Origin of the sequence: Rhodococcus sp. Leaf233 (genome assembly GCF_001426165.1) — a bacterium.
GTDB classification, from domain to species: domain Bacteria; phylum Actinomycetota; class Actinomycetes; order Mycobacteriales; family Mycobacteriaceae; genus Rhodococcoides; species Rhodococcoides fascians.
In genome coordinates, this window is record NZ_LMRO01000014.1 from 55,797 (window position 1) to 113,467 (window position 57,671).

Annotated in this window: 53 protein-coding genes (1 of these 53 only partly in view); 32 read left to right on the forward strand and 21 right to left on the reverse strand. The window is 63.5% G+C overall.

Translation table 11 applies throughout. From position 1 onward, the window contains the following. The first annotated feature begins 20 nt into the window (after positions 1-20). Together ASH04_RS24355 and ASH04_RS24360 are read left to right on the forward strand one after the other, a co-directional pair. A complete protein-coding gene (locus tag ASH04_RS24355) occupies positions 21-434 on the forward strand; it encodes a DUF6992 family protein (RefSeq protein ID WP_200937363.1) in 414 nt (137 codons plus the stop codon). A 142-nt stretch (positions 435-576) separates the two neighbouring features. Then, entirely contained in the window at positions 577-1,845 is a 1,269-nt protein-coding gene (locus tag ASH04_RS24360) for a DUF4185 domain-containing protein (protein WP_057474904.1), read from the forward strand. Here the strand turns inward: ASH04_RS24360 and ASH04_RS24365 are convergent. Continuing rightward, positions 1,808-2,431, reverse strand: a complete 624-nt coding sequence (locus ASH04_RS24365; protein WP_032375297.1) for a hypothetical protein — start codon at positions 2,429-2,431, stop codon at positions 1,808-1,810. The genes ASH04_RS24360 and ASH04_RS24365 overlap by 38 nt on opposite strands. Further along, the gene (locus tag ASH04_RS24370) at positions 2,428-3,384 is read right to left on the reverse strand and encodes a hypothetical protein (RefSeq protein ID WP_235580087.1); all 957 of its coding nucleotides are present in this window, start codon (positions 3,382-3,384) and stop codon (positions 2,428-2,430) included. The genes ASH04_RS24365 and ASH04_RS24370 overlap by 4 nt, the downstream gene beginning before the upstream one ends. Before the next feature lie 319 nt (positions 3,385-3,703). Between ASH04_RS24370 and ASH04_RS24375 the strand changes: the two genes are divergently transcribed. The 6 genes from ASH04_RS24375 to ASH04_RS24400 all read left to right on the forward strand — a co-directional run bounded on the left by ASH04_RS24375 (position 3,704) and on the right by ASH04_RS24400 (position 11,361). Further along, complete coding sequence (locus ASH04_RS24375; RefSeq protein ID WP_032364425.1) at positions 3,704-4,684, forward strand: ABC transporter permease; 981 nt, start codon at positions 3,704-3,706, stop codon at positions 4,682-4,684. A gap of 32 nt (positions 4,685-4,716) precedes the next feature. Next, positions 4,717-5,637 carry an ABC transporter permease gene (locus ASH04_RS24380; protein ID WP_027497844.1) on the forward strand — a complete coding sequence of 307 codons (921 nt, stop codon included), beginning with the start codon at positions 4,717-4,719 and terminating at the stop codon, positions 5,635-5,637. Further along, entirely contained in the window at positions 5,630-7,531 is a 1,902-nt protein-coding gene (locus tag ASH04_RS24385) for an ABC transporter ATP-binding protein (protein WP_057474771.1), read from the forward strand. Before ASH04_RS24380 ends, ASH04_RS24385 begins: the two co-directional genes overlap by 8 nt. Before the next feature lie 37 nt (positions 7,532-7,568). After that, complete coding sequence (locus ASH04_RS24390; RefSeq protein ID WP_156394650.1) at positions 7,569-9,257, forward strand: ABC transporter family substrate-binding protein; 1,689 nt, start codon at positions 7,569-7,571, stop codon at positions 9,255-9,257. A 209-nt stretch (positions 9,258-9,466) separates the two neighbouring features. Further along, positions 9,467-9,907, forward strand: coding sequence for a hypothetical protein (locus ASH04_RS24395; protein WP_156394651.1), 441 nt, complete (start codon positions 9,467-9,469; stop codon positions 9,905-9,907). 89 nt (positions 9,908-9,996) lie between these two features. Beyond that, a complete protein-coding gene (locus ASH04_RS24400; RefSeq protein ID WP_057474774.1) occupies positions 9,997-11,361 on the forward strand; it encodes an acetamidase/formamidase family protein in 1,365 nt (454 codons plus the stop codon). A gap of 75 nt (positions 11,362-11,436) precedes the next feature. On the opposite strand, the gene ASH04_RS24405 is transcribed toward ASH04_RS24400, so the two are convergent. After that, on the reverse strand, positions 11,437-12,054 hold the full coding sequence (locus ASH04_RS24405; RefSeq protein WP_179274414.1) for a TetR/AcrR family transcriptional regulator: 618 nt from the start codon (positions 12,052-12,054) through the stop codon (positions 11,437-11,439). 85 nt (positions 12,055-12,139) lie between these two features. Between ASH04_RS24405 and ASH04_RS24410 the strand changes: the two genes are divergently transcribed. Continuing rightward, positions 12,140-13,492 carry a cytochrome P450 gene (locus ASH04_RS24410; protein WP_057474775.1) on the forward strand — a complete coding sequence of 451 codons (1,353 nt, stop codon included), beginning with the start codon at positions 12,140-12,142 and terminating at the stop codon, positions 13,490-13,492. On the opposite strand, the gene ASH04_RS24415 is transcribed toward ASH04_RS24410, so the two are convergent. The 3 genes from ASH04_RS24415 to ASH04_RS24425 all read right to left on the reverse strand — a co-directional run bounded on the left by ASH04_RS24415 (position 13,489) and on the right by ASH04_RS24425 (position 16,148). Then, positions 13,489-14,358 (reverse strand): alpha/beta fold hydrolase, encoded by an 870-nt coding sequence (locus ASH04_RS24415; RefSeq protein WP_094714536.1) that lies wholly within the window; start codon positions 14,356-14,358, stop codon positions 13,489-13,491. The two genes, ASH04_RS24410 and ASH04_RS24415, sit on opposite strands and share 4 nt — an antisense overlap. A gap of 48 nt (positions 14,359-14,406) precedes the next feature. After that, positions 14,407-14,703 carry an antibiotic biosynthesis monooxygenase family protein gene (locus tag ASH04_RS24420; RefSeq protein ID WP_027497837.1) on the reverse strand — a complete coding sequence of 99 codons (297 nt, stop codon included), beginning with the start codon at positions 14,701-14,703 and terminating at the stop codon, positions 14,407-14,409. A gap of 68 nt (positions 14,704-14,771) precedes the next feature. Next, positions 14,772-16,148 (reverse strand): NAD-dependent succinate-semialdehyde dehydrogenase, encoded by a 1,377-nt coding sequence (locus ASH04_RS24425; protein WP_057474777.1) that lies wholly within the window; start codon positions 16,146-16,148, stop codon positions 14,772-14,774. A gap of 240 nt (positions 16,149-16,388) precedes the next feature. Here ASH04_RS24425 and ASH04_RS24430 point away from each other — a divergent pair, with 240 nt between their 5' ends. Then, complete coding sequence (locus ASH04_RS24430) at positions 16,389-18,626, forward strand: NADP-dependent isocitrate dehydrogenase (protein ID WP_032364297.1); 2,238 nt, start codon at positions 16,389-16,391, stop codon at positions 18,624-18,626. Positions 18,627-18,822: 196 nt separating this feature from the next. Here the strand turns inward: ASH04_RS24430 and ASH04_RS24435 are convergent, their stop codons facing one another. Both ASH04_RS24435 and ASH04_RS24440 read right to left on the reverse strand, forming a co-directional pair. Then, positions 18,823-19,659: an adenylate/guanylate cyclase domain-containing protein gene (locus ASH04_RS24435; protein WP_057474778.1), complete on the reverse strand. Its 837-nt coding sequence runs from the start codon at positions 19,657-19,659 to the stop codon at positions 18,823-18,825. Then, positions 19,656-20,636, reverse strand: coding sequence for a GlxA family transcriptional regulator (locus ASH04_RS24440; protein WP_057474906.1), 981 nt, complete (start codon positions 20,634-20,636; stop codon positions 19,656-19,658). Before ASH04_RS24440 ends, ASH04_RS24435 begins: the two co-directional genes overlap by 4 nt. Positions 20,637-20,758: 122 nt before the next feature. On the opposite strand from ASH04_RS24440, the gene ASH04_RS24445 reads away from it, so the two are divergent. Beyond that, entirely contained in the window at positions 20,759-21,397 is a 639-nt protein-coding gene (locus ASH04_RS24445; RefSeq protein WP_032383767.1) for an isochorismatase family protein, read from the forward strand. 45 nt (positions 21,398-21,442) lie between these two features. On the opposite strand, the gene ASH04_RS24450 is transcribed toward ASH04_RS24445, so the two are convergent. Continuing rightward, positions 21,443-22,645 (reverse strand): vWA domain-containing protein, encoded by a 1,203-nt coding sequence (locus tag ASH04_RS24450; protein WP_057474779.1) that lies wholly within the window; start codon positions 22,643-22,645, stop codon positions 21,443-21,445. A 219-nt stretch (positions 22,646-22,864) separates the two neighbouring features. Here ASH04_RS24450 and ASH04_RS24455 point away from each other — a divergent pair, with 219 nt between their 5' ends. Genes ASH04_RS24455 through ASH04_RS24465 form a run of 3 tightly spaced genes read left to right on the forward strand, consistent with a single transcriptional unit; the run spans position 22,865 to position 24,947 of the window. After that, on the forward strand, positions 22,865-23,284 hold the full coding sequence (locus ASH04_RS24455; protein WP_235580088.1) for an EVE domain-containing protein: 420 nt from the start codon (positions 22,865-22,867) through the stop codon (positions 23,282-23,284). Between the two features lie 12 nt (positions 23,285-23,296). Further along, positions 23,297-24,283: an alpha/beta fold hydrolase gene (locus ASH04_RS24460; protein WP_057474781.1), complete on the forward strand. Its 987-nt coding sequence runs from the start codon at positions 23,297-23,299 to the stop codon at positions 24,281-24,283. 7 nt (positions 24,284-24,290) lie between these two features. After that, positions 24,291-24,947 carry a nitroreductase family protein gene (locus ASH04_RS24465; RefSeq protein ID WP_057474782.1) on the forward strand — a complete coding sequence of 219 codons (657 nt, stop codon included), beginning with the start codon at positions 24,291-24,293 and terminating at the stop codon, positions 24,945-24,947. Positions 24,948-24,969: 22 nt separating this feature from the next. Here ASH04_RS24465 and ASH04_RS24470 read toward each other — a convergent pair whose 3' ends face one another. The 3 genes from ASH04_RS24470 to ASH04_RS24480 form a co-directional block, all read right to left on the reverse strand. Continuing rightward, on the reverse strand, positions 24,970-25,260 hold the full coding sequence (locus ASH04_RS24470) for a DUF1330 domain-containing protein (RefSeq protein ID WP_057474783.1): 291 nt from the start codon (positions 25,258-25,260) through the stop codon (positions 24,970-24,972). A 103-nt stretch (positions 25,261-25,363) separates the two neighbouring features. Continuing rightward, positions 25,364-26,431 (reverse strand): ParB/Srx family N-terminal domain-containing protein, encoded by a 1,068-nt coding sequence (locus tag ASH04_RS24475; RefSeq protein WP_057474784.1) that lies wholly within the window; start codon positions 26,429-26,431, stop codon positions 25,364-25,366. Between the two features lie 108 nt (positions 26,432-26,539). After that, a complete protein-coding gene (locus tag ASH04_RS24480; protein WP_057474785.1) occupies positions 26,540-27,070 on the reverse strand; it encodes a GNAT family N-acetyltransferase in 531 nt (176 codons plus the stop codon). A 116-nt stretch (positions 27,071-27,186) separates the two neighbouring features. On the opposite strand from ASH04_RS24480, the gene ASH04_RS24485 reads away from it, so the two are divergent. The 4 genes from ASH04_RS24485 to ASH04_RS24500 are packed head-to-tail and all read left to right on the forward strand — an operon-like array spanning position 27,187 to position 30,976. Then, the gene (locus ASH04_RS24485; RefSeq protein WP_082519427.1) at positions 27,187-28,038 is read left to right on the forward strand and encodes an ABC transporter permease; all 852 of its coding nucleotides are present in this window, start codon (positions 27,187-27,189) and stop codon (positions 28,036-28,038) included. A 3-nt stretch (positions 28,039-28,041) separates the two neighbouring features. After that, positions 28,042-28,761: an ABC transporter ATP-binding protein gene (locus ASH04_RS24490; RefSeq protein ID WP_057474786.1), complete on the forward strand. Its 720-nt coding sequence runs from the start codon at positions 28,042-28,044 to the stop codon at positions 28,759-28,761. A 36-nt stretch (positions 28,762-28,797) separates the two neighbouring features. Beyond that, positions 28,798-29,844: an ABC transporter substrate-binding protein gene (locus ASH04_RS24495; RefSeq protein WP_057474787.1), complete on the forward strand. Its 1,047-nt coding sequence runs from the start codon at positions 28,798-28,800 to the stop codon at positions 29,842-29,844. 28 nt (positions 29,845-29,872) lie between these two features. Continuing rightward, complete coding sequence (locus ASH04_RS24500; protein ID WP_032393124.1) at positions 29,873-30,976, forward strand: LLM class flavin-dependent oxidoreductase; 1,104 nt, start codon at positions 29,873-29,875, stop codon at positions 30,974-30,976. A 108-nt stretch (positions 30,977-31,084) separates the two neighbouring features. Here ASH04_RS24500 and ASH04_RS24505 read toward each other — a convergent pair whose 3' ends face one another. The 4 genes from ASH04_RS24505 to ASH04_RS24520 form a co-directional block, all read right to left on the reverse strand. Next, complete coding sequence (locus ASH04_RS24505; RefSeq protein ID WP_057474788.1) at positions 31,085-32,311, reverse strand: bifunctional 3,4-dihydroxy-2-butanone-4-phosphate synthase/GTP cyclohydrolase II; 1,227 nt, start codon at positions 32,309-32,311, stop codon at positions 31,085-31,087. Continuing rightward, complete coding sequence (locus ASH04_RS24510) at positions 32,311-32,808, reverse strand: flavin reductase family protein (protein ID WP_057474789.1); 498 nt, start codon at positions 32,806-32,808, stop codon at positions 32,311-32,313. Before ASH04_RS24510 ends, ASH04_RS24505 begins: the two co-directional genes overlap by 1 nt. Continuing rightward, a complete protein-coding gene (locus tag ASH04_RS24515) occupies positions 32,805-33,311 on the reverse strand; it encodes an NADPH-dependent FMN reductase (RefSeq protein WP_057474790.1) in 507 nt (168 codons plus the stop codon). Before ASH04_RS24515 ends, ASH04_RS24510 begins: the two co-directional genes overlap by 4 nt. A 156-nt stretch (positions 33,312-33,467) precedes the next feature. Beyond that, entirely contained in the window at positions 33,468-34,760 is a 1,293-nt protein-coding gene (locus ASH04_RS24520; RefSeq protein ID WP_032388508.1) for an NtaA/DmoA family FMN-dependent monooxygenase, read from the reverse strand. 417 nt (positions 34,761-35,177) lie between these two features. Here ASH04_RS24520 and ASH04_RS24525 point away from each other — a divergent pair, with 417 nt between their 5' ends. The 12 genes from ASH04_RS24525 to ASH04_RS24580 all read left to right on the forward strand — a co-directional run bounded on the left by ASH04_RS24525 (position 35,178) and on the right by ASH04_RS24580 (position 50,595). Next, a complete protein-coding gene (locus ASH04_RS24525; RefSeq protein WP_032384811.1) occupies positions 35,178-36,005 on the forward strand; it encodes an ABC transporter ATP-binding protein in 828 nt (275 codons plus the stop codon). Beyond that, positions 36,002-37,045, forward strand: coding sequence for an ABC transporter permease (locus tag ASH04_RS24530; RefSeq protein WP_057474791.1), 1,044 nt, complete (start codon positions 36,002-36,004; stop codon positions 37,043-37,045). Before ASH04_RS24525 ends, ASH04_RS24530 begins: the two co-directional genes overlap by 4 nt. Then, positions 37,045-37,926 (forward strand): ABC transporter permease, encoded by an 882-nt coding sequence (locus ASH04_RS24535; RefSeq protein ID WP_032388509.1) that lies wholly within the window; start codon positions 37,045-37,047, stop codon positions 37,924-37,926. Before ASH04_RS24530 ends, ASH04_RS24535 begins: the two co-directional genes overlap by 1 nt. A gap of 122 nt (positions 37,927-38,048) precedes the next feature. Next, the gene (locus tag ASH04_RS24540; RefSeq protein ID WP_057474792.1) at positions 38,049-39,707 is read left to right on the forward strand and encodes an ABC transporter substrate-binding protein; all 1,659 of its coding nucleotides are present in this window, start codon (positions 38,049-38,051) and stop codon (positions 39,705-39,707) included. Positions 39,708-39,892: 185 nt separating this feature from the next. After that, positions 39,893-41,200, forward strand: coding sequence for an NtaA/DmoA family FMN-dependent monooxygenase (locus tag ASH04_RS24545; RefSeq protein WP_032384814.1), 1,308 nt, complete (start codon positions 39,893-39,895; stop codon positions 41,198-41,200). 32 nt (positions 41,201-41,232) lie between these two features. Further along, the gene (locus tag ASH04_RS24550; RefSeq protein WP_057474793.1) at positions 41,233-42,546 is read left to right on the forward strand and encodes an NtaA/DmoA family FMN-dependent monooxygenase; all 1,314 of its coding nucleotides are present in this window, start codon (positions 41,233-41,235) and stop codon (positions 42,544-42,546) included. Between the two features lie 29 nt (positions 42,547-42,575). Then, complete coding sequence (locus ASH04_RS24555) at positions 42,576-43,865, forward strand: NtaA/DmoA family FMN-dependent monooxygenase (RefSeq protein WP_057474794.1); 1,290 nt, start codon at positions 42,576-42,578, stop codon at positions 43,863-43,865. Positions 43,866-43,948: 83 nt separating this feature from the next. Then, positions 43,949-45,385, forward strand: coding sequence for an MFS transporter (locus ASH04_RS24560; protein ID WP_156394652.1), 1,437 nt, complete (start codon positions 43,949-43,951; stop codon positions 45,383-45,385). After that, on the forward strand, positions 45,382-46,671 hold the full coding sequence (locus tag ASH04_RS24565) for an NtaA/DmoA family FMN-dependent monooxygenase (protein ID WP_032388513.1): 1,290 nt from the start codon (positions 45,382-45,384) through the stop codon (positions 46,669-46,671). Before ASH04_RS24560 ends, ASH04_RS24565 begins: the two co-directional genes overlap by 4 nt. After that, on the forward strand, positions 46,671-48,101 hold the full coding sequence (locus tag ASH04_RS27380; RefSeq protein WP_057474796.1) for an MFS transporter: 1,431 nt from the start codon (positions 46,671-46,673) through the stop codon (positions 48,099-48,101). Before ASH04_RS24565 ends, ASH04_RS27380 begins: the two co-directional genes overlap by 1 nt. 5 nt (positions 48,102-48,106) lie before the next feature. Next, on the forward strand, positions 48,107-49,270 hold the full coding sequence (locus ASH04_RS24575) for an NtaA/DmoA family FMN-dependent monooxygenase (protein WP_230591015.1): 1,164 nt from the start codon (positions 48,107-48,109) through the stop codon (positions 49,268-49,270). After that, positions 49,267-50,595 carry an NtaA/DmoA family FMN-dependent monooxygenase gene (locus tag ASH04_RS24580; protein WP_057474797.1) on the forward strand — a complete coding sequence of 443 codons (1,329 nt, stop codon included), beginning with the start codon at positions 49,267-49,269 and terminating at the stop codon, positions 50,593-50,595. Before ASH04_RS24575 ends, ASH04_RS24580 begins: the two co-directional genes overlap by 4 nt. 24 nt (positions 50,596-50,619) lie before the next feature. Here the strand turns inward: ASH04_RS24580 and ASH04_RS24585 are convergent, their stop codons facing one another. Next, a complete protein-coding gene (locus tag ASH04_RS24585; protein ID WP_032384821.1) occupies positions 50,620-51,471 on the reverse strand; it encodes a GntR family transcriptional regulator in 852 nt (283 codons plus the stop codon). A gap of 280 nt (positions 51,472-51,751) precedes the next feature. Here ASH04_RS24585 and ASH04_RS24590 point away from each other — a divergent pair, with 280 nt between their 5' ends. After that, positions 51,752-52,669: an ABC transporter ATP-binding protein gene (locus ASH04_RS24590; protein WP_032388517.1), complete on the forward strand. Its 918-nt coding sequence runs from the start codon at positions 51,752-51,754 to the stop codon at positions 52,667-52,669. A gap of 18 nt (positions 52,670-52,687) precedes the next feature. Here the strand turns inward: ASH04_RS24590 and ASH04_RS24595 are convergent, their stop codons facing one another. Genes ASH04_RS24595 through ASH04_RS24610 form a run of 4 tightly spaced genes read right to left on the reverse strand, consistent with a single transcriptional unit; the run spans position 52,688 to position 56,696 of the window. Next, complete coding sequence (locus tag ASH04_RS24595) at positions 52,688-53,833, reverse strand: serine hydrolase domain-containing protein (RefSeq protein ID WP_057474798.1); 1,146 nt, start codon at positions 53,831-53,833, stop codon at positions 52,688-52,690. Then, a complete protein-coding gene (locus ASH04_RS24600) occupies positions 53,823-54,449 on the reverse strand; it encodes a TetR/AcrR family transcriptional regulator (RefSeq protein WP_057474799.1) in 627 nt (208 codons plus the stop codon). The genes ASH04_RS24595 and ASH04_RS24600 overlap by 11 nt, the downstream gene beginning before the upstream one ends. Next, positions 54,446-56,008 carry a class I adenylate-forming enzyme family protein gene (locus tag ASH04_RS24605; protein ID WP_057474800.1) on the reverse strand — a complete coding sequence of 521 codons (1,563 nt, stop codon included), beginning with the start codon at positions 56,006-56,008 and terminating at the stop codon, positions 54,446-54,448. Before ASH04_RS24605 ends, ASH04_RS24600 begins: the two co-directional genes overlap by 4 nt. Positions 56,009-56,033: 25 nt before the next feature. After that, positions 56,034-56,696, reverse strand: a complete 663-nt coding sequence (locus ASH04_RS24610; RefSeq protein ID WP_057474801.1) for a nitroreductase family protein — start codon at positions 56,694-56,696, stop codon at positions 56,034-56,036. Positions 56,697-56,879: 183 nt separating this feature from the next. On the opposite strand from ASH04_RS24610, the gene ASH04_RS24615 reads away from it, so the two are divergent. Next, positions 56,880-57,671, forward strand: partial view of a flavin-containing monooxygenase gene (locus tag ASH04_RS24615; RefSeq protein WP_200937364.1) — the 5' portion only. Its footprint extends 1,134 nt past the window's final position; the window shows 792 of its 1,926 coding nt (coding positions 1-792); the start codon lies at positions 56,880-56,882; its stop codon lies off the right edge, out of view.

The following is a 57,671-nucleotide window of genomic DNA, read 5'->3' on the forward strand; positions in this document are numbered from 1 at the left end:
GAGCCCGGCACACTGGAGCGATGACTCGTATGGAAGCTCCCGCCGTAGCCCAACTACTCGGTCGGCGTCTCGCCGTGTGGGGCGGTGTGAGTGTGCTTGCCGGAACGGTGTTGGCGGTGCGCGGCTCGTCTCCTGCCCGTCGTGCATTCGGCCAGCAGACGGCGGGTTGGGGTGCGATCGACGTGGCGATCGCCGGGGCGGGAGCGCTCAACTCCTCGGTCCCGACGTCGAAGAGTTTGAGCAAGCTGCTGTGGATCAATGCCGCGCTCGACGTGCTCTACGTCGCGGCCGGTGCTCACATCGCTGTCCGGAAGCCCAACTTCGGACGTCGAATCACCGCTGACCAGGCGATCGGTCACGGAACGGCGGTCGTCGTGCAGGGAGCGGCTCTGCTCTTGCTCGACACCGCGCACGCCCGCCTGATTGAAAGCTAATCACATCGGTGTCATTCTCATCGCGTTCGATTTGTCAAGCATCGACACGAACTAATTGTTGCGGCCTAAGTGTATTTGCGTAACACTCGTCCCATCAGTCACATCCGTATCGTGCTTCACAAGGGGAACGGTGGGTTCGTTCATGCGCTTACGTAGTCGGCATATTGCTGTCGGGGCTGTCCTGGCACTGGCAGTGAGCGGGCTGAGCGCATTGACTGCGCCGACCGTCTCTGCAGAACCGTGCGGCGGCCTGGGTGGGCCGGGCTCCTCACCGCTGTTCGGTTCGTCGGGCAGCGCGGGAATGTCGGGCAAGAACCCGCAGGGACCGCAGGGTCCTCTGCCGCGCATCACCGGGAACACCCAGAGCATCGCCTGGGTCACCGGTCCGCAGAGCGTGAACGACACCTACGACAACCTGGCGATGTCCGGAACCGACCTCGGTATCACCTGGGACAACGGTGCGGGCCAGATCTTGATGGCGTTCGGTGACACGTTCGGTGATTGCTCCTCCGGCAATGCCCAGTGGCGCAGCAATGCACTCTTCCGCTCGGACAAGGCGTCGACGAACTTGTCGCAGGGCATCACGATCGGTCCGGCCGACCCCGCGAACACCACCTCGGGTGCGGTTGTCAGAGCGAACAATCCGCGTTACGCCGCCGAGATCATCTCGAGCGCAAAGCTACCGAGCGTCGAGGACACGACCATCCCCACGGCCGCTATCGCGATCGGCAGCACCCAGTACATCAACTACATGTCGGTGCAGAGCTGGGGCACACCCGGTCGCTGGATCACGAACTACTCGGCGACGGCCAAATCGACCGACAACGGCCAGAATTGGACGACGGATCCCAAGACGATCCGCGTCAACAAGGGTGTCACGATCCCGGGCTTCACCAACGTCCACGAAAGCCAGGGCAAGTTTCAGCAGAGCGCCTACGTTCTGGGACAAGACGGTCGGTACCTGTACCAGTTCGGTACTCCCAACGGACGATTCGGCGACGCGTTCGTCTCCCGAGTCGCGCCCGATCAGATCGAGAATCTCGACGCGTACGAGTATTCGACGCAAGATCCCGATCCGGCCAAGCAATGGTCCAAGAACGTCGGCGACACCGTGGCCGTGGTGAAGGGCCCGGTCAGCGAGATGTCGGTGGCGTGGAACGACTACCTCGGCCGGTACGTCATGATGTACGGCAACGAGAACAACCGGACGCTGGTGGCGCGTACAGCGGAAAACCCGGAGGGGCCGTGGAGCGAACCGAGGACGATTCTCGACGCCAACCAGACGGCAGGCGGCATCTACGCGCCGTTCATTCACCCGATGTCGAGCGGAAAAGACCTGTACTTCACGGCTTCTCGGTGGTCCGATTACAACGTCATGCTTCTGAAGACGAACCTCGACGCGTTGAAGTGACGCGTCCGGCGGCGGCGTCGAGGTAGGCGTCGACGTCCATGTCGATTTCTGCGGACAGTAGTCCACGCCGGATCGTCGAGAGATACTTGCTCGACGGTTCGCCGTGCTCCCGCACGATCGAACTCGTCAGTGTGAACGCGGGCAGTCCGTCGATGTCCGGAAGCCGTAGCAGCGCATCGTATTTCCCTCGGTATGCTTTACCTCGGCGGTCGATGTCGAGTGCGGCCCACTCGCCGATGCTCAGTGATTCCACAGCCGAGATATCGACGGAATCGACCACGTTCTCCACCGAGGCGACGTGCGCCAACTGCACACTGTCGATCAGGTATCCGTGTACCAGAGACGGATATGCGGGATCGGTGTTCAGCGACACGAAGGCCGACGCCCCGGTCCACCGTCGGGACACGCCTGCGAAGTACAGGGCGTGATCGATCCACAACCAGCGTTCCGCCTCGACCTCTTCCGACGAGGGTGCCGGTGGATGTGCCCCGAACTCCGAGCCGTCCTCGGAGCCCGTCAGGTAGACGGAGAACCTCTCTCGCAACAGGTTCGAGCCATACGCGACGTACCAGAGGCGGTCGGTCACTCGGCCTCGAACAGCTGCCGGTACGCCTCGGCGAGTAGGTCGGCCGCGAGATCGTTGTTGTGTGCCGCTGCGCCCGTTGAGTTTCCGGACCGCATCAGCCGCGCGTTGAGGCCGTACGCGAGATCGTCGAACGTGTCGTCGTCGATGCCGAGGTCGACGTCCACGTCTTCTTCCAGTAACGCGCCGAGGTCGATCGACCACGACCACACCCGCTCCTCTCGGTACGGTCCCCGTCCGGCGCTGACGGTTTCGTTGGAGACCTCGAGTTGCTCGTCGGTCCGGTCGCGCGGAACGTTGGTGTTGATGCGCAGGTCGAGCTCGATCGTGTCGTCGTCGTGCACGATTTCGTCGACTCGCAGGGTCTCGAAGCCGCCGCACGCCAGCGTCAGCAATCGTCGCGGACCGGTGTCGTCCTGTACGTCGGACAGAGCGGTTGTCTGCCAGAGGTATTTCGCGGTGTTGGCCGGGTCGGGGATCGACGAGTTGATGTAGTCGGCCACGATGCTGCGGATGGCGGGGTACGCGATGTGGTCGGACAGTTCCCAGAACTGGCGACGACTGCGTCCCACGGCCGCGTCGAGGAGCGTCGTGCGCTTGGCTCGTTCTTTGGGCAGTGCCGTCTTCACTCCCGGAGCTTCGCCGATCGCGGTGGGCTCGGACGGGCGTTGTCGCAGTGGGTGGAGCTGGGACACGAGATCGGTGAGCTGCTCCAAACGATCTGCGGCACCGGGTACAACCTCGAGGGCCTCGATGTCGGGCCATATCTCGCGGTCGGCATTCACTCGGGCCGCGAGTGATTCGGAGTAGCCCACAAAGGCCGCGTTGTCTGCGAAATGCAGAACGTAGAGTCCGTTTCTGTAGTCCTTGGCGGCGAAGATCGTGGCAATGGCCCCGGAATCGGTGACGTCGAAGCGTTCGAGGGCGAATCCGTCGGGTGTGGAGTCTGTCGGCATGGCACTGAATCTACCGACGCGTGCGAGCACCGCCTATTCGTCTCCTGTCCGCATTGTCGCGAATGCGTTCTGTGAGCCGATGGATTAGGCGACCCTACGACAGCCAGGTCGTCAGACTCGTTCTGCGACCGATGATTCCGCATTGTCCGAAGTGTCGGTAAGAGTTTCGCAACCGTCGTCGAAATACGAATTCCTGGTGCTATCTTGAGGATTGTCCGTTTCCACCGCTAACGAAACACGCAGGAAACAAGCGGTGTGAACAATGCCGAGAGCAGTGCCGTCGGGCACGGCCGTGGTGCTCGATTGAAGGTGGTTGCGCGTGGGCGGTTATCTTGCACGCAGGTTGCTGAATTACGTCGTCCTGCTGATCATCGCGACGTTTCTCACGTACTTGCTGGCCTCGCTCACGTTCGATCCACTGTCGAATCTGCTCAGCCGCAACCCGCCGCCGTCGGATGCTGTACTCGACGCCAAGCGCGCGGCACTGCACCTCGACGACAATCCGGTGTTGCGGTATCTGAAATGGCTGTGGGCGGTACTGCACGGAGACTTCGGGCAGACCATCGCTGCAGGCTCGGTCAACGACGAACTGTGGCGACGCATCCTGGTCTCGCTGCGGTTGGTCGTGCTCGGCACCGTCCTCGGTGCGGTACTGGGAACCCTCGTCGGTGCGTACGGTGCCGTCCGGCAGTACAAGATCTTCGACCACGTCGCAACGGTGGTGACGTTCATTCTCATCAGCACCCCGATCCTGGTTTTGGCCCCGGTGCTCAAGTATCTTGCTGTACAGGTGAATCAGAGCACCGGCAGTCAGTTCTTCCAGTACACCGGTGAAACGTCGACGACGCTCGCCCCCGGTCTGATGAACGAAATTGTCGACCGCGCACAGCATCTGCTGCTGCCGACCGTCGTCTTGATGCTGTTCACCATCGGTGGGTACAGCCGGTACATGCGCAGTTCGATGCTCGACGAGCTGAACATGGACTACATCCGTACTGCCCGCGGCAAAGGACTCACGCGCGGGCGCGCAATCTTCAAGCACGGCTTCCGTACTGCGTTGATCCCGATGGCCACACTGTTCGCATTCGGTATGGGTGCGGTGATCACCGGCGCGACGTTCACCGAGCGCGTGTTCGGCTGGTACGGCATGGGTGACTGGCTGATTTACGGCATCACCAGTCAGGACATCAACATCACGCTCGCGGTCTCGCTCTTCACTGCGCTGTCGGTCCTGGTTTCCGGAATGTTAACCGATATCTTCACTGCTGCTTTGGATCCGCGCGTTCGCTACGCGGACTGACCCACCACTTCGAGTAGAGGAAAGGACCGGCGATGGCGACACCTGTGGTTCCCGAGATCGCTGCGGTCGAGGGCCCGATCGACTCGTCTGCCCCGATTACCCGTCGGCGGTTGGTGCTGCGCCGGTTCCTGCGCAACCGGCCGGCGCTGGTGGGCATCGTGGTCCTTCTCGCGATGTTCGTCGGCGCGTTCGTGCTCCCGCATTTCATCCCGTTCACCTACGAGGAACTCGACGCGTACGCGCTCAACTCGCCGCCGACCACACGACACTGGTTCGGCACCAATCAGATCGGCCAGGATGTTCTGGCTCAGACGCTGCGCGGTCTGCAGAAGTCGCTTATCATCGGCATGCTCGTCGCGCTCATTTCCACGGTGCTTGCCGGCGTCGTCGGCGCGGTGGCGGGGTACTTCGGCGGTTGGACCGACCGTGCGCTGATGTGGGTCGCCGATGTATTGCTCGTCGTACCCAGCTTCCTGGTGATCGCTATTTGCTCTCCGTTGTTCCGCGACAAGAGCTTCTTCATCCTGGTGCTGCTGCTCGCGGCCTTCGCGTGGATGATCACCTCACGCATCATTCGCGCGATGACGCGGTCCCTACGTGAACGCGAATTCATCCGCGCCGCAAAGTACATGGGCGCAACACCGAGCAGCGTGATCGGCAAGCACGTGCTGCCGTCGATGGCCTCCATCCTCATCGTCGACGTCACGCTCAATGTGGGTATCGCCATCATCGGGGAGGCATCGCTGAGCTACTTCGGCTTCGGTGTCCAGCGACCCGACGTCTCGCTCGGCACGCTGATCGCAGACGGTACGTCGTCCGCGTTGACGTATCCGTGGCTGTTCGCGTTCTGCTGTGGCGCACTGGTATTGATCGTGCTGGCGACGAATTTCGTCGGCGACGGTCTGCGCGACGCATTCGATCCGAACTCGACGAGGGGACAGGCACGTGGCTGAGACAGTGCCGGTGTTGAAGGTCAGCGGACTCGAGGTCAGCTTTCCCAGCGAGGAGGGGCGCGTCACCGCGGTGCGAGGCTTGGACTACCAGGTCGACAAGGGCGAGGTCATGGCCATCGTCGGCGAGTCCGGCTCGGGCAAGTCGGTGTCGTCCCTCGCGGTCATGGGTTTGCTCCCGGAGTCCGCACGTGTCACCGGATCCATCGAGCTGAACGGGCGACAGTTGCTCGGCTTGTCCGACCGCGAAATGTCGCGTGAGCGTGGACGTTCGGTGGCGATGATCTCGCAGGATCCGCTGACGGCGTTGACGCCCATCTACCGCATCGGCGACCAGATTGCCGAAGCGATCTCTGTGCACAACCCGTCGCTGAGCAAGGCGAAGGTCCACGACCGCACCCTGGAACTGCTCGATCTGGTCGGCATCGCCGATCCGAGAACACGGGCAAAGTCCTACCCGCACGAGTTCTCCGGGGGGATGCGCCAACGCGTCGTCATCGCGATGGCTATCGCGAACGATCCCGATCTCATCATCGCCGACGAGCCGACCACGGCCCTCGACGTGACGATCCAAGCCCAGATCCTGGATCTGCTGCGCACGGCCCGCGACGTCACCGACGCAGGCGTCGTGTTCATCACCCACGACCTGGGAGTCGTTGCCGGCGTTGCCGACCGGGCCATGGTGATGTACGCCGGTCGTGCTGTCGAGACCGCTCCGGTCGACGAGTTGTACGCGCACCCGTCGATGCCCTACACCGTCGGCTTGCTCGGCTCCGTCCCTCGCCCGGATCGTCCTGCGCAGGAGCGGCTGGTGCCTATCGAGGGCACGCCGCCCGCTCTGGTGAATCTCCCGACGGGCTGCCCGTTCGGGCCCCGGTGTCCGTTGCACACGGAGGCCTGCGACGAAGGCGAACCGCCGTTGGTTCAGGTTGCCCCGAATCACAGCGCGGCGTGCATCCGCATCGACGCGGCGACGGCCGAGTCGGTGGAGGCCGAGTTCGAGGGTGCCCCACGGTCGGAGGCCCCGGCAGAGCTCGTGGTGACGGTGTCCAAGGACGCTCCGGTGCTGTCGGTGACCGATCTGCACAAGAGCTACCCGCTGTTCAAGGGTTCCGTGCTGCGGCGTCGGGCTGGGGAAGTGCCTGCCGTGCAGGGCATCAGCTTCGATGTGCATGCGGGGTCCACGTTGGCGATCGTCGGTGAGTCCGGGTGCGGAAAGTCCACGACTCTCCTCGAGATCATGGAATTCGTGAAGCCGCAGCAGGGTTCGATCAAGATCAACGGCGTAGAGCCCTACAGCCTGAGCCGCGCCGAGCAACGAAAGTTGCGCGCCCACATCCAAATCGTGTTCCAGGATCCGATGGGCTCGCTCGATCCGCGCATGCCGGTGGGGGAGATCATCGCCGAGCCGCTGAAGATCAACGGCGTCCCGGTCGACGAGCGAACCCGCCGAGTTCGAGAACTGATGGACACCGTCGGAATGCGTCCCGAGCTCGCGGATCGGTATCCCACCCAGTTCTCCGGCGGGCAGCGCCAACGAGTCGGCATTGCACGGGCTTTGGCGCTGAAGCCGTCGATCCTGGTGCTCGACGAGCCCGTGTCTGCTCTCGACGTGTCGGTCCAGGCGGGCGTGCTGAACCTCCTGCAGGATCTGCAGGAGGAGCTCGGTCTGGCGTATCTGTTCGTCTCGCACGATCTTTCGGTGGTGCGTCATCTCGCCGACGAAGTAGCGGTGATGCGTAACGGTGTGTTCGTGGAGAAGGGCCCGACGGAGCAGATCTTCGACGCACCGAAGGACCCGTACACGCGGGCGCTGCTCAAAGCCATCCCCATTCCCGATCCCGTGCTCCAACGAGCCCGAATCGCCGAGGCCGCAGCACTGGCCGACGCCATCTGACCCTGCAGGTTACGTGCACACTGAGAAAGGTGAATTGATGAGAGCCAAGCTATTTCGGGCACTGGTCCCGATCGCGGTGGCCGTGACCACTGTGGGTCTGATGGCGGGGTGCAGCTCGGGTGACACCGGGCCGAACCCCGATGCGCCCGCGTCCTTCGAGAGCGGAGCGCAGATCAATCCGCATCCGATCAGCGATCTGCAGCAGGGCGGAAACATGAACTTCCCGCTCACGCAGGTGACAGCCAACTACAACTACTACCAAATCGACGGCACCACGGTCGATACCTCGCGGTTTTACGCCGCGCTGATGCCGAGGTCGTTCACCGCCGCAGCCGACGCAAGTCTGACGGTGGACACGGACTTCTTCACCGACATCACCGAGTCGGAGGTCGACGGCAAGCAGGTCATCACGTACAACATCAATCCCAAGGCCAAGTGGAGCAGCGGGAGGCCGCTGGACTACACAGACCTCGTGGCGACGTGGACGTCGAACAGCGGTAAGGACCCGGCTTACGAGGCGTCATCCACGGCCGGGTACGACAAAGTGGAATCCGCGGTGCGCGGCGAGAACGACCAACAGGTGATTCTGACCTTCGCCGAGAAGTTCGCGGACTGGCCATCGCTGTTCTCCCCGCTGATGCCCGCCGAGTCGGTGAACAGCGTCGACGCATTCAACACCGGATCCGTGAGCACGATGCCTGCCACCGCAGGCCCGTTCCGTATCCGGAACATCGAGCCCGGTGGCAAGCGCATTGTCGCCGAGCGGAATCCCGATTGGTGGGGCGAAAACCCAGCGGTGCTCGACACCATCACGTTCCTGCCGCTCGATTCCACGGCCTCCGTCGGGGCGTTACAGAGCGGTGAGATCGACTACTACGAGCTGGGCAGCAGCGCTGACGCATTCAAGGTCGCCCGGGGTATCCCGAACATCGACCTGCGGCAGAGCCTGGGTCCGCAGTACCGCCACTTCGATTTCAACGGCGCGCCCGGACGCATCACGTCGGACAAGGCGGTACGGCTGGCTCTGATGAAGGCGATCGACCGCGATTACCTGGCTACCTCCCAGCTGGGCCAGATCACCTCCAACCCGACGGTGCTGAACAGTCACATTTACGTCGATGGCCAGAAGGGTTACCAGGCCAACAACGGAGACATCACGTTCGATCCCGAGAAAGCGAAGTCCGAGCTCGATGCCGCAGGCTGGACGATGAACGGAGACTTCCGGTCCAAGGACGGCCAACAGCTCGATCTGCACGACGTCATTCCGGCCGATACCCCGAATGCGACGCAGGAAGCGCAGATCATCCAGCAGAACCTCAAGGCTGTCGGTGCCAACCTCATCATCGATGCGGTGCCGTCGGACGACTTCTTCGAGAAGTACATCTTGGTCGGTGCTTTCGACGTCACCCACTTCACCTGGGAGGGAACGCCGTACACGTCCAGCGCTGACGGCATCTTCCGCCTGACGCCCGGCAGCACGCTGCAGAACTACGGCCAGGTCGGGTCCGAGGAGATCAACGGACTACTCGACAAGGCTGCGGGCGAGCTCGACGACGAAGCACGTATCGCCGACTACAACGAGGCGGACAAGGCGATCTGGGCCGAGGGCCACAGCCTGACGATGTTCCAGCGCCCTTCGACGTACGCGACGAAGTCCAATCTCGCCAACTTCGGTGCTCCAGGATTCGGCGACATCGACATGTCGAAGGTCGGGTTCCTGAAATAGACAACGGGCTCGGATATCCGGTCGGTGTCGCGGCAATCACGCTGGTTGTCGCGGCATCGACCGCTGTCGTCACCCCGCTCGGCCTGGTGGTTGCGCTCGTCGTGCTTATCTGGACGGGTTGGTCGGTGGGCTCGGCCTTGTTGGCCGAACGATCCGCAGCACGCTCTGGGAACCGAATCGCCGTGCGTCGTGTTCGGTTTCAACACCGCATGCGCTCGCGTGGGTACCTGGAAGTCCACGAGAACGGCGGGCGGGCCTGGTACCCCGTCTACTTCCACACCGGTCTTCTCGGATTGGTCCCCGACGCCGAAGCGAAGCTCGGTAGGTCGTTTCTCGGACGCCGCGCCTTCGTCGTCGAACCGGGGATCGTTGCGTTGCCGTCCGGTCGGCGTCGATCGACCTTACCGCCGGGAACACCTCTCGATGCCCCGCGCCTCAACGACTCCGATCTGCGCACGCGCAGCGCCAGATTCGGTTCGCTGCGTCGTCGGATCATGCTCGACGCCCCCGCAGCGGTGGCCGGCCCGTTCATCGGGCTGCTGTGGTTGATCGTCGACGGTGGGGGCTTTGCACAATTTCTGGCAGTAAGTCTGTTGGCAGCTGTCACCGCGATCTGGTGGTCGGCGATCGCCGGCAGCGACCCCAGTTGAGTCGCTGAGCAATTCGCGTGACGCGCGTTCGTAACTGCTGAGAAACACCCCTGATCTACGTTCGAGATTCGGACAATTCAGGAGGCAGTATGGCGCAGTCGATGGCAGAGCACGCAGCGGAAACGATCAGCAAAGGAATCGGTCGACGCGGCTTCATTCGGGCGGTGGCAGCGATGAGCGCAGGGGCTGGTTTGGCAACTACAGCAGCGTGTTCGACGTCCTCGACCACTACGGCGGCAACAAGTTCGTCGGCTCCGGTAGCGCCCGCGGGTGCCATTCTCAACCCAGGATCGGGCGACATCTCGGGGGACCACTACCTGAGCTCCGAGGTCGACAAGGTTCTGTGGGGCTACGTCCCGACCGTCGAGTCGGAGTCGGTACTGCAGATGAAGTCCGGCGAGACGGTGACCATCGACGCGCTCAGCCATGAGGGAATCCTCGAAGACCAGGGCCGCGATCCCGTCGAATTCTTCGGCGGCAAAGGTGTTTCCCAGTCCGATGTTCTTCAGGACGCGATCGACATCGCAGGCGGGTACGACCGAACGGTTCGCAACTTCGACGTCGATGGACCGCACGTGGTGACGGGCCCGGTGTTTGTCGAAGGTGCGCAGCGCGGCGATGTGCTCAAGATCGAAACTCTGGAGGCCGTTCCGCGGGTGCCGTACGGCGTGGTGTCGAGCAGGCACGGCAAGGGCGCGCTGGCAGTTACGGCGTCCGGCGAGGCACCGGCGGGCATCAGCCTGGACGAGGTCATGCCGCCGATCGGAAGCGACGGCAGGAAATCGGGTGATCCGACGCAGTACGGCAATGTATCCACGTTCACGGCCGTCGAGGACGGGCAGGGCGTGATGCGGTACGGCGATGCGGCCGTGCGCTTTCCGCTGCGCCCGTTCATGGGCATGATGGGTGTGGCGTTCGCCAGCGACGCGGGTCTGACATCCCCGAATGCCAACTCGATTCCCCCGACGCTCGGCGGCGGCAACATCGACGTCGGTCTGCTCGGCGTCGGCTCGACGTTCTACCTTCCGGTGTTCGCGGAGGGCGCGTTGTTCTACGTCGGTGATCCGCACATGGCGATGGGTGACGGTGAGGTGGCGCTGACTGCGATGGAGGGGTCTCTGCGCGGCACCTTCCGCCTTACGGTCTGCAAGGCGGGCAGTGGTGACGCGCCGTCGGTCGCGTACTCGTATCCCTTTGCTGAGAACGAGGACTCGTGGATCCCGATCGGATTGTCCGACCCGGACGGGGCCGTCGGCGGCCAGAGTTCGGACCTGAACGCGGCGATGCGTCGGGCTGTGGTCAATGCTCTCGACTTCTTGGAGACCGATCTCGGCATGGATCGAGCGACGGCGTATGCGTACCTGTCCGCGGCCGCGAACTTCACCGTCTCGCAGGTGGTCGACAAGACCGTCGGCGTGCACGGACAGATCTCGAAGGCGCACTTCGACCGGTAGTAGTGCGCCTGCGGCGCAGTGGTGCGGGTAAGTGCCTCTGCGGGCACATAATCACGCCACTGCGCGTAGCGCACCTCAGCGGTGCGCGGTAGCGATGAAGTGACGTGTTGCGGCGTCGACGATGTCTGCAGGTGCGATGTCGATTTCGTCGTTCAGCCAGGCGATCACGAGTTCGGCAAGTCCACCGATGAAGAGCAGACCGTTGATCTCGGACTGTGGTTGCGGCCAGGCCTTCTCGCCGTAGAGTTCGCGCGACTGTTCGGCCACCAGATGAGCGAAGCCGCGCAGGGACTTTCGTCGGTATTCGCGGAGGGAGTCGACGGCCAGCGATTCGATCATCGCAACCCGGCCCTTGCGGCGGTCCTCGGTCAGGACGCCGACGAACGCGGTCACCGCGTTGTGTACCTTCTCGTCGACGGTCCGGGCGGGGGAGTGCAGTGCATCCAGCGCTGCGGTCCGTATCTCGGCGGACACCGATTCCACGACCTGCTCGAGCAAGTCGTCTCTGCTGGTGAAGTTTTGGTAGAAGTAGCGCTCGGTGAGCTTGGCGTGTGCGCAGATCGCGGTCATGGTCGCACCCTTCGCTCCGGCTGCCGCGAATACCTCGAGGCCGGCGTCGAGCAATCTCGCTCGGCGGTCGGCCGCGCGGTCGTCGGCGCTCATGCCGTTGTAGCGACGCGTCGTAGGGGGCATGGGTAGATCTTGACAGAGACCGTGACTGTGACGCAGACTACATCTCATCTGACATGACGTCATGTCAGATTGACGGAGGTCGACAATGGCACGTGCTCTGGCTGCTCCACCCGCAGATTCAGCTCTCCAACCGGTGTTCGGCGACGGCGGTCTTCCCGTCGTCGGGCACACACTCGAGTACATTCGCGACCCTCTGAAGCTGCTCAGTAGTCGGTGGGACAAGTACGGCGAGGTCTCGTGGATGACGATGGCTGGGCAGAAGTGGATCACCGTTCTCGGTCCCGATGCGTGTCAGCAGGTGCTGCAGAACGCGGACAAGGCGTTCGCCAACGGTGACGGCTGGTCGCTGTTGATCGGGCCGTTCTTCCACGGCGGGCTGATGCTGCTCGACTCCGAGGAGCATCTACGTCATCGACGAATCATGCAGCAGGCCTTCACTCGGGACCGGCTGACCAAGTCCGTCGCAGCGTTGAATCCAGTTACGGCAACAGGTTTGGACGCGTGGCAGCCGGGCCGCGACTTCCAGGTCTATCCGGCGCTCAAAGCGCTGACGCTCGACGTCGCGACGAGCATCTTCATGGGCGGTGCGGAGGGAACGACGCACGCCGACATTGCGGAGCTCAATGCGAGTTTCATTGCCTGCGTGCAGGCCGCCACGTCGATCGTGCGCTATCGGGTTCCGGGCACGCGGTGGAAGCGGGGTTTGGACGGCCGAGCGGTGCTCGACCAGTTCTTCCGCCGCTACCTCCCGGCCCGTCGAGCCACCGAGACCGACGACCTCTTCTCGGTGTTGTGCCACATCGAGGGTGACGACGGAGAGCACTTCTCCGACGACGAAGTGATCGACCACATGATCTTCCTGCTCATGGCTGCGCACGACACGTCGACGATCACGCTGTCGACGATGATGCAGTACCTCGGCCAGCATCCGGAGTGGCAAGACAAGTGCCGGGCCGAATGCGAGGCGCTGGGCACCGATGCTCCCTCGTTCGCGCAACTCGACGAGCTGACCAACGTCGATCTGGTGATGAAGGAGTGCTTGCGCCTGGTCTCGCCCACACCGGTAGTGGCCCGCCGTGCCGTGAAGGACACGGAGGTGCAAGGCAAGTTCGTCCCCGCGGGAACGTATGCCTCTGTCGCGCCGCACTTCACGCATCACATGGAGCAGTACTGGCCCAACCCCGAGCAATTCGATCCCGGACGGTTCGCCGCCGATCGCCGCGAGGACAAGGTGCACCGCTATGCGTGGGAGCCGTTCGGCGGCGGCGTCCACAAATGCATCGGCATGTTCTTCGCCGGGGCCGAGATCAAGACGATCATGCATCACCTGTTGCTGCGATTCGACTGGACGGTCGACCCCGATTACGTTGCACCGCTGAACTTCACGTCGCTGCCCTTCCCGGAGGACGGGCAGCCCGTGCAGCTGAGACGGCGTTAGACCGATCCGGCGCGGTCGGTGAGCCAACCGATGATGTCGGCTGTGACCTCGTCACGGTTGGTCTCGTTGAGGATTTCGTGGCGGGCACCGGGGTACAGGGTGACGGTCACATCGCTCATTCCCGCCTCGCGGTAGCGGGCGGCCAGCGTCTCGATCAACTGCCCACCGCCGGCGAGTGGGTCGTCCGTTCCCGACGTGATGAGCAGGGGGAGATCAGAGCGAATCTGCTCCAGGTTGTGCGGATCGGCGAGCTTCTCGGCCTCGCCGAACAAAGCGGGGACCGTCGACGCCGGAAGGTCGAAGCCGCACAGCGGATCTGCCACGTAGGCGTCCACCTCTGCCTCGTCACGCGAGAGCCATTCGTAGCCGGTGCGGTGCTCGAAGGCGGCGTTGAACACGCTCAGGTCGCCCGCCGGGGCGTCGGCCATTCCTGCGGCGAGTACGTCGAGTGTCGTCGAACCCGACAGCACCACGCCCTCGTACAGATCCGATCGCTCGATCAGAACATGCTGGGTGGCAAAGGATCCCATGGAATGAGCGAACAAGAACAGAGGCAGGTCGGGGTACTCGGTGAGCAGTGATTCGCCCAGTTGCTCGATGTCTGCCCACAGGCCTGCAAACGCGGCGGCCCCGAAATCGCCGGGGGTGTCGACGATCGACTGGCCATGGCCGCGGTGATCCGACGCGACGACGTGGAAGCCAGCGTCATTCAGGGCGGCAGCGAAGCGTGCGTAACGACTGCCGTGCTCGGCGAGCCCGTGTGCGATCTGTACGACACCGCGAGCAGGATCGGCGGACGTAGACCAGGTATAGGTGCTGATCTCGAGGTCGTCCTGCTTGGACACGAACGACGAAGCGTTGGCCACGGAAATCTCCTTGGTGCGGCGAGAGGGGTCGAGACACGAACCTAACTCTTACGCCTCGTACATCGGAGCAAAATGCTCGACGACGGGGAACGGATCGTAGAAGTGATGCAGTAGCGCCTTCCACTGCTGATACTCGTCGGAACCACGAAAGCCGTCGGTGTGGTCTTCGAGTCGTTCCCACTCCACCAACAGCAGGTAGGTGTTCGGTTGCTCGATGCCCTGCGAGAGGGTCAGATTCACGAACCCCGGCATCGACGCGATGATCGATTTCGCGTCGGCGAACGCGGTTTCGAACTCGTCGGTTCGGTGGGGGATGACATGCAGCAGGGCGTGTTCGACGATCATCGAGACAGTATGACCGCAGCAGCGCGATGCTCCCCGGGCAACTGCCCGGGGAGCATCGGCGAGTACGGCTACTTTGCGGAGACTCGGACGAGCTTCTTGTTCACGAATTCGTCCATGCCCCACGGTCCCAGCTCGCGGCCGACGCCGGAGCGCTTCACGCCGCCGAACGGCAGGCCGGGCAGTGTGGTGCCGTGTTCGTTGACGAAGGCCATGCCCACCTCGAGGCGTTCTGCTACGTCCCGGGCCTTGTCGAGGTCTGCGCTCCACACCGACCCGCTCAGTCCGTAGGGGGAGGAGTTCGCCAATTCGATTGCCTCGTCGGCGTTTTGGATCTTGTAGATGACGCCTGCGGGGCCGAACAGTTCCTCGGTGTAGGCCCGCATGTCCGGCGTGACGTCGGTCAGCAGGGTCGGCTGCACGTACGCGCCCGGTCCGTCGATCTTCTTGCCACCGGTGAGCAGTGTCGCGCCCTTGGACACCGCGTCGTCGATCTGCTCGATCAACGTGTCGGCAGCGGTCTGCGACGACAGGGGACCGAGGGTGGTGTTGGCATCCAATGGATCGCCGGTCTGCACGGCCTCGAAGGAGGTGACGAGCTTGGCGACGAACTCGTCGTAGACGTCTTCGGCGACGAGGATGCGCTTGGCGGCGTTGCAGGCCTGGCCGGCGTTGGACAGGCGCGCACGGGTTGCGGATTCGACGGTGGCGTCCATGTCTGCGGAGTCGAGCAGGATGAACACATCCGAACCGCCGAGCTCGAGCACGACCTTCTTGAGGTTGCGCCCGGCCGTCTCGGCGACGGACGTTCCGGCTCGCTCACTTCCGGTGAGCGAGACGCCCTGCACGCGGGCGTCGGCGATCATGTCGGCGATCTGCTCGTTGGTCGCGAAGATGTTGATGTACGCGTCTTCCGGCAACCCGGCCTGCCGGAAGATCTCTTCCATCAGCAATGCCGATTGCGGGCAGTTCGGTGCATGCTTGAGCAGAATCGTGTTGCCCACCATCAGGTTCGGGCCGGCGAATCGGGCTACCTGGTAGTACGGGAAGTTCCACGGCATGACGCCGACGAGTGCGCCCACGGGCTTGCGCTGCAGCACACTGATTTCCGCTCCGGGCACGTCGAGTGTCTCGTCCTCGAGCAAGCGTGGGCCGTTGTCGGCGTAGTACCGGTAGATGTTCGAGGACAGTTCGACCTCGCCCTGAGACTCGGTCAGAGGCTTGCCCATCTCGAGCGAGATGGTGCGGGCCAGTTCGTCGGCGCGCTCGACATACAGGTCGGCGACCTTGTGCAGGATGTCTGCGCGATGCTCGGGTGAGGTCTTGCGCCACGTCTGGAAACCGGCGTGCGCATCCGCGAGGGCGCGCTCGATGCCGGTCGAGTCGAGAGTTTCGAATTCCTTGACGGTTGTGCCGTCGGCAGGATTGACAGTCTTGTAGGTCGTCATACTCGGTTCAACGGACGGCGAGGCCGATGTTGTTCCTAATCGGGCAAATCGGATGGCCCGGCGGTGGTCAGGGGCAGGACCGAGCACGGTCTCGAAATCCATTGAGCGCCCTACTGGTCGGTAACTTGGATGCGCAGATGGAGTGATACCCCACTGCCCCCCACAGCGGCGAGAACGAAGATTAAAGTTGAGGACGAACGCATCCAAAAGACGACGTCGAAACTGAGGCAAAGGCGAAACATGACAGCGAAGAAGCCGACCATCATCTATACCCTGACCGATGAGGCGCCGATGCTGGCGACTCACGCGTTTCTGCCGGTCATACGTTCTTTCGCCAGCGCGGCCGGCATCGACGTCGAGTCCAGTGACATCTCGGTTGCGAACCGCATCCTCGCCGAGTTCCCCGATTACCTCAACGAAGACCAGCGAGTGACCGACAACCTCGCCGAGCTGGGCAAGCTGACGCAGCTGCCCGACACCAACATCATCAAGCTTCCCAACATCAGTGCCTCCGTTCCGCAGTTGCTGACCGCGATCAAGGAACTGCAGGACAAGGGTTACGCGATCCCCGACTTCCCCGGGAACCCGAAGACCGACGAAGAGCGCGAAATCCGCGACCGCTACACCAAGTGCCTCGGCAGTGCGGTCAACCCCGTTCTGCGCGAGGGTAATTCGGATCGCCGCGCACCCAAGGCCGTCAAGGAATTTGCGCGCAAGCACCCGCACAGCATGGGTGAATGGTCGCCGGCGTCGCGCACCCACGTTGCGCACATGCGCCACGGCGACTTCTACCACGGCGAGAAGTCGATGACCGTCGAGGGCGACCGCGAGGTCAAGATGGAGCTGCTGACCGAGGGCGGCGAGACCATCGTTCTCAAGGAGAAGGTGTCGCTCACCGACGGCGACGTCATCGACAGCATGTTCATGAGCAAGAAGGCGCTCATCGAGTTCTACGAGGAGCAGATGGAGGACGCCTACAAGACGGGCATCATGTTCTCCCTGCACGTCAAGGCCACGATGATGCGGGTCTCGCACCCCATCGTCTTCGGTCACGCCGTCAAGGTCTTCTACAAGGACGCGTTCGCCAAGCACGGCGACCTGTTCGAGGAGCTCGGCGTCAACGTCAACAACGGCCTGTCGGATCTGTACAGCAAAATCGAGGCACTCCCCAGCGCGCAGCGCGAGGAGATCATCGACGACCTGCACAAGTGCCACGAGACTCGTCCGGAGCTGGCGATGGTCGACTCCGCCCGCGGAATCTCGAACTTCCACTCGCCCAGCGACGTCATCGTCGACGCGTCGATGCCTGCGATGATCCGCAGCGGCGGCAAGATGTGGGGCGCGGACGGCCGGCCGAAGGACACCAAGGCCGTCAGCCCGGAGTCGACCTTCTTCCGCATCTACCAGGAAATGATCAACTTCTGTAAGACCAACGGCCAGTTCGACCCGACGACGATGGGCACCGTTCCCAACGTCGGCCTGATGGCGCAGAAGGCCGAGGAGTACGGCTCGCACGACAAGACGTTCGAGGTCCCTGCCGGGGGCGTCGCGAACATCACCGACCTGGCGACGGGCGAGGTTCTGCTGACGCAGGACGTCGAAGAGGGAGACATCTGGCGTCTGTGCATCGTCAAGGATGCGCCGATCCGCGACTGGGTTGCGTTGGCAGTGCGCCGCACCCGTGAGTCCGGGATGCCGGTCGTCTTCTGGCTCGATCCGTACCGCCCGCACGAGAACGAGCTGATCGGCAAGGTGCGCAAGTACCTGAAGGATCACGACACCGAGGGCCTCGACATTCAGATCATGTCGCAGGTTCGCGCGATCCGCTACACGATGGAACGTCTCATCCGCGGGCTCGACACCATCTCCGCGACCGGCAACATCCTGCGTGACTACCTCACCGACCTGTTCCCGATCCTCGAACTCGGCACCAGCGCCAAGATGCTCTCCATCGTTCCGCTGATGGCCGGCGGTGGACTGTACGAGACGGGCGCTGGCGGTTCGGCCCCCAAGCACGTCAAGCAGCTCATCGAGGAGAATCACCTCCGCTGGGATTCGCTGGGCGAATTCCTGGCTCTCGCAGTCAGCCTCGAGGACCTGGGAACCAAGACCGGTGACGTCAAGGCGACCATCCTCGCCAACGCACTCGACTCGGCCACCGGCAAGCTGCTCGAGAACAGCAAGGGCCCGTCGCGCTCGACCGGTGAACTCGACAACCGTGGCAGCCAGTTCTACCTCGCCCTCTACTGGGCACAGGAACTCGCCGAGCAGACCGAGGACACCGAGCTGGCCAAGCACTTCGCAGCTCTGGCAAAGACCCTCTCGGAGAACGAAGAGAAAATTGTCGGCGAGCTCAACGCGGTACAGGGCAACCCGGTCGACATCGGTGGGTACTACTACCCGGACCCCGAAGCCACCGCCGCAGTGATGCGTCCGTCCTCGACGTTCAACGAGGCACTGGAGTCGGCGAAGCAGTAGTACTTCTGCCTGCTTCACCACCCTTTGGGATGAATGGCCCATTCACGCGCTCAGGCGTTGTGAATGGGCCATTCATTCGTTCGGGGGCAACAACTTTCGGACTTAGCATCAGCCGCCAGCCGTCCGCGGTCCACAGTTCGCCCCCCGGTTGGGATCAATGCGACATTCACGCGTTCAGACGTTGTGAATGGGATATTCATGCGCTCGCGTGGCCGGTCTCCGCACTCGGAAGTGCCGGCAGCGCCACCGGATACAACTGAAAGCTTCCGCTCATTCCCTTGAGTTCGACGTCGCGGGGCGTCCCCAGAGTCAGGCCGTCCGCCCTGGCGATGGCGTCACGCACCGGCTCGCTGACAAGGATTTCACCGCCCTCGGCCTGCCCCGCAACCCGTGCCGCCATGGCCACGTTGAGTCCGAACAGGTCGTCGCCTCGGCGCACCGAGCTGCCGACGTGCACGCCCATGCGCACGCGGATGCGATCCCAGCGGTCGGGGTTCTTCTGCAGGGCTTCTTGGACTTCCACTCCGCAGCGCACGGCCTCGGCCGGGTCGGAGAAGGCGATCATGTAACCGTCGCCCTGGCTCTTGACCACATGTCCGCCGTGGTCGTCGACGTGTTTGCGGATCAGCTTGTTGTGCTTCTCGAGCAGTTTCACCCAACCGCGGTCGCCCAGTTCTTCGTTGCGGGCGGTGGACCCTTCGATGTCGGAGAACATGACCACGATGTCGCCGTCGGCGGTCATGCGTGCCAGGTCGGGGCGTTCGACCTTGGCCCAGCCCGCGAGGTCTTCGACGGAGTTGCGGACGGTCGCGCCGAATCCCTTGTTGATGAGTAGGTCCGTGGTGTGGAAGGCGGTTCTGATCGCGAAGGGCACCAGGCCGCGTCGCTTACGGCGTTGCTGCGATTCGAGAGCGCGGTCGAGTGCCCGACGCGTGTGCTTCAACTTTCGTCGAGACACGATGAGAACCACACCGAGCGCGATAATGGCGGCGAGCTCGACTCCGGCAACTATCCACAGGATCACGTTGCTCATCCTCGCCTGTCGGCGGTGTCCGTGGTTGCACAACCGACCGCGAACTGCTTCCGGTAGGCCGTCGGCGTGACGGCGAACGCCGAGTGGAAGTTCTGACGCAGGGTGACGGCGCTGCCGAATCCGCACGAGGCAGCGATGGTCTCGATACTGTGGCCGGTCGTTTCGAGTTGGCTGCGGGCGGCGTCGAGCCGCTGGTCGAGTATCCAGCGCGCGGGCGTGGTTCCCGTCGCATACTGAAATTGCCGGATGAAGCTGCGCCGGCTCATGCGTGCCCGCTCGGCAAGGCGCTCGATCGGCAGGGGCTCGGCCAGTCGCTCCAGCGCCCAGCTCTGGACGTCGGCGATCGCGGAGTCCTCGGATGCCTCGATCACCGGCCGTTCGATGTATTGCGCCTGACCGCCGTCGCGATGGGGTGCGACCACCAGACTGCGCGCGACCCGCGTTGCCGCTGCCGCGCCGAGGTGCTTGCGGACGATGTGCAGGCAGGAATCGATCGACGACGCCGTGCCCGCGGAGGTCATGACGTCGCCGTGGTCGATGTAGAGCACGGACTCGTCGAGGCCCAGTTGCGAATTGCGGTCGCGCAGTTCGGTCATCTTGGACCAATGGGTGACGGCAGGGCGTCCCGCGAGCAGTCCGGTGTCGGCGACGGCAAACGACCCCAGACACAGTCCCGCGATCTGGGCTCCCCGTCTGTGAGCGCCTCGAAGAGCGGTGGACAGGTGAGCGCCGATGTGTGGCAACGACTCCGGCCACGACGTCACGATGACGATGTCGGCCCAATCGGCGATGTCGGGGCCTTCGATATCGCCGACGGGGAAGCCCTCCTCGGTGCGGATCGACCCTGGCTCGTCGGACCACACCCGCGTCTCCCAGTCGGGGGCCAGCCCGAGGCGCGTCACCTCGCCGAACACCATCAACGGCGCGGCGAGGTGGAACATGGTGATGCCGTCGAACACGTACAGCGCGATGCGCATGAATCTCCGATCGATGAATTGGCGCAATTTCATCGAAAGTATGCATCCGTGCCACTCGTGAACGCAAGGTCGGTGCCGAAGTATGGGTATCGACCGAGTACGCCACCTGAAGGAGAACGTCCATGACCGCACCGCGTAGAGCCCTCATCGTCATCGATGTACAGCAGGAATACTTCGAGGGAGTGCTGAAGATCCAGTACCCGCCTCGCGACGAGTCGTTGGCCAACATCGTTCGTACCATCGAAGCGGCTGTGACGCAGGATGTTCCGGTGGCCATCGTGCAGCACGAGATGCCCGAAGGCTCGCCGGCATTCGTCAAGGGAACCCCGACGTACGAGCTTCATCCCGACATTCAGGCCGTCGTGCAGCCGTCCTTCGAGCGAGTCGAGAAGCAGTACAGCAGCGTCTTCGCTGGCACCGACGTGGCGAAGTGGTTGCAGGGCAACAATGTCGACACCGTCACGATCGTCGGATACATGACCAACAACTGCGATCTCGCCACCAGCGCCGACGCCGAAGCACTAAACCTGACCGTCGAGATCCTGTCCGACGCCACTGGCGCGATCAACCTTTCGAACGAGGCGGGGACAGTCTCAGCCGAACAACTCCACAAGGCGCTGATGGTGCTTTACCAGTCCAATTTCGCAGCGGTGGCGACGACCGACCAGTGGATCGACGCGGTCAAGAACGGAAACGGCCTCACGGCAAACAATCTGGTGGTCTCGGCTGCGCAGGGCAACGACGCGGTCGGTACCGCCTGAGCCCACGACAGGCGGTCTGACTTCTATCAGGTCGGGTGTCCGTCGTCAGTCGATTATCTTCGCCGCCCGGGCTGCACGTATCCAATCCGGGAATTCGCTGAGGATTCGTTCGTACAGCTCGGCGTCGGAGACTTTGTCGATGTCGTCGAGCGCGAAGAACCCGGCGTTGTCGATGAGCCGGCCTTCCATGGTGTCCAGCTTTTCGAGAACGCCGTAGTTCGCTTTGCCGACACCGATGAACTGCCAAAAGATGGGCGCGCTCGACGCCGTCCGCATGAAGCTCGCGATCGGCCCGCGTTTGGTGAAGCCACCGTCGGTGAAGAACAGCACCAACGTGGGCTGACGCGAGGCCACCGTGGACAGGATCTGATTCATGATCGGCAGTTCGTCGTTGGTGCCGCCGATCGACGAGTAGTCGATTCCGCCATGGTGGCCGTACAGGTGGAGGTAGGTGTCGGCCCAGGAATCGGTGCCTGCGACGGTGATGACTGGCAGCTGCGCGTACCACGAGCCGTAGAGGTAGGGTTCGAGCTCGCCGTCGTCGTCGAGCTGGGTTGCAACCGGAACCATTCGTTCGACGACTCTGTGCACTACGCGCGTCGAGTACTGCTTGCTCATGCTGCCGGTTTTGTCGATGACAAGAATGATCCGAGCCCGCAGTCCCACGGCATTTTTCGTGAGCAACACCTTGTGTACATGATTCTTGCGGAGATCGAGCTTCTCGCGTTTGACCATCGAGAGCTTTTCCTCGCCCGCTACGGAACGCACTGTCGGGGTATCGGTGTCCTGGACGTCAACCCCGTGTTCGCGGACGAGATCGGCAAAGCCCGCGTCCCAGCCGGCGCTCACATTGCGCACCTTCCAGTCGCCGCCGCGGCGGTAGATTTCGACCAGAACTGCTGCAGTTTCCGTCGTCAAACCCGATGCTGGACTGACGATGTCGCTCGACCTTACGGTCATTCCGGCGCGAGTCGACAGTGCGCTGTCCGACGCAACCGCGACGACGATGGCGTCGACGTCGGTAGGCACGAGACGCAGGTCGATGCTCAACGACCGCGTCGATGACAACCGAACCGCGCCCTCGGGCGACGATGGCTGATTGAAGAACACGAAATCGTCGTCGTTGCGCACTTTTCGACCCGTGTTCACCTGGAACGCAAGCAGGTCGACACCGTTGGCATCGTCGACGGTGACCTCGAACGCTCGTGCCTCGATCAGGGCATTCCCGCCTCGTACCAGGGTCGTCATAGTGTCCTTTCGGTGTCGCTGGAACACATCAGGCCAGAGTAGTGGCGGCACGAAATGGTTCACGAGCTGGTGCGAAAGCCGCCGCCTGAATGAATGTCCGACCGGCGTCGCCGGCGAGTGGGAGATCCCAACGTGCTGCCATCCACACCAGTTGGGTTGGCAGTTGACCCCGCGCAGGGCAACGACGCTGTCGCCCAGTTTGTCATTACGATGGCGAGTGTGACGGCACGGGCGATAACGGACCAGACGCTCGGCGCATGGGTGATCAAGTGCAATCCGCACAAGACCGACCTCGCACCGATGGCCGAAGCCGGACGTGCGCAGGAGAATTGGTGCGTCGCGAACAACTATCGAACTCGTCTGATGGCACCTGGGCAGCCTGTGTTGTTCTGGGTCAGCAGCCACCCGCGACGCGGGATCTGGGGTGCGGGTCGATTGACCGGCACCCCGGTCCCCGGCCCGCAGTGGAAGGTCTCGACGAACATCACGCTGTTCGATCAGCCGATCCTCGCGTCGGATCTGCAGGCCGTTGCGGAACTGTCGACGCTCGAGGTGTTCCGGTCGCCGCAGCAGTCCAACCCCTCATGGGTCGACGCGTCCGCATGGGCAGTGATCCGACAGATGCTGCCTCTCGAATGATGTGATGGCGCTATGACACCGGAGGACGAACCGACACTGCACGGAATGCTCGATGTCGGGGACGGGCAACGAATCTACTGGGAGCAATGGGGTCCGTCCGACGGCGTCCCGGCGGTCTACTTGCACGGCGGACCGGGCGGGACCCTGAACTCCAGTCAGTTTCGTCGCCACTTCGACCTGTCTCGCGTTCGAGCTATCGGATTCGAGCAGCGCGGGTGCGGACGGTCGACCCCGCACGCGTCGGATCCCTCGACGTCGTTGGCCACCAATACAACCGCGCACCTGATTGCCGATATCGAAGCGCTGCGTGTTCACCTCGGCGTCGAGGCGTGGATCGTCAACGGCGCGTCCTGGGGATCCACTCTTGCTCTTGCCTATGCTCTCGCCCATCCGACAAGGGTTCTCGGCATGGTGCTCGTTGCTGTCACGACGACAGGTAGGGCTGAGGTCGACTGGATTACGGAGGGGGTCGGCGCGGTCTTCCCGGAGGCGTGGGATCGGTTCGCCACATTTGCCGAGCAGGCCGGAGTCGGCTATCGACGCGGTGAGGACCGCATAGTCGACGCGTACGACCGCCTGTTCAATTCGACCGATTTACAGTTGCGAGACAGCGCATCTCGGGAATGGGCGCTGTGGGAGGACGTCCACATCTCGATCGGTACCGATGGCGTGCGGCGCAATCCGCGATGGGACGACGACCGGTTCCGGCTGGCCTTCGTGCGGCTGGCCGCGCACTACTGGTCGCACGACGGGTTCTGCGATCCGCCTCTGCTCGATCGTGCCGACGGTCTGCGAGATGTTCCGGGCGTCCTGATCCATGGCCGAAAGGATGTTTCCGGACCGGCTGTCACGCCGTGGCATCTACACCGAAGTTGGCCCGGGTCGACACTCGTCATCGATGAGGGCGACGGGCATGGGGGACTGTCCATGGCGGCGCGCTGGGACGCTGCGAACGAAGAATTGACCGACCGGGCCCTGCAGAGGCCGAATGGTGCATGATCGAAGGGTGACTTCTTTCCCGATCGTTGATCTGACTCCCGACGAGCTGCTGACCACCACGCGAACTGTGCGTAAGCGTCTGGACCTGAGGCGGCCGGTGCCGATGGAGCTGATCAAGGAATGTCTCGAGATCGCGCTGCAGGCCCCGTCCGGATCGAACAAGCAGGGCTGGCAGTGGATCGTCGTCACCGACCCTGATCTTCGTGCTCGCATCGGCGCGATCTACGGCGAATTGTTCGCCGCATATCAGGCGTCGAAGCATTCCGCGTCGGCTTTGTTCGCCGACGATCCGGAGCGCGCATCGGTACAGAAGCGCGTCGGCGACAGTGCCGGGTGGCTCGGCGAGCACATGGGTGAGGTTCCGGTGCTGCTCATTCCGTGCATCCAAGCCGGTAAGACGCTTCCGGCCGGTAATCAGGCCGGTCTGTGGGGCTCGCTGTTGCCCGCGGTGTGGAACTACGCCCTGGCCGCACGCGCCCGTGGCCTCGGAACAGCCTGGACCACAATTCATCTCGCCCGTGAGCGGGAGATATCCGAGCTACTCGGCATTCCCGAGGATTTTCATCAGGGTGCGCTCATTCCGACGGCGTACTACACGGGTGAGACGTTCAAGGTTGCTCCGCGGGATCCGATCGAGACGGTTCTGCACGTCGATCGCTGGTAGGCGCATCGGCCCGGCGCAGCCATCAGACGAGCGTCTCCACGTGGATGATTTCGGTTCTCGCCACGGCCCGCCGATGGACGTCGGCGAGCGCAAGCCGCTCCGGGTCCTTCATGTAGGCCTGCAAGGCCGAATCATCCGGTAGGTGGATGACCTGCACCTCGAGTGGTCCGTCGCCGGTGTCGACTCGGCGGACTCTGCTCACTACTTCGCCGCCGTACTTCGGAATCAGGTCCAGCACCGTGTCCTCGTAGCGGGTGAGCGCGTCTTCTTGTCCGTCCGCCGCCCACAGCAGCACACACAGCTTCAGGTTCATGACGCGAGACGGTACCGGACGCCACGAACTGGACCTGGTCGATCACGTATGCAATGCCCGACGCCAGCCCGGCGACATGACGTAGACCTACCGCGACGCGGAGTTAGCGCGGCAGTCCCGACTTGTACTGCAAGGCATACGCCAGTTTGCCCGGCTTGGCGTCCGAGTACAGTGCCGAAAGCTTTCCGAATTCACCCTTGTTGGCTGCTTTGCCGTCGTTCCACGCATCCAGAGCGCCGAGTTCGGCTGCAGTGCGGCCACTCTCGATCACCGCGTCTTTCGGGGCGGTGACCTGAGCGCGGGAGACCGACTCGACGGTGCTGAGGTAGCTCGCGAGATTGTTGCTGTCCCATCCGCTGATGTCGACTTCCGCCGAGTCGCGAACCCATGCGCCCCAATAGAACTCCTGGAAGGGGATGGTGCCGGGGCTGAAGCCGATGTCGCGGGCGAAGTACATCAGGCTGCGGTACTTGTCGTTCTGGAACTTGGCGAGACCCACTCCCGACGGAAGCTGCTCCACCGGAACTTCGTTGCCGTCGACGTCGTAGTTCCACACCCACTTCTCGGCTTTCATCCGCGCCCAGAAATCAGTTGGGCTCAGGTCACTGAGATTCGCGACCACCCGCAGACGAAGGTGCAGATTCGGCCCACCGTCGGCTGTTTCGTAGAACGAGGTCAGCGTGTGGTGTCCGTCGGTCAGGTATGGCACGCCGCCCGGCCCGATGACGACGGTCTTCATGGGCGCGATGGTGTCGGGCGTTTCCTGCCCGACGGGGACTGTGCAGGTGAACGACGACGGATTGTCCAGTCGCGCAGCGGGCGATGCCGAGGCGGCCTCCTCCTGGCCGTTGGCCTCGCACCAGTCGTCGAACTTCTTGTTGATCTCGTCTTTGCCGAGCGCGTAGCGACCGAGCTTGTAGTACACCTCGTCGTATCCGAGAGAGGGTTGCGTCGCGCGCACATCACCGATCGGGAGATCGAGAAGCTCGCCCGCCTCGGCACATTGGTAACCGAGGCCCGACGACGATCCACTGGGGAGCAGGTCTGCGACCTGACACAGCGGCGACGCCGTCCGTGCCGGGCCAGCAGTGGCGACGCCGCCCATCGACGTGGAGACGACAGAGACCAGTGCGAGGATGCCCAGTAGAGCAGCTCTTCGACGCGATGCCATTCGTGAAACTCCCAGAGTTCGGAAAGTGAAGTTTTCCGAGACTGTCGCACCGCGGTCACCGGCCGGTGTCGGGGAACCGACGCGGAGGTGAACGTCGCGTGATGTGCGTCAGCGATCCTCGCGCAACAGTGCGTAGACGAGCGTGTCGGTCCACTCACCCTTGCACCACCAGTTCTGGCGGAAGTGCGCTTCCTGACGCATCCCGACCCGCGCGGCCAACCGGGCCGACGCGTCGTTGCGTCCGTCCAGCTGTGCGCTGATTCGGTGGATCTGGGGAAGCGAGAACACGTGCTCGATCAACGCTTTCACTGCCTCGGTCGCGTAACCCCGACCGGCCACGGCGGGGGAGAAGGTCCAGCCGAGTTCGACGAGTGCCGGGGATCCGTCCACGAGCCATGCTTCGACGTTGCCCACCACGGTCTGCTCGTGTTCGACGACCATCGCCAATGCCTGGGTGTGCAGCCCGCTTCGCTTCATCCGTTTGCCCACCGCCGCAACAGCATCGGCGTGCGTCCACGCTTCGTGCAGGAGGTAGCGGCACACTTCCGGGTCGCTGTAGTAGGCGAGAATCCGGTCTGCGTCGTCGGGTTCGTACGGACGCAGCGTCAGGCGTTCGGTGTGAATGGGCTCGACGTTCATGACAGCGATTCTGCCCGACCTAGATTCACGCTGATTCGAACCCTGTTCTCGGACCCGCATCGTGACGGAGGGTGGTGAATCGAACCTGCTCCTCATTAACCGGAAGGCACGTGAACATGGTCGTCACGTCGTACGCCCCACCCGCTGGGCCCGTGCACATGCGCGTCAGCGACGCCGGCCCCGCACCCGCGTCACCGAAGCAGTCTGTGTGGCAGCGCTACCGATGGACCGTCGTCCGCAGTCTGTCGCCCCTCGCGCTCCTCGTTCTGTGGCAGATCGCCAGCGCTGCCGGAGTTCTCTCCGAGCGAGTGCTGCCCGCACCATCCTTGGTCTTCGACGCGGGTGTGCAGTTGCTGCGCAACGGTCAGCTGGTCGAGGCACTCGCCGTCTCCGGCACCCGTGTTGTTCAGGGACTCGTGCTGGGCGGGGTGATCGGGGTGGTGCTCGGCGCGCTCGTCGGACTGTCGAAGCTCGCCGAGGCGACCGTCGATCCGCCGCTGCAGATGCTGCGTGCACTGCCGCACCTCGGACTCATCCCGCTGTTCATCCTATGGTTCGGGATCGGCGAGACTCCCAAGATTCTGCTCATCGCTCTGGGAGTTGCATTTCCGCTGTACCTCAACACGTACTCGGCCATCCGTCAGATCGATCGCGACTTCCTCGACACCGCCGTCGTACTGGGTTTCTCGTGGCGTCAACGCTTCACCACGATCATCCTGCCCAGCATTGCTCCACAGCTGCTGGTGGGATTGCGACAGTCGTTGGCGATCGCCTGGCTGTCGTTGATCGTGGCCGAGCAGATCAACGCCGAATCCGGGCTGGGCTACATCATCAACAATGCGCGGGACTTCCTGCGTGTGGACACCATCATCTTCGGACTCGTCGTCTACGCCCTGATGGGAATCGCCACCGACGGCATCGTGCGAATCCTCGAAAAACGAGCCCTCCGTTACCGATTGGATGCCTGATTCATGACTACGACGACGACCTCCGTCGCCACCCTGCACGGCATCGACAAGTTCTACGGATCCAGCCACGTGTTGAAGCGCGTCGACCTGTCCATCGAGCGCGGCGAAATCGTCTCGCTGGTCGGACGATCCGGCTCCGGCAAGTCGACCATTCTGCGTGTCCTGGCAGGACTGTCGATGGATCACACAGGGGAGCGGCGTGTCGCTGGACATCCCGCGGTGGCGTTCCAGGAACCACGCCTGTTTCCGTGGCGGTCGGTTCGCCAGAACGTGTCCTACGGTCTGAACACCGCAGGCGTCACCGGCAATGAAGCATTGACTGCTGCGGACGCGACTCTCGACGAGGTGGGGCTGGCCGAGAAGCGAGACGCATGGCCACTCACGTTGTCCGGTGGGCAAGCTCAGCGCGCTGCGCTGGCGCGGGCATTGGTGGGGGAGCCCGAACTGCTGCTCCTCGACGAACCGTTCGGAGCGCTCGACGCACTCACACGACTGACCATGCAGTCACTTCTGCTCGACCTGTGGGGACGGCACCGCTTCGGCATCCTCCTGGTCACGCACGATGTCGACGAGGCGATCGCGCTGGCCGATCGGGTTGTGGTGCTAGAGAACGGGGCAGTTTCGGACACCGTCACCGTCGATCTGCCCCGCCCCCGCGATCGCGCAACGCCGGGCTTCTCCCGCCTTCGCGCCCATCTGCTCGGAGCTCTTGGAGTTCACTGACCGTCCAATTCGGCACCTGACAAGGATCTTTCACGCATGTCGTCATACGCTCGTCCTCGTTCTCTGCGCGCACTCGGTGTGCTCGCTGCCCTGTCTCTGACGGTCGTCGGACTCACCGGCTGCGTCTCGCGTGGCAGCGACACCACCGCCACCGAAGCCCCCGCGCTCGTCTCGAACGATCAGCTGGCCACAGTCACCCTCGACGTCGGCGACCAGAAGGGTGGCACCGAAGCCCTGCTGCGCGCGTCGGGTGAGCTGGACTCCGCTCCCTACGATGTTGCGTTCTCCACCTTCACCTCCGGCCCGCCTCAGGTGGAGGCCGCAACGGCCGGACAGATCGACTTCGCGGTCACCGGCAACACGCCTCCCGTCTTCGGGGTTGCAGCCAATGCCCGCATCAAGGTCGTCTCTGCCTACACCAACGATGCGAGCGGGGATCAGATTCTCGTGCCGCCGGATTCGACTCTGGCGTCGTTCGCCGACCTGCGCGGTAAGAAGATCGCGGTGGGCAAGGGAAGTTCGGCGCACGGACACGTGCTGCTGCAGTTGCAGAAGGCCGGCTTGACCACCGACGACGTTCAGCTGGTGTTCCTTCAGCCTGCCGATGCGCTGACGGCATTCACCTCGGGCGAGGTCGATGCCTGGGCGATCTGGGATCCGTTCACCGCCATCGCGCAGGTGCAGAACGGCTCGAAGACGCTGACCACTGCCGAGGGTGTGGCCAACGGTTATGGCTTCGGTATCGCGTCTCAGCAGGCTCTGGACGATCCCGCGAAGAACACTGCGCTGCAGGACTTCGTGGTTCGTCTGGCCAAGGCGTCCGCATGGGCGGACGCACACCCGGCAGAGTGGGCGTCGGCGTACTCGACGGCCGTCGGCATCGACCCCGCCGCGGGTGAATTGGCGCAGGGGCGAAGCCAGCGACCCGCAATTGCTCTGGACGACAACGTGATCGAATCCGAGCAGACGCTCTTCGATGTATTCGTCGAGAGCGGAAGCATCCCTGGCGGCAACACGTTCGCAGACTTCGTCGACACGCGTTACAACGACGCTATCGCCGAGGCGACCGCCTCCACCAACTGATCACCCACCACGCCGTAGGAGTTCACTCGTGACCGCACGCATTTTCTGGTTCCTCCCCACCGCTGGCGACGGCCGCTCCATCGTCGGTGCATCTCACGCGTCGGCCAACATCGTCGAACCTGCCGGGTTCCGTCGTCCGTCGCTGCGGTACCTCACGGAGGTGGCTCAGGCCGCGGACCGCCTCGGCTACGAGGGAGTGTTGACTCCGACCGGAACCTGGTGCGAGGACGCCTGGTTGACCACCGCCGCGCTACTGCAGAGCACCCGACGGTTGAAGTTCCTTGTCGCCTTCCGTCCCGGCCTCACGCCGCCCACGTTGGCGGCGCAACAGGCAGCGACGCTGCAGCGGTTCTCGGAAGGTCGGGTGCTGTTCAACATCGTCACCGGCGGCGACGACGTCGAGCAGCGTCGTTTCGGGGATTGGATCGACCACGATCGGCGATACGCCCGCACCGACGAATTCCTCGGACTGGTGCATCGGATCTGGACGGAGACGTCGGTCGATCACGAAGGCGAATTCTTCAAGGTTGCCGATGCACGCGTGTCCGAAGCACCGGACCCGTTGCCCGAGTTCTGGTTCGGCGGTTCGTCCGATCCCGCACTCGCTGTCGCGGCCAAGCACGTCCAGACGTATCTGACATGGGGCGAGCCGCCGGCCGACGCTCGCGCGAAGATCGAGAAGGTGCAGGCGCTCGCGGACGCCGAGGGCCGCAAGCTCACCTATGGCATTCGCCTGCACACCATCAGCCGCGACACCTCCGAAGAGGCCTGGGCCGTCGCACAAAAGCTGCTCGACGAGCTTCCCGAGGAACAGGTGTCTGCGGCGCACGCGCTGCACTCGTCGTCGCAGTCCGAGGGACAGCGCCGGATGGCCGCATTGCACGGGGGCAGCAAGGATTCGCTCGAGATCTACCCGAACCTCTGGGCCGGAGTCGGTCTCGTTCGAGGCGGTGCCGGCACCGCGCTGGTTGGTTCGCACGAGGAAGTTGCCAACCTGATCGGGGAGTACCACGACGCCGGATTCGACGAGTTCATTCTGTCCGGCTACCCGCACCTCGAGGAGTCCTACCACTTCGCCGAAGGTGTTCGACCCATCCTCGACGCGCGAGGAATCACGGTCCCCGCACGCTAGGGCACGTGGGATCGAACCACCGGGTGTGCCGGTTATGGGAAATCTGTCCAGTAGAGCTTGTGAAAAATGGATGATAGAAGGCTACGACGGCCTCGATCGCTCGGCCGTTCACCAACCCTGAGCCACGCTGTGAGGCAACAAGTGTCCCATTTGTGAGCGCTTGGTCTCGAGGTAGTGGATGTTGGCCTGCGCGGCACCCACGACGATAGGCAACCGTGAACTGACGTCGACGCCGTGGGCTTCCAGGCCACGAATCTTGTCGGGGTTGTTGGTCAACAAACGAACCGTGGTCAGACCCAGGTCCTTCAAAATAGCAGCGGCACCACCGTACTCACGTCCGTCGGCCGGTTCGTCGAGTTCGAGGTTGGCCTGCACGGTGTCGAAGCCCTCGTCCTGCAGGCGATAGGCCGCGAGCTTCTTCAGCAAACCGATTCCGCGGCCCTCGTGACCACGCATGTACACGAGTACACCGCTGTCGGCCGCGATCCGTTCGAGTGCGGTGTTCAGCTGTGGACCGCATTCGCACCGCTGCGACAGAAACGATTCTCCGGTCAGGCACTCCGAGTGCACGCGAACCATGGCGTTGTCTCGGACGTCACCCGACACCAGCGCAACGTGTTCGGCCCCGGTCTTGTGATCGAGGTAGCCGAACATCTTGAAATCGCCGTGCGGGGTCGCGAGGACTGTCTCCACCATTCGCTCGACCCGAGCGGGACCGGCCACCGGTGCCGGATCGCGAAGCTGCCGATACGCGATGAGTTCCTCGATGGTGAGCACCGGAAGCTGCATCCGCGCACCGAGATTCTCGATCTCGTGGAACTGCATCATCGAACCGTCGTCGGCAACCAGCTCGGCGATGACGCCGACAGCGGGAAGTCCGGCGAGGGCACACAGGTCGACGGCTGCTTCGGTATGACCCGGCCGCTCCAGGACACCGCCGGGTCGCGCACGTAGGGGAAGCACGTGGCCGGGACGGATGATGTCGGTGGCGACGGAACCGGGATCGGCGAGTACCTGCAGTGTCCGGGCGCGATCCGCAGCGCTGATACCGGTGGTGATACCCACAGCTGCATCGACGGTGACGGTGTACGCGGTCCTCTTCGGATCCTGATTGTTCGACACCATCGGCGGTAGTTCGAGAGCGTCCGCCCTGGCGTCGCTCATCGGAGCGCACAGCAGCCCCGAGGTGTTGCGGACCGTCCATGCCGTCCATGCGGGAGTGATACGGTCGGCCGCCATGATGACGTCGCCCTCGTTCTCCCGATCGGCGGAGTCGGTGACGAACACCGGCTTTCCGGCGCGGAGCGCTTCGAGCGCATTTTCGACGGCGCTCATCAGAGATCAACCGCCAACCGACGAAACTTACTGCCATGAAAAACGATCGGGGCAACACCGTGCTTGACCTCGAGTTCGTTGATGCGCAGCAGGACGATGTCGTGATCACCGGCCGTGACCTGTTCGGTGACACTGGCATCCAGCCACATGCTCGCACCGTCGATGAAGAGCGCTCCGTCGTCGGTGGTGGTGGTCGTCAATCCTTCGAATCGGTTGCCCGTCTTCGCGGCGAGTGTGCGAGCCGCGACGTCGTGCAGTTCGCCGAGCACACTGATGCCGATTCGTGAGGCTGCAGCGAATTTCGGCCACGTGGTCGAGGTGTCCTGAACGCAGAAGGCGACGAGGGGCGGGTCGATCGACACTGCAACGAAACTGCTTGCGGCCATGCCGATCTTGACTCCGTCGATCTCGGCGCAGACGGCGACGACCCCACTGGGGAACTGTCCGAACGCGTTTCGCAGCACGGACTGGTCGAGGCTGGTGGTGCTCAGGGTCATGATGCATCCGTTCGTGTTCGAGCCGCGGCGAGTATGGTCTCGCCCCAGCGGGTGACGTAGTCGGCGATCCGAGTATCGGTGGTGTACGTCGAATCGATGAGGTACAGGCCAGGGGCCGGGGCGACCGCCCCGAGTTCGACGAGAACGTGCTTGAGAAACAGATCCGGTGCCATTGCGTGCGCCGGACCACCGCCGAGCATGAGCGGTACGGCGACGACATTCTTCAGTCCGGTATCGCCGGCGAATTGATCGAGGAACAACTTCAAGACGCCGGTGTAGGTGGCCTTGAACGTCGGGCTTGCGAAGACGACGAGATCGGACGACGCAACGGTCTCGACTGCGGCTTGCACGGCCGAGTCGCCCCAGCCGAGCAGTCCGGCACCGAGCGTGATCACGTCGATCGTCTCACCGGGCTCACCGGTCAGTGCGGTGGCGAGGACTCGCGCGGCGTCGAGTGTCCGCGACTCCGGCTTCGGATTGCCCGCTACAACAGTAATTTTCATTCGTTGGCGCTTTCTACGAGGCGATGGCACCAGCCAACACGAGGAGCGTGACGGCCGTGAGACTCGAATGTTGCGCGGCCATTGCGCTGGTTCCGGCGGATGCGTCAGGGGTTCTGAACTGGGGCATTATCGAATTTCTGGTGATACAACGCCGGTTCAGAAGGCGGCGAGGTTCTCGCGGAACGTGGTTCGGGAGTAGCCGTCGCGAATTGCTCCACGCCGACGCAGCGCGGGTGCGAGTCCGTCGGCGATCTCGGAGATCACTTTGCGGGTGACGGGGGAGGCGATGAGGAACCCGTCGCCGCCGACGAACTCCATTGCCTCGTCCATCTTCTGCGCGACGGTCTCGGTCGTTCCGACGAGTTCCATCGACTCGACCGTCGGATAGTTGGCGATGATCTCGCGCAGCGTCTTACCCGATTTGGCCATGTCCTCGAGGGTGCTCTTGTGGCCGTTGTATTTGGTCAGGTCGGGAACCGGGGCGTCGATGTCGAATTGCGAGAAGTCGGTGCTGCTGAGATACGACATTGCGGCCAGGACACCGTCGATGTTGTTCTTCTGCACCTCACGCATCCGGTCGCGCTTGACGATGGCTTCCTCGTCGGTGTCGGCCATGATGGGACTGACGAGGAAGAGCACCTTCACGTCGTCGGGCTTGCGGCCGTAGTCGACCAGCCGCCGGCTGATGTCCTCGCGGTATTCCTTCATCGCGTCCAGTCCGCGAACATTGGCGATGATGGTGTCTGCGTGTTTGGCCCCGAACGCGCGCCCGGCGGGGGAGCCGCCGGCCTGACAGATGACCGGCCGACCCTGGGGACCGCGGGGAATGTTCAACGGTCCACGGGACGCGTAGTACTTGCCCTCGAAGTCGATCTTGTGGATCTTCTCGTGATCCGCGAAAACACCTGACGCCGGGTCTAGAACCAGCGCGTCCTCGTCCCACGAATCCCACAGTTGCGATACGACGTCGACCCATTCGTCGGCCATCTCGTAGCGAAGATCGTGCTCGATCTGTTTGGGCAGTCCGTAGTTCTGTGCGGCGCCGTCGGCGCTTGCGGTGACGAGGTTGATTCCGACTCGGCCCTCGGTGACGTGATCGAGCGTGGACATCAGGCGGGCGGCAAGGAACGGCGGATAGAAAGTGGTTGCGACAGTAGCGATTATGCCGATTCGCTCGGTGGCGTCGGCCATCAGTGGAACGAGCGGCATGGGATCGAAACGCACGGTGGTTCCGCGACGAACCGAGCTCTCGAACGTTCCGCGATACACGTCGGAGAGCACCGAGGAATCCTCGAGCATGATGTAGTCGAATCCGGCGCGCTCCAGGCTTTTTGCCGCGTCGACGAACAGATCGGGGCGGCCGATGTCCGACGCGACGTTTCCGGACCACGGTTGGTTCCAGCCGTAGACACCGAATCCTGTGGTGAAGAACCAGCCGAGATGCATCATGCTGCAACGCCTTTCGTCGGCGATGACGTCGAATGCCGATGTGGCCGAGGTACGTCGGTGCGAGCGCGTTCGTACATGTCACTCCTGTCGTGATGGTGGGCAATGCAGCGATTGCAGATAGGTGAAGCCTGCTGCAACTGCATTACCGAACATGGCGCAGGAGTAAATGAGCTATTACGCCGCAGACAAGGCCTGCTGGAGCGCCTGTAGAGCCGGATAACGCCGCCCACGTCGGCAGCGGTAGCTGATCGAGACCTACGTCACTGTGGCGTTTAGCCCCATTCCATGCCCTTTGAGCTGCATGTTTGCTCGGCGTAATACTTCAGTTACGCCGAGGGTCGCTTTCAGTAACGCGTCGCGAGAAAGCTGTGCAGTCAAGCAGCAGATCTGCTGGAGACAACCGCCTGGAGGATCTTGATGAGTGGCAATTCGCGCACAGCGTACGCCGAGATCGACGTCGAACAGCTGGGCAAGACTTTCGTTCGCTCGGGATCCGGCACACCGGCTGTCGACGACATCAGCATGAAAATCACGTCGAGCTCGGCCGTCGGCATCGTCGGTGAGTCCGGCTCCGGGAAATCGACGTTGGTCCGGATGATGTGCGGCCTGTTGTCGCCGACTACAGGTTCGGTGTCGTACAACGGCACCGAACTGAACGGGGTGTTGTCCTCACGGGCAGGGCGACGCGATTTCAGATCCAAGGTGCAATACGTCGCGCAGGACACGACGTCGTCGTTCGATCCGCGTCGAACGTTACGTGACGCGGTGCGGTTGCCCGCCATGCGTCTGCTGGGGATGAATGCCAAGACCGCCGATGCCCGCGTGGACGAGACGCTAGCGTCGCTCGAGCTGGACCCGGCGATGGCCGATCGGTTCCCCACCGAGGTGTCGGGCGGACAACGGCAACGCTTCTCGATCGCACGAGCTCTCGTCGTCGAACCTCGCATTCTGTTGTGCGACGAAGTGGTGTCCGCCTTGGACGTCTCCGTTCAAGGAGCAATTCTGAACATGCTGCGGCAGTACTGCATCGACTCGGACTGCGGCCTGGTGTTCGTGTCCCACGGGTTGCCGGCCACCGCATTCATCGCGAGTGAACTCGTTGTCATGAGAAACGGTGTGATCGTGGAACAGGGCACAACAGACGATGTGGTCGAACGGCCCCAGGATCCCTATACCGTCGAACTGCTCGACGCGTATCGCGGGGACGAACAGGTCGAGCAACTCGCCGTGGCGGCTGCGCGATGACGGGCTTTCTCGAACGTAACCGGTGGTGGATAGGCCGGATCGCCGTCCTGCCAGTGCACCTGCTGGTGTTCGCTGTTGCGGCCTTCTTCCTGGTGCGAGCCATCCCGGGCGATCCTGCACGTGAGGTTGTCGGTCCCGAGGCCACCGAGGCGGACTACCTGGCGACGAAAGCGGAACTCGGTCTGGACGGAAGTTTGTGGTCGCAGTTGATGACCTATCTGGGAAATCTTCTCCACTTCGATCTGGGCAACGCGATCATGACCGGCAGACCGGTCACGACCGACATCGCAGACCGGCTGCCCGGCACGGTGGAACTGGCGGGAATTGCCTTCACCGTTCTCATCACCGTGACGCTCGCCCTGTCAGCGGTGGTGGTCGCCAAGCCCCGGTCGGTCGCGGCGCGAGTGGTGCGTTGGTACGGCCAAGCTGCCGGTGCGGTCCCCGAATTCGTCGTCGGTGTGGTCGGGATCTTCCTGTTCTACGCCACCCTGCAGGTGGTGCCGGCACCCTCGGGCCGGATCAGGGCAGGGCTCACCGAACCCGAGCCGATCACGTCCTTCCCTCTGCTCGACGCCCTTCTTCGCGGTGACTCCGTCGTCGTGTCCTCGATGTTCTCGCATCTGCTTCTTCCCATCGGAGTACTCGTCGTGTCGGTGACGCCGATTCTGCTCAAGCAGCTGCTGACTGCACTCGATTCCAGCCTGACCGCGCAGCCGACACTGTTCAAGGTCGCCACCGGATCGGCACGAAAGTACATCTACGCCAGCGCATATCGCCGCGCGCTGCCTCCCACCGTCGCATTGTTCGGCCTGGTGTTCGGGTCGCTGCTCGGCGGCGCGGTCATCCTCGAGACCCTCTTCGGCCTCGGCGGAATGGGGCGGTACGCAGTGGAGGCAGTGGCTGCGACGGATCTCATTGCGCTGCAGGGCTTTCTGCTCGTGGTCGCGGCGATCTCACTGCTCGTCTTCCTGTGCGTCGACCTGATCAACATGTTGCTCGATCCCCGGCGCAAGCCGGGTCGAGCAGGAGGTGGTTCCTGATGGTTGCCCTGATACCGAAGAAAGCCGGCACAGACTCGGCGACGCCGTCGAAGCGGCGACGCCCGGCCGCGATCGGCACGGTTGCGCTGGCGGTGCCGTTGGCGTTGATTCTGCTCGTCACGTTGATCGGCCCGTGGATCGTGCCGTTCGATCCGACCAAAGTTGTGGGCGCGCCGTCGCTCTCGCCGGATTCACAGTTCTTACTGGGAACCGATTCCAACGGTCTCGATGTCTTCTCGCGGACCATTGCCGGCGCACGAATCGACGTCACCATCGCTCTCGCAGTGACCATTGCGGCCACGATGGGAGGCATCCTGATCGGGTTGATCATCGGGATGAACGAGGCGGGCCGCGGTCTCGGCGGCTTCCTGGCCCGCGCCGCCGCTCGCTTCCTGGACCTGCTCGAAGCCGTCCCGACGGTGATTGTCGCCCTGGTGGTGGTCTCGTTCTTCGGGACGTCGTCGATCACGATGATCTTCACGTTGTCGATCATTCTCGCGCCGATTCAAGCCCGGCTCGTCCGCACCGAGGTGCTCCGAGTGCGCGGCGACGCATACCTCGACGCGGCTCGTCAGGCGGGACTGTCCGAGACACAACTGGTGTTCCGTCACGTACTGCCCAACTCGTCGGTTCCAGCGCTGCAGAACGCATCGGTGGTGTTCGGCATGACGATCATCCTCACTGCGGCACTCGGCTTCCTCGGTGTCGGACTGCCGCCGCCCACCCCGGAATGGGGCTCGATGATCACCCGCGGCGCAGGCGACGCCGCGATCGGCAAGTTGTGGTCGGCGGGCGCACCTGCCCTCGCCCTGTGCCTGACAGTGGCCTCCGTTGCCGTCGTCGGCCGCCGACTGACCAAGGGCACCCGCCGCTCTCACTGACAGCCGTAACGGACAGCGACGTCCGCATATCCCTCTCGTCCACGACCTCCCGCGATCGAAGCCGTCGGCTCGACCGGTGATGACACCTGCATTCGTGCACTCAGCAAGGAGAACGAACCCACGTGAAAATCTCTCATCGATTGTCGGTCGGAATCCGATGGACAGTGCCGTTGCTCGTCGGCGCGCTCGCGCTCAGCGCGTGCTCGGACGGTGGCGGCAGCCAGGCCTCGGCATCGACCTCGGGCGAGATCGTCGTCGTCACCCCAGATCAGGCGTCGAATGTGGTGCGCGACTACGGCTACACCGCCGGCACCGACAATCAGGACGTCACCAACAACATGCACGCCCAGTTGATCCGTAAGCCGTACGTGGAGGAAGACGGCTCGGATGCGCTCGTGCAGGATTACTACAATTTCGAGCCGTACCTCGCGGACAGTTACGAGGTGAGCCCGGATCAGCTCGTCTACACGTTCCATCTGCGTCAGGGAGTGATGAGCGAGCACGGAAACGAGCTCGATGCCGACGACGTTCTGTGGTCCTTCGAGCGTAAGTTCGCGACCCCGGGCGGCGGTATGGCCGGCTACTTCAAGCCGATGTTGGTCGACCCGGCGACCCAGTTGAAGAAGATCGATCCGTACACGGTCAGCTTCACGGTCGAGAAGGCCGGTTACGGTCTGACCCTGCTGGCCAACCTTGCCGAGAACATCGGGTCGATCTACGACAGCAACTATCTGATCGAGAATTCCACTCCCGAGGATCCGTACGCGGTCGCGTGGGGTGCGGCAGACATGATGCGCGGCAACTTCGGTTACGGCGCATACATGTTGGAGTCGGTGACGCCGGGTCAGGAAATCGTCATGCGAGCGAACCCCAACTTCGTTCTGGGTGAACCCGAGATCAAGCGCATGATTCGGCGTGTGGTGGCCGACCCGGCGACCAGAGCCAACATGGTCACGCGCGGCGACGCGGATGTGGCACTGGCGCTACGCTCTTCGGATCAGGCGACCCTGGAGAGCAACGACGCCGTGACCGTCCCGACGACGACGTCCAATCAATACCTGCTGTTCTCGATGAACACCACCACTGCTCCGTTCGCCGATGCGCGTGTGCGTCAGGCGATGGCCTACGCGATCCCGTACGACCAGATCATGTCCGACGTGTTCTTCGGCCGGGCGTACAAGTACAACCACGTTCTCGACGACAAGGCACCGAACTGGGACGGCAGCGACCTTCCGAAGTTCGACAGCGACCCGGAACGTGCGAAGTCGCTGTTGGCCGAGGCTGGACTACCAGACGGCCTTGCCTTCACCCTCAGTGTCAACAATCAGCTCCCGGCCGCTCAGGACACCGCGATCCAGATTCAGTCGTTCGCCGCCGAAGCCGGCATCGATGTGACGATTGCGGAACTACCTGCGGCGCAACTCAATGCCGACACGCTCGACGGTAAGGTGCAGGCCAGCTTGAGTATCGGCGCATCGGTCACGATGACTCCGCCGTACTCACTCCAGTTGCTCACTCAGCCCGGTGGCGGTTCCAATGTCGCTCTCTGGAACGACCCCGAGTTCCTCGGAATGGTGCAGCAGGGTCTCGACGCAGGCGACGCCCTGAGCCCCGAGGCCGGCGTGTTCTGGAACGAGGCAGAGCTCCGCATGACCGAGCAGGCCCCGTACATCTTCATCGCCCGAGTGCGGCCGTCGGTGGCGCTGAAGGCGGGCATCGACGGCTTCGTGCAGCGTACCGACTTCCGAATCGACTACTCGAATCTGACCCTCGGCACCTAGAAATCGTTGCACCGTAGGTAGTTCGGTCGGCGGTCATATCCCGATCGCCGACCGAGCTACCGGGACCGATGCAGCGAAACGGCGGCGAAATCAGACGGCTACCGAGAACGCGGTTCGTCGAAACATGAACACGGTGTAGTCGACCACGACGCATCGCGGACGAAATTATCAGCGAGGACTTTCACATGACAGACAACAGATTTCATCTCGGTTGGTTCGGCAGCTTCGTGCCGACGACCTGGAACACCGCATTCGAGGGCAGCGACAGTGGAGACTGGCTCAACGGAGACTTCTACGTCGACTTCGCCAAGACGCTCGAGCGCGCGTGCTTCGACTTCCTGCTGTTGGAAGACTCGTCGATGGTCTCGGATACCTACGGCGGAAGTTCGGAAGCGACCTTGAAGACCGGCGGTTGGGCGCCCAAGGGTGATCCGATTGCTCTGGCTCCCTTGCTCACTCGCGCGACGAGCCGATTGGGCGTCGCGCTGACGGCGTCCACGTCGTTCTACCCGCCCTACATGCTCGCTCGGTCCATTTCGTCACTCGATCACCTGTCTTCGGGGCGTATCGGCTGGAACGTGGTGACCTCGAGCGAGGATCGAGCCGCGCAGAACTTCGGAATGGACGCACTCCCGCCGCACGACGAGCGGTATGCGCGAGCAGACGAGTACGTGCAGTTGGTGGAGCAGCTCTGGGATTCGTGGGACGCGGACGCGGTGGTTATGGATCGCGAGACATCGACGTACGTGGACCACACCAAGGTCCACACCATCGACTTCCAGGGCAAGTACTACTCCTCGCGTGGTCCGCTCAACACCATGCCGTCACCGCAGGGCCGGCCGGTCATCACGCAGGCCGGGGGCTCACCCGCAGGCCGCGACTTCGCGGCCAAACACGCCGACATGATCATGGCCCTTCCCAAAGGCGTTGCCGCGATGAAGGAGTACCGGGCCGACATCAGGCGTCGCATGGAGCTGCACGGGCGGGACCCCGACTCGGCGAAGGTGATGTACGTGGTCTCACCCATTCTCGGTGAGACGCACGAGGATGCGCTGGCCCGCCAGGAGCGCAAAGCCGATGCGGTGCGCGCCAACCCGGCGGGTGTCCTCATCGGTTGGTCGGCGAGCATGGAGATCGACTTCTCCACGTTCGACCTGGACAAGCCGATGCCCGACGACGTACACACCAACGGGCACCAGTCCACGCTGGAGAACTTCCGCAACTGGGCCGATGGCCGAACACTGCGCGAGGCATGTGTCGCGTACCGAACCGAGTCCATGGAACTGGTCGGGACCCCGGATGCCGTTGCCGCGCAGATGGGTGACGCCATGGCCGAGGTCGGCGGCGACGGGTTCCTGATCTGGAGCCAGCCGCACAACCGGCGCTACATCGGCGAGATCGCCGACGGCCTCGTTCCGGCCCTGCAACGACGCGGGCTGATGCGCACCGAGTACACCGGCGAACATCTGCGCGATCACCTGCTCGAGTTCTGAGCACCCACAGCTCCCACGACTGGAGAAACGTCATGACTGCCAACAAATTTCACCTGGGATGGTTTCTCGGGGCCGGTTTCGGTGTCCAGTCCTGGAACCAACCATGGTCCGGTACCGGCGCCACCGACTGGATGATGCCCGATCAGTACGTCGACCTGGCCTCCTCGCTCGAGCGGGCCTGCTTCGACTTCCTCATCATGGAGGATTCGGTTCAGGTCTCCGATACCTACAAGGGCTCCATGGAGTACTACCTGGCGACGGCTACCGCTGCGCCCAAACATGATCCAGCGGTTCTGGCGGGCATCCTGTCCTACACCACCAAGCACCTCGGTATCGTGCCGACGCTCACCACGACGTTCTACCACCCGTACACGGTCGCCCGGTTGATGTCGACACTCGACCACATCGCTGCCGGGCGAATCGGCTGGAACATCGTCACCGGCAGCAACACTCGTGCCGCGCAGAATTACGGCTTCGACATGCCCGAGCACGATCTTCGGTACGACATGGCCGACGAGTTCGTCGAGCTCGCCTGCAAGCTCTGGGACTCCTGGGAAGACGGTGCGGTGCATGCGGACACCTCGGCAGGCGGCATCTACGCCGACCACGAGAAGGTCAATCGTATCGACTTCGAGGGCAAGTTCTTCAAGTCCCGTGGTCCGCTGAACACCATTCCGAGCCCGCAGCGTCGGCCGGTGTTCCTCCAGGCCGGGGGATCGGACAAGGGTAAGGAGTTCGCAGCCAAACACGCGGACGCGATCATCTCCAATCCTCATGGCACCGAGAAGATGCGGCGCTACCGCGAGGACATTCGCCAGGGAGCGATCGAGGCGGGTCGAAATCCCGACGACGTCAAGGTCATGTACCTCATTTCCCCGATCCTGGGGGAGACGACGGCGGAGGCCAAGGCCAAGCAGCAACGTCGGGCAGATGCGGCATCGAGGAACATCGACGGCCTGCTCGCCGGACGCTCACACCTGTCCGGCATCGATCTGAGCCAGTTCGATCTCGACGCGCCGTTGCCGGCCGATCTCGAGAGCAACGGCCATCGCAGCAGTTTCGCCGAGTTCAGGGGAGACGGCACCCAGACTCTGCGGGACCGCATCACCGCCCACAGTGCCATCGACACACTGGAATTCGTCGGAACCCCCGACGACGTCGCAGACATGATGGACGGCGTCATGCAGGAGGTCGGCGGCGACGGCTTCCTGATCGCGGGCGCACCCATGAATCGCCGTTACGTCGCGGAGATCACCGACGGACTCGTACCTGCGCTCAAGCGTCGCGGACTGACCCGAACGTCGTACGAGCACACACACTTCCGCGAGAACCTTCGCGCCTTCTAGTCACACTTCGGATCTGGAAAGAGGAAGCTATGTTCCACCTTGGTTGGTTCTTGAGCTGGCAGGTCCAGTCGTGGAACCAGATGTGGTCGGGTGAGGGCGGCACCGAATGGAACCACCCCGAGCTGTACATCGACATGACGCGGTCACTCGAACGCGCCGGATTCGACTACATCATGTTCGAGGACGGCGCGTTCGTCCCCGATTCGTTCGGTGGATCCTCGAAGTGGTGGCTCGCCAACGCCCGGTCGGTACCCAAGCAGGACCCGAATTCGCTGCTGCCCATTCTGAGTCAGCACACCGAGCGTCTGGGCTTGATCGCCACGATGACCACGTCGTTCCATCCGCCATACATGGCGGCACGAACCTCGGCCACTCTGGACCATCTCAGTAACGGCCGGGCAGGCGTCAATCTGGTCACCTCGCACAATGTTCGGACGGCACAGAACTTCGGCTATGAGGAGATGTTCGAGCACGATCACCGCTACGAGATGGCCGACGAATGGATCGAACTCGTCAAGCAGTTGTGGTCGTCGTGGGAACCGGACTCGGTTCGGCTCGACCGAGAGGCGGGTGTCTTCGCCGACTTCACGAAGGTGCACAACATCGACTTCGAGGGCAAGTATCACTCCTCCCGCGGTCCACTGAACACCACACCGACTCCCCAAGGTCGACCGGTGATCTGCCAGGCCGGTGGGTCGCCTGCGGGCCGCGGGTTCGCGGCGAAACATGCCGAGACGATTCTCGCTCAGGTCGAGAGTGTCGAGGCCATGAAGGCGTACCGCGACGACGTCCGCGCTCGGATGGTCATCGAGGGGCGGGACCCCGATTCGTGCAAGATCATGTTCATCGTCAACCCGGTCCTGGGTGAAACCGACCGCGAAGCGCAGGACAAGCACGAGCGAACACTGGCCGGCTTTCTGAACGATATCGATGTCAACCTCGCGTCGATGTCGTACGCGAGTGGTATCGACTTCTCGAAGTTCGATCTCGACGCCCCGATTCCTGCAGTAGAAACCAACGCCGGTAGGGCCACGATGGCATTGATCGGTGCCAACACGGCCGGGATGACGCTTCGAGAGGCGGCCAGCTCGGACATCAGGAAGTCTGTTCCCCTGATCGGTACCGCCGACGCAGTCGCCGAACAGATGGGCGACATCGCCGCGGAGGTCGGCGGCGACGGATTCCTCATCGCCGGCAACGTGCATCGCCGCTACATCAGCGAGATCACCGACGGTCTTGCGCCCGAGCTACGCAAGCGCGGTCTGATTCGAGACGGATACGCACACACGCTGTTCCGCGACAACCTGATGGACTTCTGATCGTCACTGCAGCGACAGACGCGTCACCGGAGATACGACCGAACTCCTACCCGTGGCGCGTGCTGTCGGTCACCGGACTGGGCATGAGTATCACGTTCGTGTCGGTCTCGATGCTCCCCGTGGCGCTGCCGGACATGAGCGAGGGGTTGGGAGCTACTGCAGCGCAGACAGATTGGTTCATGCTCGCCTATCTGCTCACCACGGCAGTGTTCATTCTGGTCCTCGGCAAGGTTGCCGACCTCGTCGGAAGGCGTCCCGTCTATCTGCTCGGGTTGGCCTGCCTGACGGTCAGTGCCGCCGCCATCACAGCCGCAGGCGACCCGACCCTGGTCATCGTCCTCCGCGTCGTGCAGGGGGTGGGCGCTGCCGCGGTGATCACCAACACCACCGCCCTGCTCGTCGAGGCGTTCGAGCCGCGAATGCTCTCGATCGGCATCGGCTGGAACATCACCATCATGTCGCTGGCGATATCTGTCGGCCCACTGCTGGGCGGTGTGCTGACCGAAACAGTCGGCTGGCGCGGAGTATTCGGTGTGGTGGTTCCCCTCGGAGTGGCCGGAACCGTGTGGGCTGCGATCACGCTGCGCCGGACGGCGCGTCCGGCACGCGGGGTGCCCTTCGACTACGCGGGCGCGGCCGGCTCGATGGTGATTCTCGGTGGACTCGTCTACGGGGTGAATCGCGGTGGCAGCGTCGGATTCGGCGACTGGGCGTCCGTGATCCCATTGGTCGGTGTTGTTCTCGCCCTTCCTGTGTTCTGGCGGTGGGAGAAGCGCGCTGCCGATCCGATCGTGGATCCAGCGTTGCTGATCGATCGCTTTCGGGGCAGCGCATACACGGCGTCGTTCCTGGTCACCATGGCCGAAGGTGCCGTCGCAGTGACGATGTCGCTGTACCTGCAGAGCGTCGAGGGCCAGAGCCCCATCCGTGCGGGCCTGCAGATCACGGCCCTCGCGGTGGGGACCACTGTGATGTCGCCGATAGCGGGGATGCTGGCGACCCGGGTGTCGACGCGAGTGCTGACGACGGTCTCGACGCTCGGCACCGCTCTGGTTCTGACGGTGCTCGCGGTGCACATCGCCGGCCCGGCGCGCGGCGTACCCCTCGTGGTGATCCTGTTCCTCCTGGGGATCAGTGGCGGACTCTTCAAGACCGCGAACGCGTCGGCCATCAACGTGGGTGTGGCCGAGAACCGCTCGGGGATGGCCAACGGTCTTCGAGTGTCTCTCGACAACACCGCCGTCACGCTCAGTACCGCGCTGGCCCTCGTGCTGGTGGTCTCCGCACTGCCGCCTGCCTTGCGCGAGCTGGTGTATTCCGGCGGCGGACAGAGTGTGTCGCCCAGCGAGTCCGATTCCTTGGCAATGGGATTCACGGTGGCCGTGGCTGCGATGGCGGTGGCTGCTCTGGTCGCCAGCGTGCCGTCGGGGTGGCGCGGCGTGCACCCGAACGAACCTGCCGAGCTTTCTCGGCCGCACAGAAGTACCCGATCCGTATCGAGAACAAGGAGCACGGCATGACCAAATTTCATCTGGGGTGGTTCACCAACTTCTCCAACCCGCCGTGGAATTCGGCCTGGGCGGGCGACGAAGGACGCACCTGGGCCAACGGAGAATTGCACGTGGATTTCGCACGGTCGCTCGAACGTGCCTGCTTCGACTACATCATGCTCGAGGATTCCTCGATGGTGTCCGACGCCTACGAGCAGTCCTCGAGGGTGGACCTCAAGTACGGCCTGTACGCACCCAAGCACGACCCGGTCACCCTCGTGCCGATGCTGACGGCCGCAACGAAGCACATCGGCGTCATCGCTACCTGCTCCACGTCCTTCTACCCGCCCTGGCTGCTGGCTCGACGGTTCTCGACGCTCGATCACCTGAGCAGAGGCCGCGTCGGCTGGAACGTGGTGACCTCCAGTGAGGATCGCGCGGCCCAGAACTACGGGATGGACAAACTCGCCGAGCACGACCAACGGTACGAGCGGGCAGACGAATTCGTCGACGTGGTCAAGCAGTTGTGGGCGTCGTGGGAGGACGACGCCATGGTGCTCGATCGGGACAACGGCACTTACGTCGACCACACCAAGGTGCACGTGACGGACTTTCGCGGTAAGTACCACGCGTCGCGTGGGCCGCTGAACGTTCCGCGGTCGCCGCAGGGCGAGCCGGTGATCTGTCAGGCCGGTGGATCGCCGCGTGGACGTGAGTTCGCGGCGCGCAACGCCGAGACGATTCTCAGCGCCGCGAAGGACCCGGCCGCGATGAAGGCATTCCGCGACGACATCAGGATGCGGATGGAGAAGGCCGGTCGGGATCCGGACAGCTGCAAGATCATGTTCATCACGCAGCCGGTGTTGGCCGATACCGAATCCGATGCCCGCGCCAAGGTGGAGCGGATGTCCGCCGACGTCGATTCGCGCATCGAGTCTGCGCTGGGCCACATCTCGGCGTTGACCGAGATAGATCTGTCGACGTACGAGCTGGACGAGGAGTTCCCCGAACTGTCTACCAACGGGCACCGGACGACCCTCGGCGACTTCCTGTCCTACGGAAACACACCGCGCACAGCGGCACTGGGTTGGACCATGAAGAACGTCCACTACGTCGGGACTCCCGATTCTGTCGCGGAACAGATGGGCGAGACGATGGACTTCGTCGGTGGGGACGGATTCCTGATCACGGGCAACATCGGTCGCCGCTACGTCGGTGAGATCACCGAAGGCCTCGTCCCTGCACTGCAACGACGTGGCCTGGTCCGCACCGAATACGAGCACGACATGTTTCGTGAGAATCTCATGTCCTTCTGATGCGGTTGCTGCGCAGAGATTCGGTGGTGCCGGGGCCGGTGTATGCGTTGGCGTTCGTCAACGTGTGCATCGGGCTCGGGTACGGCGTTGTGGCACCGGTCATTCCGGTGTTCGCCAGAGATTTCGGAGTAACGGATCTCGCTGCCTCGTCGGTGGTGAGTATCTATGCTTTCACCCGCGTGCTGGCGTCGTTCGGAGCATCTCGACTGCTGCTGCGGTTCGACGAACGGACGATTCTCACCGCCGGCCTGTTGATGGCGGCGACGTCCTCCCTGGCGGCGGCCTTCGCTCCGACGTTTCTCTCGCTTCTACTGCTCCGAGCAGTCGGGGGTGTCGGAACCGCAATGTTCACCGTTGCCGGCCAGCAACTGCTCTTTCGCTACAGCACTCCGGACACCGGAGGCAGAACTGCGTCGGTCTTCCAGTCCGGCTTCCTCATCGGGGGAGTGCTGGGACCGGTCATCGGCGGCGCGGTTGCCCTCGTCTCATTGCGGGCCCCGTTCCTCACCCACGCCGTGACGCTCGTCGTCGGGGTTGCCGTGGTCTGGTTCGCGTTCCGGTCCAGCGACAGGACGGACGTCGCGAACGGGGTCGTGCACGATACGAGTACCCGGCCGGAACCGATGACGCTGCGAGCCGCGCTCGGTGAACGGGGATTTCGGGCCTCGATCGCGTCGAACTTTGCCAACGGTTGGGTGGGCAACGGGGTGCGGTTCACCCTCGTTCCGTTGTTCGTCGCAACGGTGATCGGCGGCAGCCCGTTCGTGTCGGGTCTCGTACTCGTGGTCGGGGCAGTTGTTCAGATCGTGGTCGTCAAGCCTGCTGGTCGGCTCGTCGACAGCTGGGGTCGACGACCGATGCTGGCGTTCGGGTCGGGATCGATACTGCTCGGCATCGTGGTCCTCGCCATCGTTCCCACGTTGCCGATTCTGGTGCTGACGATGGTGCTCTGGGGCGTGGGCGGCACCTGCGCGATGGTCGCCAGCGCCGCGACCGTCGGTGACGTGCTGGCCGGCCGCGGCGGCAGCCCCATCGCGGTGTACCAGGTCACCTTCGACGTGGGCACCATGCTCGGCCCACTCGTCGCCGGAGCCGTCGCCGCCCAGGCGTCCTACTCGCTCGCCTTCACCGCCAGCATTCCCGTTGCGGCACTGGCAGTTCTACTCGCACTTCGACCCTGGCGGACCGTGGCGATGTCGACTCCTGAATCGAAGGTGGTCGTCACCGAGGAATCCGCCGTACCCACACCGACCATTCATGACCACCACTATGGAAAAGAGGACCGATGTCACAACCGTTCACACTCGGCTGGTTCACCAATTACCTCGTGCCCGACTGGACCGGTCCCTTCGCCGGGACAGGCGGAACAGACTGGGCCGACGGCACTTTCGCTGTCGACACCGTCCGGGCGTTCGAGCGAGCAGGAATAGACTTCGTGATGCTCGAAGATTCGACGGCATTGACCGACATCTTCGGGGGCACGTTCGAGTCCGAGCTCAAGTGGACACCACGCGCGCCGAAGCACGACCCGATGGCGTTGGCTTCGCGTCTGGCGTTCGAGACCGACAGAATCGGCATTGTCGTCACCGCGTCCACCAGCTTCTATCCGCCCTTCCTGCTCACCCGTTTGCTGTCGACCCTCGACCATCTCAGTCGTGGCCGCATGGGGTGGAACATCGTGACCTCCACGGGCGATCGCGCCGCACAGAACTTCGGCCGAGACACGTTGCCGACGCACGATGCCCGATACGAGATCGCGGAGGAATTCGTCGACGTCGCAAACCAATTGTGGGCATCCTGGGACGCCGATGCCGCGTCACCGATCGTTCCCGGTCTCGAGTCCTACGTCGACCACACCAAGGTCAGAACTATCGACCATGTGGGAGAACATTTTTCGGTGCGTGGTCCGCTCAATACGCTCCCGAGCCCACAGGGCAAGCCAGTGTTGTGCCAGGCGGGTGCATCCAAGTCCGGTATCGATCTCGCTGCTCGCGTAGCCGATCTGGTGGTCGCTGCGCCCAAGGGCCGGGATGCGATGCGCGAGTACCGCAAGACCGTGCGGGCGCGCGCGGAAGAATTCGGGCGCAACCCCGACGACATCAAGGTCCTCTACATGGTGACGCCCATTCTGGGGGAGACCGAGGACGACGCCAAGCGCAAGGCCGAGCGCTACTACGAGCCGACCGACGCGGCGATCGCTCGCCGCCTGATCATGTTGTCCGGAGACATCGACTTCTCGACTCTCGATGTGGATCAGCCGATTCCGGACGATCTGAAGACCGAGGGGAGCACCAGTATCTTGGACAATCTTCGTAAGTGGGCAGCCGGACGCAGCATTCGGGAAACCGTCGCCACGGAACGGACCGAATCGTTGCGGTTGGTCGGCACTCCTGCCAGCGTGGCGGACGAGATGGAGAGCGTGATCGACGAGGTCGGCGGCGACGGCTTCCTGTTCTTCGGTGGTGGCGGCGGGGTACTGAACCGCCGGTACGTCGACGACGTGTGCGATGGGCTGATGCCCGAGCTCTCGCGCCGTGGTGTCGCCGGCACCGGGTACCGGGGTCGCAATCTCCGTGAGCACCTGGCAGGTGCACGATGAGCACACCACGCATGCATCTGGGATGGTTCACCAGCTTCCGCCCGCCGGTGTGGAGTTCGCACTGGACGGGGTCGGATTCCGATACGTGGGCCGACGGGCGGTTCCACGTCGATATGGCCAGGGCGCTCGAACGCGCGGGATTCGACTATCTGATGCTCGAGGACTCCTCGATGGTCTCGGATATCTACGGCGGCACGACCGAATTCGACTTGGCCAAGGCGCAATACGCACCCAAGCACGATCCCGTTGCCCTGGTGCCGATGTTGGCCGCCGCCACGTCTCGACTCGGGATCATCACGACGATGTCGACCAGCTTCTATCCGCCGTACCTGCTGGCGCGGGTGGTCTCGACCCTCGATCACATGTCTCACGGACGGGTCGGATGGAACGTGGTGACCTCGAGCGAGGACCGCGCCGCACAGAACTTCGGCATGGATGCTCTACCGCCCCATGACGAACGGTACGAGCGGGCAGAGGAGTTCGTCGAGGCCGTGGATGCGCTGTGGAACTCGTGGGAACCGGACGCTCTGGTGATGGATGCCGCATCGAACACCTACGTCGATCACACGAAGGTGCACGACGCCAACTACGTGGGCAAGTTCCATCGCACCCGCGGCCCGCTCAACACGCTCCCGATGCCGCAGGGAAGGCCGGTCATCTGCCAGGCCGGTGGATCGCCGCGCGGGCGCGCCTTCGCCGCCCGCAATGCCGACACCATCATCTGTCAGGCTCAGGGGCTCGAGGCGATGAAGGCCTATCGCGACAACGTCCGAGCCATGGCCTCGGACGCAGGCCGCGACCCGGATTCGATCAAGATTCTCTACATCGTGTCCCCGGTTCTCGGTGAGACCGACACCGAAGCGCACGAACTCGACGCACGGTCACGTGAAGCAACCGATGCGCGGGTGCATGCTGCACTGGCGCACATCTCTGCGGTGACGGGTAACGACCTGTCGACCATGGACATCGATGCCCCGCCGCCTGAGCTCACCACCAATGGTCACCGTACGACCCTCGCGGACTTCCTCGCCGGGTCCGGTAGCAGCAAGACCAACGACGACGGCACTCCGAAGACGCTGCGACAGTTGGCTGCTACGTGGTCGATCACATCGGTCCCGTTGGTGGGGACACCCGATACCGTCGCCGAGCAGATGGAGGATGTCATCGATGCGGTCGGTGGAGACGGCTTTCTGATGACCGGGAAGCTCGGACGCCGCTACTACACCGAGGTCACCGACGGGCTGATACCGGCGCTGCGTCGGCGTGGCCTGGTTCGCAGCGGCTATGCGCACGAACAGTTGCGAGACAACCTGCTGGACTTCTGAACTCCCACCGTCGCGGCGGTCACCTCAGCCCAGGGCCGAGGTGGCCGCCGTTTCGGTCGATCCGATGATGGCGACACGGTCTGCCCGAAAGTGCGTGAAGCTCAGTTCGGACGGGCGACCATCGGTGTCGCGAGTGATCAATTCGCGCAGCAATACCGGCGCACCCACCTGCATGTCCAGCAGTTCGGCCGCCCGTTCCTGACAGGAGATCGCTTCGACGACCGAGCTGCTCCCGCCGTAGGTGGTGCCGAAGATTCGTCGATGAGCGACGGCGATGGGCGGATACTCCGAGTGGTTGCTCTCGATGCGTTCGGTGAATTCGTCGATCTCGAAATCCGTGATGCAGTAGCCGACACGCAGATACAGAGGCTTTCCACCCATTCGGCCGATCTGCTCGAGGAGAATCACCGAATCGACCTCGGTGCCGATGAATTCTTGAATGACGGTGGGCGCGGCAATACGTCTGCACTCCAACGTTTCGACCGTCAAGCGGCCCTCGTCCGGCATTCCGGCCCAGGCCCTCGGCCCCACCTCGCCTTCTCGCACCGCCACGATGTCGTGGGCGATCGACGTACCGGCACGGCGCGCGCGGAGCACGACACCATCGTCTGCGAGCATCTGAAGTGCTTTTCGCACAGCGTTTCTCGTTGCGCCGAGCGACTGGATCAGATGCTGCTCGGACAGAATCTCGTCGTGGGGCATCGTGCCTCGGCGGATCCCCGACCTGATCAGCTCGTACACGCGGCGGGGTGAGGTGACGAACTTCTCGGAGCGGTTCGTCTGGGCGCGGAGATATCGTGCTCGTTGTTCGTCGGCCTGTCTGCGTAGATGAGCTGCGACAGAACCGGATTCGTCATCGAAGAAGGGGCGGGTCATCTGTCATCGCCTTTCGGGGATGCGCATGGGAGAGCCGAGGTGGCCGCGACGTCGAGATCACCAGTGATGACTGCGAGCATATCGGACATCGGTGCTGGTTTCGCTGCCTGCGCTGCGGCCTTAACCAAGAAACTTATGAAGATATCCCTGCTCAGGCCGCTGTGTGGGCGGCGCATGGGCTGCGTAATGTGCTGTTTACCGTCGACGAGGCTGTGGGAAACACCGAACCGCGACCATGGACACCGTCCTCGAATCGACAGCGTATCGGCAGGAGTTATCTATGACGACAACCGCAGAGCCAGAATCGCTTTCGCTCACCCATCGCGATCATGACACCGATGACTACTCGCCGGTAACCGGCCGACCGGTCCTCGATGTCCAAGACCTCACCGTGACGTACGGAACCGGTGACTCGGCTGTGGTCGCGGTGGACAAGGCATCGTTCGAGATCGCACCCGGTGAGAGGGTGGCGCTGGTGGGCGAGTCGGGCTCGGGTAAGTCGACGCTGGCCATGACAATCGCGGGTTTGATCGATGTATCCGCGGGTGCCACCATCGAATCGACGCTCCTCGAATTCGAGGGAAAGCCGGCGCAGCCGTCGACCGGCCGCAGTGTGCCGCGCAGAACCGACGGCATCGCGATGGTGTTCCAGGATGCGATGACTGCGCTGGATCCCGTGTGGACCATCGGGGGACAGTTCAAGCACGTCCTTGCCGGAGTGGGCGTCACCCGGAAACGCGAACGAGTGGACCTGACCGAGCACTGGCTGAACAAAGTCGGGCTTTCCGATACCCGTCGCGTGATGCGCAGTCGACCCTACGAGCTGTCCGGCGGTATGCGCCAGCGGGTAATGACGGCCCTCGCACTGTGCGGATCACCCCGACTGCTCATTGCCGACGAACCGACCAGTGCGCTCGACGCGTCGCTGGCCCGCGGAACGATGGAATTGCTGCAGAACCTGACCCAGGAGCAGGGGACTGCACTGCTCATCGTCAGTCACGACATCAAGCTCTGCCTCGAATTCTCCGACACCATGCTGGTGATGTACCGCGGTGAGCTGGTGGAGCAGAAGGCGTCCGCCGACATAGCAACGACCGCGACGCATCCGTACACCAAGGGACTGCTGGGTTGTGTGCCCACGCTGGCGAACCGCTCGGCGACACGACTGCCCGTGCTCCGGGACTTCATGCCTGCGTGATTGTGTAGCTCCACAGGTCTATGAAGCAGCAGTGGACAACCCCGTATAGACGGCGCGCACGTACTGCTCCGCTCGGTCGGAGCCGATGATTCCGGGCCCCATTCGGTTCATCACGTAGGAGATGGTCAGCTTCGACTCCGGGTGCAGAACGGTGAGTGATCCGCCCCAACCACCCCAGAAGCAGATTTTGCCGTCGGGGATGTAGGGCATCGATTCCTGTTGTGGGAGGGCGAAACCCAGTCCGAAGCGCAACGGAATGCCCAGCGCCAGATCGACTCCGTTGGACTGCTCCTCGAAGATCGTGTCGATCGTCTCCGGGCTGAGCAGCCGTACGCCGTCGACGGTTCCGCCGCGGGAGATGACCGACAGGATTCTCGCGACCGATCGTGCATTGCCATGCCCGTTCAGTGCACCCATGTCCGCGGCGCGCCACGCTGGGGTATTCGCGGACGAGGCCTGCACCAACGGTCCGAGAAACGTCCTGCGACGCACCATCGTCGGATCGGGCACGGCATCGTCGGTCGGTGGGGGCGGCGGAACGACGTCGGCGATCCGATCCCAATCGGCCTCGGCGGCACCGATCTGGAAGTCGGCACCGAGAGGGCCAGCAATCTCATCGGCGACGAACTGCCGCAACGACTTTCCGGTGACGCGGCGAACGACTTCGCCGATCAGGTGCCCCTGACTGGCTGCGTGATACCCCGATGTGGTGCGCGAATCCCACCACGGAGCTTGCTCAGCCAGACGCGAGGTCGAGAGGTCCCAGTCGTACAGATCCTCTTCGCTGAACGGCCTGTCCCATCCCGACACTCCGGAGGTGTGCGACAGCAGGTTCCGGACCGCGATGTCCTGCTTGCCTGCGGCCGTGAACTCGGGCCAGTACGCCGCGACCGGCGCATCGGGATGGAGCACTCCACGGTCGATCAGCATCAGCGCCGCAAGGCACGTCACCATCTTCGTCGTCGACCACACGTTGGTGATCGTGTCCGACTCCCACGGCAAGGTGCGCTCGGTGTCGCGATAGCCGCCCCACAGGTCGACCGCGATGTGGCCGTCGATGTCGACGACGATGGAGGCGCCGAGTTCCTCGCCGCTGTCGAGGTTGGCTGCGAGCGCGTCACGCACCGCTGAGAACTCGGGGTCGCAGTGACCGTCAGTCGCCATGTGATGCTCCTAGAATGCGGTGAACGGCCAGTTCGACGTAGTTGTCGGCGACGTCCTCGATGCTCAGCTCGCCCCCGTCGTGGAACCAGTTGCTGATGCCGTTGAGCATGTCGGTCAGAGCGAATGATGCCAATCGCGCATCAGGAACGGTGAATTCGCCGCTCCGCATACCCGCGGTGATCACGTCGCGGACGCGTCGTTGGTACTGACGGCGATAGTCCTCGACGGTCACGCGGTGCTCGGGGGTGAGCGAGGCCAACTCGTGCAGGCCGACGATGTACTCCACCCGTCGCCGGTTCAGATGCACCAGGTGCGCGCGCACCAAAGACGACAGGCGCTCGGTGGGGGTTCCGGCCGCGTCGAGCAGTGGCAGGTTCTCCTCGGCCGGTTCCTGCGTCACCGTCAGGCAGATCGCGAACAGGATGTCTTCCTTGGACGGGAAGTGGTGGTAGAGACTGGCACCCTTGATGCCGACGGCGTCGGCGATATCGCGCATCCCCACGTTCGAGTAACCCTCACGCGCAAAGATATTCGCGGCGTTGGCGACGATGTCCTCTCGTCGTTGCCGAGTGCGCACCTGACGGGGGAGAGCGGTGACCTCGGATGGCTGCGTCATACCGTCTCCTCGACCGCCGCCAACAGTCGCAGTTCACGCTTGAGAATTTTGCCCTGCGGGTCGACGGGAAGTTCGGCCACGATGTGTACCGACTTCGGTGCTTTGTACGACGCCAACTCGGTGCGGCAGTATTCGATGATCGCGGCCGGGTCGGCGGTCACCCCGTCGCGCGCGATGACGAAGGCGGTTACGGCCTCGGACCAGTACGGGTCGGGCACTCCGACGACGGCGGCACGCAGCACATCCGGGTGCGTGTGGATGGTGCGTTCCACTTCCTGCGACGACACGTTCATCCCTCCCGACTTGATCATGTCCTTCATTCGATCGTAGAAGAACAGGTTGCCATCGGCGTCGATGCGCACCATGTCGCCGGTATGTACCCAGCCGTCGCGGAACACCTCGGCGGTGCGTTCGGGGGCCTTGAAGTAGCCGAGCATCACCGATGGAGTGCGGCAGAGCAATTCACCGATCTCGCTCTCGTTGCCCGCAGGGTCGACCACCTTGATCTCCAGGTGTGTGACGGGCTTGCCGATCCACGACGCGTCGCCGTCGGGAATGTCGTCAAGTGTCGAGAACCAGCCGACCGAGCCGAGCTGCGAGAGTTCCGACTGTCCCCAGTAGGTGCCCCAGATGGCCTCGGGTGCGGCGGCGGCCCAGGCGCTGATCGTGTGCGGTGACACCTGGCCACCGTAGGTGAGGCAGCGTCGAACCTGGCTCACGGCTTCGGGGCCGAACTGCGCGTCGCGAGCCAGCGCCAGGTAGAACGTCGGAGTTTGCGCGATGACGGAGATCTTCTCGGCGGCGATGATGCGCAGCGACTGAGCCGGATCGACCGTCGCGGGCAGCACCAGAGTGGCACCCATCAGCGTCAGGGTCGTCATCGAGCCGAGCCCGGCGATGGTGTGGAACGGCATGACGAACAGCCAGGTGTCCTCCGGACCCGTCCGCAGGCCCCAGCTCCACGCGGGCGCGGTGGAGATGAGGAAGTTGCGGTGCGGGATCATCACGCCCTTGGGAGCCGCTTCGGTTCCCGAGGTGTAAATGACCATCGCGACGTCGTTCTCGTCCATGCCGACGTCCGGCTCGGTGGATGGGGTGTTCGCTGTCAGTGCGGCGTATTCGGTACCGAAGGTCACCAGGGTGGTGGTCTCCGGCTTCACCGAGGAGATGATCTCGGCGTAGGCCGGATCGGCCACCACCACAGTCGGTTCCGCGTGTTCGAGTTGGTGCTTCACCTCGGCCGCGCGATACATCACGTTGATGCCGGTGAAGGCCGCACCCGCTTTGAGGGTGCCGTAGTACGCCACCACCACGTCGACGCTGTTGCGTGCCATCGATGCGACGCGGTCACCCGAGCGCACTCCGAGATCGACCAGCAGGTTGGCGAACTGGTTTGCGCGAGAATCCAGTTCGCCGTACGAGGTGACCTCGCGGGTGCCGTCCGCCGCGTAGCTGATGAACGCGACCTTGTTCGGCTGCGTGCGTGCATGGCGACGCAGCTGATCGCCGATGGTGGCGCGGCCGATGGGGGAGCGGTGGTGGATGGCAGTACCGGGCACGGCGGACTCCTCGAGGTGCTAGCTATTAAAGGGCGGGGGAGAGTGCAGCGGACTCGAACATCGGCTGCGAGAACGTCTCTGCCGCAACGATCTGCTCGACGGGATCGCGAGTGAGCCTGCGCGGGAACGACTTCTCGGGATACCCGGCGGCGATATGCGCGGCGGTGATGTAGTCGTCCGGGATCCCGAGCAGTTCGCGAATAGCGGGCTCCTCGTGGCACAGCAACGTCGTCACCGCGGTCGCGACGCCCTGGTCGCGCAGACTCAGGCACAGGTTCTGCACGGTGGGGTAGATGGATGCGCCGCCGACGACGGAGAGTCGGCCGAGTTCGTGGTCTGTGGGGTGCAGTCCGTCCAGCGCGGCGCAGACCACCACGATGGCGGGTACCTCGTGGAGGTGGCGGGCGAAGTAGTCGGCGTCCTGCACGGTCTTGGGCAATGCGCCGACGGCGACGGTTCCGCCGGTGATGCCGGCGAAGTAGGCGTCCCACATCGGAAGGTAGAGATCGGCGAGGGCCTGCTTGCGGGCGGCGTCGCGCACGACGATCCATCGCACGGGCTGACGATTACCGCCCTGCGGGCCGAAGCGGGCGACGTCGAACGCGGCCTTGAAGACCTCGTCGGGAACAGGATCGCTGAGGTACCGCCTGCAGGTGCCGGTGGTGCGCATCGCCTCGGTGAGTTCCATGGGTGTTTCCCTTCGCCTGTCCGCTGTTAGGTAGTGCCATGAAGCATCATGTGGCGTGGGCCACATTGTCAAGGCTCGATTTGCTGTGAGTTTCGAGATGGCGAATCTCTTGCGCGGAATTGCCTAACCGTGGTTAGTTGAGCTGTCGGAGTCGGATAGAGCAGCTCGCAACAGGAGGTACCGGTGTCCACAGACGCAGCAACGGCAGCGGAGACCGTGGGTGGAGTCGATCGGGACCGACTCTCGCGGGCTCTCACCGCAGCCAACCTGCCCACGCTGGTGGTGGTGCTCTATCAGTTGACCGGCGATCCCATGTGGCTCGCCGGCCCGTATCGCCCCACGCGTAGTCGAGGCATGGACAACAACGACACCGGCGGATTCGACGACGCAGTTGCCGACCGCATCCGCGCCGCAGCGCTCGACGCGATCTGCGCGTTCCACGACGGTGCGCCCATGGCGGTGCCCTCACCCGACCCGGAGCACCTCGTCGAGATGATCAGCGTGGCCGTCGGTGAGCAGGTTCCTCCCGAGTTCGGCGTCATGGTCGCCGAGGACATGGGCTTCACCGCCGCGGACACTCCAGTGGCTGCGCCGAACGATCTGTCGGTCATCGTGATCGGTGCCGGCGTCTCCGGAATGCTCGCCGCCATCAAGCTGCACGAAGCGGGCATCAACCACGTTGTGCTGGAGAAGAACTCCGACGTGGGCGGTGGCTGGTTCGAGAACACCTACCCCGGTGCCGGCGTCGACACTCCCAGTCACCTGTACTCCTACTCCTTCGCGCCGCGTGCCTGGAGCACCCACTTCGGCAAGCGCGACGAGGTGTGGGAGTACCTCAGCGATGTGGCCTCCGAACACGATCTGCGGCAACGCATTCGCTTCGACACCGAGGTGGCGACCGCGGAGTACGACGCCCAGCGACAGGGCTGGACCGTCACGACGGTCGACGGCGACACGCTGACCGCCGACGTGGTG

Coding starts and splice junctions, on each gene's coding strand:
- ASH04_RS24355 (WP_200937363.1), top strand. CDS start 21: ATGACTCGTATGGAAGCTCCCGCCGTAGCCCAACTACTCGGTCGGCGT.
- ASH04_RS24360 (WP_057474904.1), top strand. CDS start 577: ATGCGCTTACGTAGTCGGCATATTGCTGTCGGGGCTGTCCTGGCACTG.
- ASH04_RS24370 (WP_235580087.1), bottom strand. CDS start 3,384: ATGCCGACAGACTCCACACCCGACGGATTCGCCCTCGAACGCTTCGAC.
- ASH04_RS24380 (WP_027497844.1), top strand. CDS start 4,717: ATGGCGACACCTGTGGTTCCCGAGATCGCTGCGGTCGAGGGCCCGATC.
- ASH04_RS24390 (WP_156394650.1), top strand. CDS start 7,569: ATGAGAGCCAAGCTATTTCGGGCACTGGTCCCGATCGCGGTGGCCGTG.
- ASH04_RS24395 (WP_156394651.1), top strand. CDS start 9,467: ATGCGCTCGCGTGGGTACCTGGAAGTCCACGAGAACGGCGGGCGGGCC.
- ASH04_RS24400 (WP_057474774.1), top strand. CDS start 9,997: ATGGCGCAGTCGATGGCAGAGCACGCAGCGGAAACGATCAGCAAAGGA.
- ASH04_RS24405 (WP_179274414.1), bottom strand. CDS start 12,054: ATGCCCCCTACGACGCGTCGCTACAACGGCATGAGCGCCGACGACCGC.
- ASH04_RS24410 (WP_057474775.1), top strand. CDS start 12,140: ATGGCACGTGCTCTGGCTGCTCCACCCGCAGATTCAGCTCTCCAACCG.
- ASH04_RS24420 (WP_027497837.1), bottom strand. CDS start 14,703: ATGATCGTCGAACACGCCCTGCTGCATGTCATCCCCCACCGAACCGAC.
- ASH04_RS24425 (WP_057474777.1), bottom strand. CDS start 16,148: ATGACGACCTACAAGACTGTCAATCCTGCCGACGGCACAACCGTCAAG.
- ASH04_RS24430 (WP_032364297.1), top strand. CDS start 16,389: ATGACAGCGAAGAAGCCGACCATCATCTATACCCTGACCGATGAGGCG.
- ASH04_RS24435 (WP_057474778.1), bottom strand. CDS start 19,659: ATGAGCAACGTGATCCTGTGGATAGTTGCCGGAGTCGAGCTCGCCGCC.
- ASH04_RS24440 (WP_057474906.1), bottom strand. CDS start 20,636: ATGCGCATCGCGCTGTACGTGTTCGACGGCATCACCATGTTCCACCTC.
- ASH04_RS24445 (WP_032383767.1), top strand. CDS start 20,759: ATGACCGCACCGCGTAGAGCCCTCATCGTCATCGATGTACAGCAGGAA.
- ASH04_RS24450 (WP_057474779.1), bottom strand. CDS start 22,645: ATGACGACCCTGGTACGAGGCGGGAATGCCCTGATCGAGGCACGAGCG.
- ASH04_RS24460 (WP_057474781.1), top strand. CDS start 23,297: ATGACACCGGAGGACGAACCGACACTGCACGGAATGCTCGATGTCGGG.
- ASH04_RS24470 (WP_057474783.1), bottom strand. CDS start 25,260: ATGAACCTGAAGCTGTGTGTGCTGCTGTGGGCGGCGGACGGACAAGAA.
- ASH04_RS24475 (WP_057474784.1), bottom strand. CDS start 26,431: ATGGCATCGCGTCGAAGAGCTGCTCTACTGGGCATCCTCGCACTGGTC.
- ASH04_RS24480 (WP_057474785.1), bottom strand. CDS start 27,070: ATGAACGTCGAGCCCATTCACACCGAACGCCTGACGCTGCGTCCGTAC.
- ASH04_RS24485 (WP_082519427.1), top strand. CDS start 27,187: ATGGTCGTCACGTCGTACGCCCCACCCGCTGGGCCCGTGCACATGCGC.
- ASH04_RS24490 (WP_057474786.1), top strand. CDS start 28,042: ATGACTACGACGACGACCTCCGTCGCCACCCTGCACGGCATCGACAAG.
- ASH04_RS24495 (WP_057474787.1), top strand. CDS start 28,798: ATGTCGTCATACGCTCGTCCTCGTTCTCTGCGCGCACTCGGTGTGCTC.
- ASH04_RS24505 (WP_057474788.1), bottom strand. CDS start 32,311: ATGAGCGCCGTCGAAAATGCGCTCGAAGCGCTCCGCGCCGGAAAGCCG.
- ASH04_RS24510 (WP_057474789.1), bottom strand. CDS start 32,808: ATGACCCTGAGCACCACCAGCCTCGACCAGTCCGTGCTGCGAAACGCG.
- ASH04_RS24515 (WP_057474790.1), bottom strand. CDS start 33,311: ATGAAAATTACTGTTGTAGCGGGCAATCCGAAGCCGGAGTCGCGGACA.
- ASH04_RS24520 (WP_032388508.1), bottom strand. CDS start 34,760: ATGATGCATCTCGGCTGGTTCTTCACCACAGGATTCGGTGTCTACGGC.
- ASH04_RS24525 (WP_032384811.1), top strand. CDS start 35,178: ATGAGTGGCAATTCGCGCACAGCGTACGCCGAGATCGACGTCGAACAG.
- ASH04_RS24530 (WP_057474791.1), top strand. CDS start 36,002: ATGACGGGCTTTCTCGAACGTAACCGGTGGTGGATAGGCCGGATCGCC.
- ASH04_RS24535 (WP_032388509.1), top strand. CDS start 37,045: ATGGTTGCCCTGATACCGAAGAAAGCCGGCACAGACTCGGCGACGCCG.
- ASH04_RS24545 (WP_032384814.1), top strand. CDS start 39,893: ATGACAGACAACAGATTTCATCTCGGTTGGTTCGGCAGCTTCGTGCCG.
- ASH04_RS24550 (WP_057474793.1), top strand. CDS start 41,233: ATGACTGCCAACAAATTTCACCTGGGATGGTTTCTCGGGGCCGGTTTC.
- ASH04_RS24555 (WP_057474794.1), top strand. CDS start 42,576: ATGTTCCACCTTGGTTGGTTCTTGAGCTGGCAGGTCCAGTCGTGGAAC.
- ASH04_RS24560 (WP_156394652.1), top strand. CDS start 43,949: ATGAGTATCACGTTCGTGTCGGTCTCGATGCTCCCCGTGGCGCTGCCG.
- ASH04_RS24565 (WP_032388513.1), top strand. CDS start 45,382: ATGACCAAATTTCATCTGGGGTGGTTCACCAACTTCTCCAACCCGCCG.
- ASH04_RS27380 (WP_057474796.1), top strand. CDS start 46,671: ATGCGGTTGCTGCGCAGAGATTCGGTGGTGCCGGGGCCGGTGTATGCG.
- ASH04_RS24580 (WP_057474797.1), top strand. CDS start 49,267: ATGAGCACACCACGCATGCATCTGGGATGGTTCACCAGCTTCCGCCCG.
- ASH04_RS24585 (WP_032384821.1), bottom strand. CDS start 51,471: ATGACCCGCCCCTTCTTCGATGACGAATCCGGTTCTGTCGCAGCTCAT.
- ASH04_RS24590 (WP_032388517.1), top strand. CDS start 51,752: ATGACGACAACCGCAGAGCCAGAATCGCTTTCGCTCACCCATCGCGAT.
- ASH04_RS24595 (WP_057474798.1), bottom strand. CDS start 53,833: ATGGCGACTGACGGTCACTGCGACCCCGAGTTCTCAGCGGTGCGTGAC.
- ASH04_RS24600 (WP_057474799.1), bottom strand. CDS start 54,449: ATGACGCAGCCATCCGAGGTCACCGCTCTCCCCCGTCAGGTGCGCACT.
- ASH04_RS24610 (WP_057474801.1), bottom strand. CDS start 56,696: ATGGAACTCACCGAGGCGATGCGCACCACCGGCACCTGCAGGCGGTAC.